The organism is Cupriavidus sp. SHE (assembly GCF_000812445.1).
Taxonomy (GTDB): Bacteria; Pseudomonadota; Gammaproteobacteria; order Burkholderiales; family Burkholderiaceae; genus Cupriavidus; species Cupriavidus metallidurans.
In genome coordinates this window covers 57,672-115,342 of the sequence record NZ_JWMB01000008.1, presented here as the reverse complement: position 1 = coordinate 115,342, position 57,671 = coordinate 57,672, and the positions used below count along the sequence as shown (strand labels likewise).

General features: G+C 64.0%; 47 protein-coding genes and 2 riboswitches (2 of these 49 cut by a window edge). Of the genes, 7 read left to right on the top strand and 40 right to left on the bottom strand.

Features of this window, described 5'->3' with window-relative positions; genetic code table 11:
• On the bottom strand, window positions 1-153 hold the 5' end (the start) of the coding sequence (locus RN01_RS03925; RefSeq protein ID WP_017514019.1) for a response regulator. The gene continues 579 nt to the left of window position 1, outside the view; 153 of the gene's 732 nt are visible here — the first part of the coding sequence; the start codon lies at window positions 151-153; the stop codon falls past the left edge of the window.
• Between the two features lie 324 nt (window positions 154-477).
• Entirely contained in the window at window positions 478-2,565 is a 2,088-nt protein-coding gene (locus RN01_RS03920) for a UvrD-helicase domain-containing protein (protein WP_024569214.1), read from the bottom strand.
• Between the two features lie 291 nt (window positions 2,566-2,856).
• Here RN01_RS03920 and RN01_RS03915 point away from each other — a divergent pair, with 291 nt between their 5' ends.
• From RN01_RS03915 to RN01_RS03890, 6 genes are all read left to right on the top strand, one after another.
• A complete protein-coding gene (locus tag RN01_RS03915) occupies window positions 2,857-3,078 on the top strand; it encodes a glycine zipper 2TM domain-containing protein (RefSeq protein WP_011517909.1) in 222 nt (73 codons plus the stop codon).
• A gap of 154 nt (window positions 3,079-3,232) precedes the next feature.
• Window positions 3,233-3,320, top strand: a riboswitch (glycine riboswitch).
• Window positions 3,321-3,341: 21 nt separating this feature from the next.
• A riboswitch (glycine riboswitch) is annotated at window positions 3,342-3,461 on the top strand.
• Window positions 3,462-3,568: 107 nt separating this feature from the next.
• A complete protein-coding gene (gcvT, locus tag RN01_RS03910) occupies window positions 3,569-4,696 on the top strand; it encodes a glycine cleavage system aminomethyltransferase GcvT (RefSeq protein ID WP_017513571.1) in 1,128 nt (375 codons plus the stop codon).
• A gap of 103 nt (window positions 4,697-4,799) precedes the next feature.
• The gene (gene gcvH, locus RN01_RS03905; protein WP_008647396.1) at window positions 4,800-5,180 is read left to right on the top strand and encodes a glycine cleavage system protein GcvH; all 381 of its coding nucleotides are present in this window, start codon (window positions 4,800-4,802) and stop codon (window positions 5,178-5,180) included.
• Window positions 5,181-5,265: 85 nt separating this feature from the next.
• On the top strand, window positions 5,266-8,190 hold the full coding sequence (gene gcvP, locus RN01_RS03900; protein ID WP_017513570.1) for an aminomethyl-transferring glycine dehydrogenase: 2,925 nt from the start codon (window positions 5,266-5,268) through the stop codon (window positions 8,188-8,190).
• 107 nt (window positions 8,191-8,297) lie between these two features.
• Window positions 8,298-9,674, top strand: a complete 1,377-nt coding sequence (locus tag RN01_RS03895) for an L-serine ammonia-lyase (protein WP_024569215.1) — start codon at window positions 8,298-8,300, stop codon at window positions 9,672-9,674.
• 92 nt (window positions 9,675-9,766) lie between these two features.
• Complete coding sequence (locus tag RN01_RS03890) at window positions 9,767-10,513, top strand: MBL fold metallo-hydrolase (RefSeq protein WP_017515913.1); 747 nt, start codon at window positions 9,767-9,769, stop codon at window positions 10,511-10,513.
• A gap of 36 nt (window positions 10,514-10,549) precedes the next feature.
• Here RN01_RS03890 and RN01_RS03885 read toward each other — a convergent pair whose 3' ends face one another.
• From RN01_RS03885 to RN01_RS03775, 23 genes are all read right to left on the bottom strand, one after another.
• Complete coding sequence (locus tag RN01_RS03885) at window positions 10,550-11,665, bottom strand: YbdK family carboxylate-amine ligase (protein WP_024569216.1); 1,116 nt, start codon at window positions 11,663-11,665, stop codon at window positions 10,550-10,552.
• Window positions 11,665-12,885 (bottom strand): cation:proton antiporter, encoded by a 1,221-nt coding sequence (locus RN01_RS03880; protein WP_024569217.1) that lies wholly within the window; start codon window positions 12,883-12,885, stop codon window positions 11,665-11,667. Before RN01_RS03880 ends, RN01_RS03885 begins: the two co-directional genes overlap by 1 nt.
• 140 nt (window positions 12,886-13,025) lie before the next feature.
• On the bottom strand, window positions 13,026-14,981 hold the full coding sequence (locus RN01_RS03875; RefSeq protein ID WP_017514549.1) for a hypothetical protein: 1,956 nt from the start codon (window positions 14,979-14,981) through the stop codon (window positions 13,026-13,028).
• A 201-nt stretch (window positions 14,982-15,182) separates the two neighbouring features.
• Window positions 15,183-16,334, bottom strand: a complete 1,152-nt coding sequence (locus RN01_RS03870) for a branched-chain amino acid ABC transporter substrate-binding protein (RefSeq protein ID WP_008647384.1) — start codon at window positions 16,332-16,334, stop codon at window positions 15,183-15,185.
• Window positions 16,335-16,488: 154 nt separating this feature from the next.
• A complete protein-coding gene (gene putA / locus RN01_RS03865) occupies window positions 16,489-20,451 on the bottom strand; it encodes a trifunctional transcriptional regulator/proline dehydrogenase/L-glutamate gamma-semialdehyde dehydrogenase (protein ID WP_024569218.1) in 3,963 nt (1,320 codons plus the stop codon).
• A 197-nt stretch (window positions 20,452-20,648) separates the two neighbouring features.
• Entirely contained in the window at window positions 20,649-22,943 is a 2,295-nt protein-coding gene (locus RN01_RS03860) for a primosomal protein N' (protein WP_024569219.1), read from the bottom strand.
• A 501-nt stretch (window positions 22,944-23,444) separates the two neighbouring features.
• Window positions 23,445-24,548: a uroporphyrinogen decarboxylase gene (gene hemE / locus RN01_RS03855; RefSeq protein WP_008650152.1), complete on the bottom strand. Its 1,104-nt coding sequence runs from the start codon at window positions 24,546-24,548 to the stop codon at window positions 23,445-23,447.
• Between the two features lie 115 nt (window positions 24,549-24,663).
• A complete protein-coding gene (locus tag RN01_RS03850) occupies window positions 24,664-25,620 on the bottom strand; it encodes an alpha/beta hydrolase (RefSeq protein WP_024569220.1) in 957 nt (318 codons plus the stop codon).
• A gap of 723 nt (window positions 25,621-26,343) precedes the next feature.
• On the bottom strand, window positions 26,344-26,760 hold the full coding sequence (locus RN01_RS03845) for a F0F1 ATP synthase subunit epsilon (RefSeq protein WP_011517921.1): 417 nt from the start codon (window positions 26,758-26,760) through the stop codon (window positions 26,344-26,346).
• A 138-nt stretch (window positions 26,761-26,898) separates the two neighbouring features.
• Entirely contained in the window at window positions 26,899-28,302 is a 1,404-nt protein-coding gene (gene atpD, locus RN01_RS03840) for a F0F1 ATP synthase subunit beta (RefSeq protein ID WP_008650157.1), read from the bottom strand.
• Between the two features lie 33 nt (window positions 28,303-28,335).
• Complete coding sequence (atpG, locus tag RN01_RS03835) at window positions 28,336-29,211, bottom strand: F0F1 ATP synthase subunit gamma (RefSeq protein WP_008650158.1); 876 nt, start codon at window positions 29,209-29,211, stop codon at window positions 28,336-28,338.
• A 70-nt stretch (window positions 29,212-29,281) separates the two neighbouring features.
• Entirely contained in the window at window positions 29,282-30,823 is a 1,542-nt protein-coding gene (gene atpA / locus RN01_RS03830) for a F0F1 ATP synthase subunit alpha (protein ID WP_011517923.1), read from the bottom strand.
• Window positions 30,824-30,862: 39 nt separating this feature from the next.
• Window positions 30,863-31,405: a F0F1 ATP synthase subunit delta gene (locus tag RN01_RS03825; RefSeq protein ID WP_008650160.1), complete on the bottom strand. Its 543-nt coding sequence runs from the start codon at window positions 31,403-31,405 to the stop codon at window positions 30,863-30,865.
• A 2-nt stretch (window positions 31,406-31,407) separates the two neighbouring features.
• Window positions 31,408-31,878, bottom strand: coding sequence for a F0F1 ATP synthase subunit B (locus tag RN01_RS03820; RefSeq protein ID WP_008650161.1), 471 nt, complete (start codon window positions 31,876-31,878; stop codon window positions 31,408-31,410).
• A 105-nt stretch (window positions 31,879-31,983) separates the two neighbouring features.
• On the bottom strand, window positions 31,984-32,250 hold the full coding sequence (gene atpE, locus RN01_RS03815; RefSeq protein WP_008650162.1) for a F0F1 ATP synthase subunit C: 267 nt from the start codon (window positions 32,248-32,250) through the stop codon (window positions 31,984-31,986).
• A 61-nt stretch (window positions 32,251-32,311) separates the two neighbouring features.
• A complete protein-coding gene (gene atpB / locus RN01_RS03810) occupies window positions 32,312-33,181 on the bottom strand; it encodes a F0F1 ATP synthase subunit A (protein ID WP_024569221.1) in 870 nt (289 codons plus the stop codon).
• A gap of 234 nt (window positions 33,182-33,415) precedes the next feature.
• Window positions 33,416-33,958, bottom strand: coding sequence for an ATP synthase subunit I (locus RN01_RS03805; RefSeq protein WP_017511788.1), 543 nt, complete (start codon window positions 33,956-33,958; stop codon window positions 33,416-33,418).
• Between the two features lie 367 nt (window positions 33,959-34,325).
• The gene (locus RN01_RS03800) at window positions 34,326-35,219 is read right to left on the bottom strand and encodes a ParB/RepB/Spo0J family partition protein (RefSeq protein WP_024569222.1); all 894 of its coding nucleotides are present in this window, start codon (window positions 35,217-35,219) and stop codon (window positions 34,326-34,328) included.
• A gap of 45 nt (window positions 35,220-35,264) precedes the next feature.
• Complete coding sequence (locus RN01_RS03795) at window positions 35,265-36,038, bottom strand: ParA family protein (RefSeq protein WP_008650166.1); 774 nt, start codon at window positions 36,036-36,038, stop codon at window positions 35,265-35,267.
• 71 nt (window positions 36,039-36,109) lie between these two features.
• The gene (rsmG, locus tag RN01_RS03790; RefSeq protein WP_017511786.1) at window positions 36,110-36,817 is read right to left on the bottom strand and encodes a 16S rRNA (guanine(527)-N(7))-methyltransferase RsmG; all 708 of its coding nucleotides are present in this window, start codon (window positions 36,815-36,817) and stop codon (window positions 36,110-36,112) included.
• The gene (gene mnmG / locus RN01_RS03785; protein WP_017511785.1) at window positions 36,818-38,782 is read right to left on the bottom strand and encodes a tRNA uridine-5-carboxymethylaminomethyl(34) synthesis enzyme MnmG; all 1,965 of its coding nucleotides are present in this window, start codon (window positions 38,780-38,782) and stop codon (window positions 36,818-36,820) included.
• A 237-nt stretch (window positions 38,783-39,019) separates the two neighbouring features.
• Window positions 39,020-39,898, bottom strand: a complete 879-nt coding sequence (locus RN01_RS03780; protein WP_017511784.1) for an N-formylglutamate amidohydrolase — start codon at window positions 39,896-39,898, stop codon at window positions 39,020-39,022.
• A gap of 3 nt (window positions 39,899-39,901) precedes the next feature.
• Entirely contained in the window at window positions 39,902-40,921 is a 1,020-nt protein-coding gene (locus tag RN01_RS03775) for a tripartite tricarboxylate transporter substrate binding protein (protein ID WP_017511783.1), read from the bottom strand.
• A 130-nt stretch (window positions 40,922-41,051) separates the two neighbouring features.
• Between RN01_RS03775 and RN01_RS03770 the strand changes: the two genes are divergently transcribed.
• On the top strand, window positions 41,052-41,954 hold the full coding sequence (locus tag RN01_RS03770; RefSeq protein ID WP_024569223.1) for a LysR substrate-binding domain-containing protein: 903 nt from the start codon (window positions 41,052-41,054) through the stop codon (window positions 41,952-41,954).
• Window positions 41,955-42,064: 110 nt separating this feature from the next.
• On the opposite strand, the gene RN01_RS03765 is transcribed toward RN01_RS03770, so the two are convergent.
• The 15 genes from RN01_RS03765 to RN01_RS03695 all read right to left on the bottom strand — a co-directional run.
• Complete coding sequence (locus tag RN01_RS03765) at window positions 42,065-42,808, bottom strand: ABC transporter ATP-binding protein (protein WP_017514667.1); 744 nt, start codon at window positions 42,806-42,808, stop codon at window positions 42,065-42,067.
• A 9-nt stretch (window positions 42,809-42,817) separates the two neighbouring features.
• Window positions 42,818-44,671 carry an ATP-binding cassette domain-containing protein gene (locus tag RN01_RS03760; RefSeq protein WP_017514668.1) on the bottom strand — a complete coding sequence of 618 codons (1,854 nt, stop codon included), beginning with the start codon at window positions 44,669-44,671 and terminating at the stop codon, window positions 42,818-42,820.
• Between the two features lie 3 nt (window positions 44,672-44,674).
• Entirely contained in the window at window positions 44,675-45,727 is a 1,053-nt protein-coding gene (locus RN01_RS03755) for a branched-chain amino acid ABC transporter permease (RefSeq protein WP_011517936.1), read from the bottom strand.
• Between the two features lie 171 nt (window positions 45,728-45,898).
• Entirely contained in the window at window positions 45,899-47,047 is a 1,149-nt protein-coding gene (locus RN01_RS03750; protein ID WP_008650179.1) for an ABC transporter substrate-binding protein, read from the bottom strand.
• A gap of 336 nt (window positions 47,048-47,383) precedes the next feature.
• A complete protein-coding gene (locus RN01_RS03745; protein ID WP_017513248.1) occupies window positions 47,384-48,142 on the bottom strand; it encodes a TSUP family transporter in 759 nt (252 codons plus the stop codon).
• A gap of 34 nt (window positions 48,143-48,176) precedes the next feature.
• Window positions 48,177-48,665, bottom strand: a complete 489-nt coding sequence (locus RN01_RS03740) for a hypothetical protein (protein WP_223277295.1) — start codon at window positions 48,663-48,665, stop codon at window positions 48,177-48,179.
• Window positions 48,666-49,015: 350 nt separating this feature from the next.
• On the bottom strand, window positions 49,016-50,050 hold the full coding sequence (locus tag RN01_RS03735; protein WP_017513246.1) for a branched-chain amino acid ABC transporter permease: 1,035 nt from the start codon (window positions 50,048-50,050) through the stop codon (window positions 49,016-49,018).
• Entirely contained in the window at window positions 50,050-50,934 is an 885-nt protein-coding gene (locus RN01_RS03730) for a branched-chain amino acid ABC transporter permease (protein WP_008652243.1), read from the bottom strand. The genes RN01_RS03735 and RN01_RS03730 overlap by 1 nt, the downstream gene beginning before the upstream one ends.
• Before the next feature lie 173 nt (window positions 50,935-51,107).
• Window positions 51,108-52,316 (bottom strand): ABC transporter substrate-binding protein, encoded by a 1,209-nt coding sequence (locus tag RN01_RS03725; protein ID WP_008648868.1) that lies wholly within the window; start codon window positions 52,314-52,316, stop codon window positions 51,108-51,110.
• Window positions 52,317-52,415: 99 nt separating this feature from the next.
• The gene (locus RN01_RS03720; RefSeq protein WP_008648867.1) at window positions 52,416-53,141 is read right to left on the bottom strand and encodes an ABC transporter ATP-binding protein; all 726 of its coding nucleotides are present in this window, start codon (window positions 53,139-53,141) and stop codon (window positions 52,416-52,418) included.
• A gap of 12 nt (window positions 53,142-53,153) precedes the next feature.
• Window positions 53,154-53,927 (bottom strand): ABC transporter ATP-binding protein, encoded by a 774-nt coding sequence (locus tag RN01_RS03715; protein ID WP_008648866.1) that lies wholly within the window; start codon window positions 53,925-53,927, stop codon window positions 53,154-53,156.
• A gap of 359 nt (window positions 53,928-54,286) precedes the next feature.
• A complete protein-coding gene (locus RN01_RS03710; RefSeq protein ID WP_024569224.1) occupies window positions 54,287-55,954 on the bottom strand; it encodes a GMC family oxidoreductase in 1,668 nt (555 codons plus the stop codon).
• 80 nt (window positions 55,955-56,034) lie between these two features.
• On the bottom strand, window positions 56,035-56,955 hold the full coding sequence (locus RN01_RS03705; protein ID WP_017511486.1) for an alpha/beta hydrolase: 921 nt from the start codon (window positions 56,953-56,955) through the stop codon (window positions 56,035-56,037).
• A gap of 106 nt (window positions 56,956-57,061) precedes the next feature.
• Window positions 57,062-57,481, bottom strand: a complete 420-nt coding sequence (gene cueR, locus RN01_RS03700; RefSeq protein WP_017511487.1) for a Cu(I)-responsive transcriptional regulator — start codon at window positions 57,479-57,481, stop codon at window positions 57,062-57,064.
• Window positions 57,478-57,671 carry the 3' end of a heavy metal translocating P-type ATPase gene (locus tag RN01_RS03695; RefSeq protein WP_024569225.1) on the bottom strand. 2,248 nt of this gene lie beyond the right edge of the window, so the window shows 194 of its 2,442 coding nt (coding positions 2,249-2,442); its start codon lies off the right edge, out of view — the gene reads right to left on this strand; the stop codon is at window positions 57,478-57,480. The genes cueR and RN01_RS03695 overlap by 4 nt, the downstream gene beginning before the upstream one ends.

Below are 57,671 nucleotides of genomic sequence, written 5' to 3'. Positions count from 1 at the left end.
CTGCTTCGACATCGCCGCACGCATGGCAGTGCCGCCTTCGGCACCTTCGGCCTCCATGCCGAATGTGGCGAGGTATTCGGCCAGCATGGCCCGGATTTGTGGGTCGTCGTCGACGATCAGCAGGCGGATTGGCAGAGCGGGGGACAGGTCCATGGCGAGCTTGCGGATGGGAACGGCCGCGGAACCGCGGCCGGATGGAGCACCCAATGTACCAGCTTGCCCATTACAAGCGATGCCGGTTTTGTATCAAACTTGATACGTGCTCAAAACGCCACAAGCGGCGAGAGGCGGAAAAAAACGCCCCCGGTGCTGCCGCATCCGGGAGCGCTCAACAGGGAAGAAGCCGGGCTCGCATGCGCCCAGCACACACCGCAAACCGAAGGGTAGGCGCGGTGTGTCGCGACAGACGCCGAGACGAAAGCGCGCATTCCAATCGTAGAGAGCCGGTCATCGCGAAGCTTGTCCGGCTTGTATCAATCATCCCGCAGCAGGCTTGCCGAGCAGCGCCTTGAGCCCGGCCAGACGATCCTTCGGGCTCATCGCCGGGGTCTCGTCCTTCGGGGCGGGACTGTCCTCGAGCTTCATCTCGGCGATGAAACGCGACGGCTCGCACGAATACGTATCGCGGGCGCGCTTGCGCTTCCGGCACCAGCTGATCTGCAGACTGCGCTGCGCGCGCGTGATGCCCACATACATCAGGCGGCGCTCCTCCTCGATCTTCTCGTCGCCCATTTCCTCGTCCTCGCGCGAGTGAGGCAGGATGCCCTCCTCCACGCCGACCAGGAACACGTGCGGATACTCCAGCCCCTTCGACGCGTGCAGCGTCGACAGTCGCACCGCATCGGGATCTTCCTCGCGGCCTTCCAGCATGCTCATCAGCGCCACGGTCTGCGTAAGCTCGAGCAGGTTCTTGCCTTCATCACCGAAACCATCGGCGGTGTCGAATCCGGTGGCTTCGCCCTCGCCTTCCGGCTCGGGACGCGTGCCCTTGCGTTTGAGCCAGTCGAGGAATTCGAGCGTGTTGGTCCAGCGCGATTGCGCCTGCCGCTCGTCGAAGGTGTCGTAGAGGTAGGCCTCGTAGTGGATGCCTTCCATGAGATCGTCAAGCACCACCGTGGCCGGGTCCGTCTTCGCACGATCGGCCAGCCGCACCATCGACTCGCAGAACGTGCGCAGCGGCTCAAGCTGGCGCGGCTGCAGCTTTGCCTCGATGCCACCCATCATGGCCGCCTCGAACAGCGATGCCTTGGCCTGGCCCGCGAACGTGCCGAGCACTTCAAGCGTGGTGTTGCCCACGCCACGACGCGGCGTGGTGATCGCGCGGATGAATGCGGGATCGTCGTCGGGGTTGGCGATCAGGCGCAGGTACGCGCAGATGTCCTTGATCTCGGCCTTGTCGAAGAAGCTCTGACCGCCGGAGAGCACATACGGAATGCGCTCGCGGCGCAGGATCTGTTCGAACAGCCGGGCCTGGTGATTGCCGCGATAGAGGATTGCGTAGTCACGGAACTGCGCGCGCCGCTCGAACTTGTGCGCGGACAGCCGGAACACCACCGACTCTGCCTCGTGCTCCTCGTCGTTCATCGGGTGGATCGCGATCGGATCGCCCATGCCGTGTTCCGACCACAGCTTCTTGTCGAACAGCTTCGGGTTGTTGGCGATCACCGCGTTGGCGGCTTCCAGAATCCGCACGGTCGAACGGTAGTTCTGTTCGAGCTTGACCACCTTCAGACTCGGAAAATCGGTCTGCAGCAGGCGCAGGTTGTCGAGCGTGGCGCCACGCCAGCCATAGATCGCCTGATCGTCATCACCCACTGCGGTGAACGCCGGCGCGCGCAGATGCGAGCCACCGGCCAGCAGCTTGAGCAACTGGTACTGGCACGCGTTGGTGTCCTGGTATTCGTCGACGAGGAAGTAGCGCAGGCGGTTCTGCCACTTCAGTTGCACGGTTTCGTCGCGCGCGAACAGTTCGGCGGGCAGGCGGATCAGGTCGTCGAAGTCCACCGCCTGGTACGCGTGCAGCGTGGCCACGTAATTGCGATACACCATCGCGGCCTGGTGCTCGTCGGCATCGCTCGCCTGCGCGAGTGCCGTCTCCGGATCGATCATGCCGTTTTTCCACAGCGAGATCGTGCCCTGCACGCTGCGGATCAGCTTCTTGTCCGTGGTGCCAAGCTGCTCCTGCACCAGACCGAAGCAGTCATCGGAATCCATGATCGAGAACTGCGGCTTCAGGCCAAGGTGCTCGGCTTCCATGCGCAGGATCTGCACGCCGAGCGAATGGAACGTGCAGACCGTGAGTTGCTTGAGCGGAATCCGCTTGCCCTCGCGCGTGGTCTTGCCCTCCATCAGCTTGCCGATGCGCTCCTGCATCTCCTTGGCCGCCTTGTTGGTGAACGTGACGGCGGCGATGTGGCGCGGCTCGAACCCCTTGTCCTCGATCAGGTGCGCGATCTTCTGCGTGATCACGCGCGTCTTGCCCGATCCGGCACCCGCCAGGACGAGGCATGGCCCGTCGAGATAGCGAACGGCTTCGGATTGCGCGGAATTGAGCCCGTGGGACATGTGATCTTTGATGAGGATTGGCCAGGATCGGCCGAAAAGGCGCGGATGAAGCACACCGGAGCCGGTGCGCCAAAGCTGGCGATGTTAACACGCGCCTCGTGTCACGCGCCTCGTGTCTGGTCGCACCCTGCACGTGTGTCGGAGACCGTCCTACGGCAAGCGTTTCGAGCCCGTAACAATCGTAAGCCGCGGGCACCCGGGCACGGCATCGGCCTCTCACTTATCACAGCGTGCCGCATGGCTGGCGCGCGTGGCAGTACCGCATGTCGACAACAAAGCACTGGAGGCCATATGACTACGTTCCGCACGATTTCGAAGCTCACACTGATTGGTGTCACGCTTGCTGCCTTTGGCGGCTGTGCCGACATGACGCCGAAGCAGCGCAACACGGCGATCGGCGCGGGCGTCGGTGCCGTGGGTGGCGCCGTACTGACCGAAGGCAGCGCGCTGGGCACGCTCGGCGGCGCCGCCGTGGGTGGCGTGATCGGTAACGTCACGACCAAGGGTCACTAAGGGTTGTCCCAGGGCCGCTCATCAAAGGCCTGTTACCGGGCGCGATGACGGCCACTGACAGGTTGGCGAGGGCCGCCCGCAACGGGCGACCACGCACGGGGCCGGGCCTGCCGCACGAGGTTTGACAAAGGCAGACCGGTCCCGTACATTCACGCGCATCCGGCCGGGAGAGCGCGCAGCGATTGCGCCGCCGAAGGGGTATCACCCGAAAACTCTCAGGCACCATGGACTGGCTGGATCGGCATGCAACATGCACACAATGCATGCCGCACTCTGGAGAGCGACATCCGCTATTGCAAGGCAATGGTGAGCATGTCCACCGAAGGGGCGCACGAAGCACCACGCTTCGTAATCTCTCAGGTATCGAGGACAGAGGGGTCATTCGCGGCAGCGGACTGGTAGCGCATTGGCGCGACCGGACGCTGCGGCGGATGACCCTTTTTTCGTTTTCGAACCACGGTTTTCGAACCGAGCGCCCCCAAGGATATCCATGACGCTCCAGGCCACGCCCCTCAACGCCATCCACCGCGCCCTCGGCGCCCGCATGGTCGACTTCGGCGGTTGGGACATGCCGGTCAACTACGGCTCCCAGATCGAGGAACACAACGCGGTACGCGCTGACGCCGGCATGTTCGACGTCTCCCACATGTGCGTGGTGGACCTGAGCGGCACCCACACGCGCGCCTTCCTGCGCGGCCTGCTGGCCAACAACATCGACAAGCTGCAAACGCCGGGCAAGGCGCTCTATTCGTGCATGCTCGACGAGAAAGGCGGCGTCATCGACGACCTGATCGTCTACTTCTTTGCCGAGGACCGGTTCCGCCTGGTGGTCAACGCCAGCACGGCCGTCGGCGACATCGAATGGATCCAGTCCCGCAACACGGCCACCGGCAGCGGCGTGACGATCACCCCGCGCCGTGGCGACCTGGCCCCGGCCGGCGTGAGCAAGCTGGCGATTGTTGCAGTGCAGGGTCCGAACGCGCGCCAGAAGGTGTACGACGCATTCCCGTCGACCCAGCCCGCCGACACGCTCAAGCCGTTCAACGCGGTGGTGGTGCACGACGCCGAGATGGGTGAACTGATGGTGGCCCGTACCGGCTACACCGGCGAAGACGGCTTCGAACTCGTTGTGCCGGCGGAGAACGTCGCGGGCATCTGGGAAAAGCTGTCCGCCTCGGGCGTGCGTCCCGCCGGACTCGGCGCGCGTGACACGCTGCGGCTGGAAGCCGGCATGAACCTGTACGGCCAGGACATGGATATCCACACCTCGCCGCTCGATGCGGGACTGTCGTGGACCGTCGACCTGCAAAGCGAACGCGACTTCATCGGCAAGTCGGCACTGCTGGCCAGCGGCCAGCAAAAGACCTTCGCCGGCCTGATCCTGCGAGACAAGGGTGGCGTGCTGCGCGCGCACCAGAAGGTCATCACACCGGCCGGCGACGGCGAAATCACCAGCGGCACATTCAGCCCGTCGCTGTCGCAGTCGATCGCCTTTGCCCGCCTTCCCCGCGACATTGCCCCCGGCACCGAGGTGCAGGTGGAGATTCGCGACCGCAGACTGACCGCGACTGTGGTTAAACTGCCGTTTGTGCGCAATGGCAAGGCACTCGTGAGCTGAGGCATCGCCCGGCTTCACACCAACGGTCGCCCTTACATCCCCCCGGCGGGCCAGCCAGGGGGATGCCTGAAACAAGAAACACACTGCATTCCGGAGAACCTCAATGAATTTCCCCGCTGACCTGAAGTACACCGAGTCGCACGAATGGGTGCGCGTCGAATCCGACGGCACGCTGACGATCGGCATCACCGATCACGCGCAGGACGCGCTCGGCGACATCGTCTTCCTGGAACTGCCCGAAGTGGGCAAGTCGGTCGGCGCCGGCGACGCGCTTGCCGTGGTGGAATCGGTAAAGGCCGCCTCCGACATCTACGCCCCGGTGGCTGGCGAAGTGATCGCCGTGAACGAAGCCGCCTCGGCCTCGCCGGAATCGGTCAACGCCAATGCGTTCGACGCCTGGCTGTTCAAGCTGAAGCCGGCCAACAGCGACGACGTGAACGGCCTGATGAGTGCCGACGCTTACAAGGCCAGCGTCGGCGCCTGAGCCCCGACACCCCGACTGATTCGATGCCGCAAACGCGGCGGCCAGGCTGACCACCTGCCGCCGCGCCCCCACGAGATTCCTTGCCATGAACGCCCCGCTCCCCATGAACGCTGCCGCCCAAGGTGCCCGGCCCACGCTGGCCGAACTGGAGGCGCGCGACGCCTTCGCCGCCCGTCATATCGGCCCCGATTCCGCCGAACAGCAACACATGCTCAAGGTGCTCGGTTTCGAGAGCCGCGCCGCGCTGATCGACGCCGTGGTGCCCGCCGCGATCCGTCGCCGTGACGGCATGTCGCTGGGCGAATTCACCGCACCGCTGACCGAGGAGGCCGCGCTCGGCCGCCTGCGCGCGCTGGCGGGCAAGAACCGCGTGCTCAAGAGCTTCATTGGCCAAGGCTATTACAACACGCTCACGCCGGGCGTCATCCTGCGCAACATCTTCGAGAACCCGGCGTGGTACACCGCGTACACGCCGTACCAGCCCGAAATCTCGCAAGGTCGTCTGGAAGCGATGCTGAACTTCCAGCAGATGATCACTGACCTGACCGGCCTGGATATCGCCAACGCGTCGATGCTCGACGAAGGCACCGCTGCCGCCGAGGCGATGACGCTGCTGCAGCGCGTGAACAAGCACGCATCTAACACGTTCTACGTGGCTGAAGACGTCCTGCCGCAAACGCTGGAAGTGGTTCGCACGCGCGCCCTGCCGCTCGGCATCGAGGTCAAGGTCGGCCCCGCCGCTGACGCCGCGCAGGCCCATGCCTTTGGCGTGCTCCTGCAGTACCCGGGCGTGAATGGCGATGTGGCCGACTACCGCGCGATTGCCGAAGCCGTGCACGCCTCCGGTGGTCGCGTCGTGGCCGCTGCCGATCTGCTGGCGCTGACGCTGATCGCCGCGCCGGGCGAATGGGGCGCCGACGTGACCGTGGGCAACTCGCAGCGCTTTGGCGTGCCGCTCGGCTTCGGTGGCCCGCACGCGGGCTACATGGCCGTGAAAGATGAATTCAAGCGCTCGATGCCGGGCCGTCTGGTCGGTGTGACGATCGATGCGCAAGGCAACAAGGCCTATCGTCTGGCGCTGCAGACGCGCGAACAGCACATCCGCCGCGAGAAGGCCACGTCGAACATCTGCACGGCGCAGGTCTTGCTGGCCGTGATGGCGTCGATGTACGCGGTCTACCATGGTCCGCAGGGCCTCAAGCGCATCGCCCAGCGCGTGCATCGCCTGACTGCCACGCTGGCCGCCGGCCTGAAGACGCTGGGTCACACGCGGCTGAACGCTACGTTCTTCGACACGCTGACGCTGGAGACCGGCTTCAACACCGAGGCGTTCCATGCATCGGCCACGGCACGTGGCATCAATCTGCGCCACGTCGACGCCACGCGCATCGGCATCTCGTTCGATGAAACCGCATCGCGCGACGACGTGATCGCGCTGTGGGAAATCTTCGCGCACGGCAAGGCCGTGCCCGACTTCGACACGATCGAGGCCTCGGTGCAGGACGGCTTCCCGGCGACGCTGGCGCGCCAGAGCGCGTACCTCACGCACCCGGTGTTCAACACGCACCACGCCGAACACGAGATGTTGCGCTACCTGCGCGCGCTGGCCGACAAGGACCTCGCGCTCGACCGCACGATGATCCCGCTGGGCTCCTGCACCATGAAGCTCAACGCCACCAGCGAGATGATCCCGGTGACGTGGCCCGAGTTCAGCAACATCCACCCGTTCGCGCCGCTCGACCAGACCGTCGGCTATCGCGAAATGATCGACCAGCTTGAGGCGATGCTGTGCGCCGCCACCGGCTACGCCGCGGTGAGCCTGCAGCCGAACGCCGGCTCGCAGGGCGAGTACGCGGGCCTGCTGATCATCCATGCCTATCACGCGAGCCGTGGCGAAAGCCATCGCGATATCTGCCTGATCCCGTCGTCCGCGCACGGCACCAACCCGGCGTCGGCGCAGATGGCCGGCATGAAGGTGGTGGTGGTGGCCTGCGACGAGAACGGCAACGTCGATCTGGAAGATCTGGCCAGGAAGGCCGAGCAGCACAGCAAGAACCTGGCCGCGATCATGATCACCTACCCGTCCACGCACGGCGTGTTCGAGCAGGGCGTGCAGCAGATCTGCGACATCGTGCACAAGCACGGCGGGCAAGTCTACGTTGACGGCGCGAACATGAACGCGATGGTCGGCGTGGCCGCGCCGGGCCAGTTCGGTGGCGACGTGTCCCACCTGAACCTGCACAAGACGTTCTGCATTCCGCACGGCGGTGGCGGCCCGGGCGTCGGCCCGGTGGCAGTGGGCGCGCATCTGGCGGACTTCCTGCCGAACCAGGACAGCGTCGGCTATCGTCGTGACGAGAACGGCATCGGCGGTGTCTCGGCCGCGCCGTTCGGCTCGGCCAGCATCCTGCCGATTTCGTGGATGTATATCGCGATGATGGGCTCGGCCGGCCTGACCGCCGCCACCGAGAACGCGATCCTGACGGCCAACTACGTGGCCCGGCGTCTGTCGCCGCACTTCCCGGTGCTCTACACGGGCCAGCACGGCCTGGTGGCGCACGAGTGCATCCTGGATCTGCGCCCGCTGCAGAAGGCCACCGGCATCAGCAACGAGGACGTGGCCAAGCGCCTGATGGACTACGGCTTCCACGCGCCGACCATGAGCTTCCCGGTGCCGGGCACGCTGATGATCGAGCCGACCGAGAGCGAGGCACTGCACGAGCTCGACCGCTTCATCGACGCGATGATCGCCATCCGTGGCGAGATCGCGCGTGTCGAGGACGGCAGCTTCGATCGCGAAGACAACCCGCTCAAGCACGCGCCGCACACGGCCGCCGTGGTGGTCAGCGACAAGTGGAACCACAAGTACACGCGCGAGGAAGCCGCCTACCCGGTGGCATCGCTGCGCACGCAGAAGTACTGGCCGCCGGTTGGCCGCGCGGACAACGTGTACGGCGACCGCAATCTGTTCTGCTCGTGCGTGCCATTGAGCGAGTACGCTGAAGGCTGAGGCACCTGCCTCCGCCTTAGCACGCGGCGGCGTCGGGGACACCCCGGCGTCGCCGGCCGGAACCTGTGCCGGCGCCCCCTATTGGCGGCGCATTACCGGAGTCAGCCGTGGCAGTCAGCGTCTTCGATCTGTTCAAGGTGGGCATTGGCCCGTCCAGTTCGCATACCGTCGGCCCGATGCGCGCCGCCCTGATGTTTGCCCACGGGCTGGAGCGTGACGGGCTGCTGCCGCAGGTGGCCAGTGTGCGCGTGGAGTTGTATGGCTCGCTGGGTGCGACGGGCAAGGGACACGGCACCGACAAGGGCGTGATCCTGGGCCTGATGGGGGAAGCGCCGGACACGGTCGACCCGAACACCATCGACGCCAAGCTCGCCGCGCTGCGCGCGAGCCGCCAGCTCTCGCTGCTCGGCACGCATACGGTGCCATTCGTAGAGCGCGACCACATCGCGTTCTATCGCCGCGAGGCAATGGCCGAGCACCCCAACGGGATGAAATTCCACGCCTACGATGCGGACGGCACCTCACGACGCGAGGCCCGCTATCTGTCCGTGGGTGGTGGCTTCATCGTCACGGCGGGCGCACCCAACACGCAGTTGCAAGCGGCCGAGCGCCAGTTGCCGCATCCGTTCCGCAGCGGACGCGCGATGCTCGAGATGGCCCACGCCAGCGGCAAGTCGATTGCCCGGCTCATGCTGGAGAACGAACTCACGTGGCGCTCCGAGCAGGAGGTCATGGACGGCCTGCTCCACATCTGGGACGTGATGCAGCAATGCGTGGCACGCGGTTGCCGCACCGATGGCGAACTGCCCGGGCCATTCAAGGTGCGCCGCCGCGCGCCCGAGCTGTATCGCAACCTGACCGAACGCGCCGAGCGCACCCTTTCCGATCCGCTTTCGGTCATGGACTGGGTCAACCTGTACGCAATCGCCGTCAACGAAGAAAACGCGGCGGGTGGCCGCGTGGTCACGGCGCCCACCAATGGCGCGGCGGGCATCATTCCGGCAGTGCTGCACTACTACGACCGCTTCATTCCGGGCGCGAACCCACAGGGCGCGGTGGATTTCCTGCTGACGGCGGGCGCGATCGGTCTGCTCTACAAGCTCAACGCGTCGATCTCCGGCGCGGAGGTCGGATGCCAGGGTGAAGTCGGCGTGGCCTGCTCGATGGCGGCCGGCGCGCTGGCGGCCGTGCTCGGGGGCACGCCCGAGCAGGTGGAAAACGCCGCCGAGATCGGCATGGAGCACAACCTCGGCCTGACCTGCGACCCCGTGGGCGGACTGGTGCAGATTCCCTGCATCGAGCGCAATGCCATGGCGGCGGTCAAGGCGGTCAATGCGGCGCGCATGGCCCTGCGCGGCGACGGCACGCACTACGTCTCGCTCGACTCGGTCATCAAGACCATGCGCGAAACCGGCGCGGACATGAAGACCAAGTACAAGGAAACCGCACGAGGCGGCCTGGCGGTCAATATCGTGGAATGCTGATTCCGGGTGCCTCCAGTTACCCACGCAGGTTGCAGGCACCGATGGCCGACGTATGATTGAGGCACCTTCGGTTTGCCAAAAACAACACGGCCATGCAGACCTTCCATCAGCTTTTCGACGAAACGTCGTCCACCTACACCTATCTGCTGATCGACGCGGACACCCATGAGGCGGTGCTGATCGATCCCGTGGACCGCCAGTACGAGCGTGACCTCGGCATACTTGCCGACACCGGCGCCAAGCTGACCTGGGTGGTGGAAACACATGCCCATGCCGACCACATCACGTCGGCGGGGCATCTGGCGCAGCAGACCGGCGCCCACACGGCGGCGCCGTCGGGCTGCGACATCAAGCCCGCGCAGAAGCAACTCATCGACGGTGACACGCTCCGCTTCGGCAATCAGGTGCTACGGGCCATCCACACGCCCGGGCATACCGCCGGCAGCATGAGCTATCTGTGGGAGGAGCCCACCACCGATGGTGTGGTGCGCCGCATCTTCACCGGCGATGCGCTGCTGATCGACGGCTGCGGCCGCACCGATTTCCAGTCCGGCGATGCGGGCACGCTGTTCGACAGCCTGACGCAGAAACTCTTCCGCCTGCCCGACGACACGCGTGTCTATCCGGCGCATGACTACAAGGGCCGCACCGAGTCCACGATCGGTCAGGAGCGCGCCACCAACAGCCGGGTGGCGGGTCGTACACGCGACGAGTTCATCGTGATGATGCGCGGCCTGAACCTGCCCCGGCCAAAGCTGATCGACGTGGCCGTGCCGGCCAATCAGCAGCTCGGTCTGGTCACCGGCCGCGACGGGGAAAGTGTGCCGCACGGCGCGTGAGTTGAGCGCTGCGCAAACTCGGCGCAGCGCCTTGCCTCAACCCCCCCACTGTTCGCAGGTCTGTCGCACCATATCGCGCAGGCTGTGCGCATCGCGATTGGCGGCGCGCACCCAATGCGCGTCGTTGCTGCGGCTCGCCGCCAGCGCGCGGATATTCGATAGCGCCTCCAGCGAACCTAGCGCTTCCGCATGTGGCTCGAGCGCATCGCAGATCGACAGGATATGGTCGGCAATCGGCATCCGAGTCAGTTCATTCGGATGCACATACTCGCCCTCCAGCCCGAAGCGGCACGCCTGGAAGCGGTTGAACGTGTAGACCAGATAGTCGTCTTCCTGAGGCATGAATGGCCGCGACAACAGCAGGTAACGCGCCAGCGCCTGGATATAGGCCGCGATGTCGCACGCGCGCTGCACGGTCAGCGGTGTGTCCATGACGCGGACTTCGATCGTGCCGAATTCCGGCTTGGGGCGAATGTCCCAATAGAAGTCCTTCATGCTCTCGATCACACCGGTGGCGCGCATCTTGTCGAAGTACGCCTTGAAAGCGTCCCAGGTCAGCACGAACGGCGCGCGCCCGCTCATCGGGAATGCCGCCACCGAATTCAGACGGGCCGAAGCAAAACCGGTATCCACACCCTGCACATACGGCGACGACGCGGCCAGCGCAATGAAGTGCGGGACGTAGCGCCCGATGGCGTGCAGCAGGAACAGCGACTCGTCGGCGCTCGGGCACCCGATATGCACGTGCTGCCCGAACACCGTGAACTGCTTGGCCAGATAGCCGTAGAGTTCGGAGATGTACTGGTAGCGGGGCGAGTCGGAAATCGTGCGATCGGACCATACCTGGAACGGGTGCGTGCCGCCGCCGCAGATGCCGAGGTTCAGCCCGCGTGACGCATTGACCATCAGGTCCCGCATCACGCTCAGCTCCTCGAGCGCCTGTGCGTAGTCGTGGCAGATCCCCGTGCTGATCTCGATCATCGACGGGCTGATCTCCGGCTTGATGTCGCCGGCATGTTGCGCGCCCCTGAGCGCCCGGAGCAGGTCCGGCGCGAACGGCGCGAGGTCATAGTCATGACGATTGACGAGCTGCAGTTCCAGTTCGACACCAAACGTCAGGGCTTCGGAATGCTTGAAGGATTCGAGCGACATCAGCGCCCTCCGTTGTCACGCGCTTCGCCGACATAATGCAGCGCCCACGCCGCGATGACGGGCCCGAGCAACTGCTCGATCGCCAGCGCACACAGAATGATCGAAGCCAGCGGCGAGCCGGTTCCCGGATACAGCAAGGCGACGTCGTTCATCAAAAGATAGGCGAGTCCCGACATCGGAGCCAGCGCCAGCCCGAGCGCCGTGCACTGGCGCAGACTCAGGCCCGAGAACGACCCCAGCGATATCACGCCAACAAGCTTGGCAACGTGACGCATCACCACCAGCGCGATGGCCAGCATGCCACCGACCGCCCAGTCATGTGCTGTCAGCGGCAGGCCGAGCGAGACGATCATCACGATGATCAGCAGGCTGCCCGCGCTGCCGAAGTGCGTGGGCCACACATGCGGCTGTTGGTCCTGATGCTTGAAGACTACGCCAGCCAGCATCAGCGAGAGCGGCATCGACAACTTCAGCACGCGCGTCAGCGCCAGCGCGAACAGGACCAGGCCAACCAGCACCAGGAAGCTGTAGTGATCGTCAGCGGACATGCGGGCGTAAATGGCATGGCCAACCTTGCCGACCACCCACGCCAGCAGGCACGAGCCAATCAGCAGGTAGAGCGGATGCAGCAGCGCCGCGCCGATGTTGCCGTACTCGGAGTGCAGCCAGCCGGTGGCCACCTGCACGATGACGGCGGCGTAGATGCTGTTCAGGGCTGCCATGGCCATCAGCCGCTCGGTCACCTGGCCTTCGGCACGCAACTCGTTCTTGAGCTGGAGCACGATGGTCGGCGACGTGCTGACCGCAATACCGCCCGCGAGAATCGCCACGGCCGGCGATGCGCCGAGCCACTGCAATACCGTGGACACCAGTCCCCAGGTCAGCAGGCTTTCCGCCCCGCTCGTGAACAGCAGCCAGCGGTTCGCGCGCAGCCAGGAAAACGACAGTCGATGGCCAAGCTCGAACAGCGCCAGCGCGAGCGCCATGTCGATCAGGATGCGCGTCTGCGCGATCATGTTCTCGTCGACGATGCTGCGTCCGAGCGTGCCCGCGAACAAGCCCGCGGCCGCATAACCGACGATGCGGGGGAAGCCGAGCCAGCGGCGGCAGAGCTCGCCGGCCAGTCCCGCGCCAACCAGCGCGAGCCCGACCCAGAACAATCCGCTCGGGGCCAGTGGCAGGGATGGGAAAAGTTGGCTTAGTCCGTTCATGGCCGACATGGTAACGGAAGCACATGAACTTTCGTGTCGGGTGTTGTCCGACGCTTCTTTTAATACGCTTGCAACTTTCGGCTTCTGCCATTAAAAAACGCCATCTTCGCAGGTGGCGTTTTCCCGGGGTTGGCAAATTCAGAATGGGCTCACACGCCCCAGACCTTCCATTTGGGGCGCGTCGACTTCAGGCCGGTTTCCACCTGCGCGAAAAGGCCCCGGGTGACACCCTTGTCGCCCTCGAGCGCGCGGGCCTTTTCGAACCAGGCAAGCGCCGTTTCACGCTGCGCCATGCCTACGGCGGCCCGTACCGCCGTCAGCCAGGTTCGGGCATCCCAGTCGTCCCGCGCGGCGAATGCAAGCTGAAAATCGGTCAGCGCTTCGGGAAAGCGCGCCAGGTCGACTAGCAACGCAGCCCGCTGCACGCGTGCCTGAGCCTGGCCCCGGCCATCGCCCTCGCCAAGTTGCACGGCTTGCTCCAGCAGCGGCAGCGCGCGGTCGTTGTCGCCAAGGTCACGCCAGATCTGGCCGAACCGACTGCATAGCCACGCGTCTTCGACCAGCATCGAGCGGCGCTCCAGCGCTTCGAGTTCGGCGCGCGCATCGGCTCGATCATGTTCGTCCATCGCCGCCATGCCGGACTGGAGCAGCCCGGCATAGTGGGCGCGAGCGTGCGCCATGGCATGGGCGCCCTCGCTACGCGCTTCCACCGGCAGCGCGTCAAGACGCGCATCCATATGCGAGATGGCCGCGCTGGCAGACTCGGTAGCCTCGCGGCCGCCAATCGCCGCCCAGGCCGCCACCAGACGGCTGAACACCCAGCTCACATTGCCGGGGTTGCGTTCCACCGGGTAGCGGTTCATGACCTCGCCGGCCAGGTCGACCACCTGCTGATGGTGGCCTGCCGCCGCGTGGGTGTCGAGCAGGTCGATCCAGTGGTCGATGAAATCGCTCGCCGCCATACCCTTGCGGTGCAACGCCAGCTTTTCCTCCAGATGCGCCTCGTCGGCAGGCAGCAGACGCGCCAGCAGACGGCACAGCAGCGAGTAGAGATGAGGATCGGCATTGCCGCCGTGGCCGCGTGGGTCGCCTTCGCCTGTGGAAAAGTACGACTCAAAGCAAGCCAGGCCCTTGCGGCAGGCGGCCTCGAGCAGCGGCCTGAGCGTGGCCTGCGACGCCGGCACCTCGTCGATGAAGGCACCGAGTGCACTGGCCGCATGGAAATACAGCGCGCCGTCGTCGGCGTCCGCCGTCAGCGCGAAGCCGGTCCATGCGGGTTGCGGCGCAGGCGCATTGGCCGGTACGGCCGCGTTGATCTGGTTGCGCAAGGTCAACACGCGTACCTGTGTCAGCGGATCGGCCTCCTGACGCAGATAGGTATCCATGTCATCGAGCGCCCCCGCCGGATCACTGCCCAGACGCAGTGGCGCGCGCAAACGGCGTGCCTCGGGGTGGTCGGCTTGCTCGGCCAGCACTCGTTCGGCCTGCATGGCAGCGAGCGCATCGCCCTCGGGCGGTGTCAGATCGAGCAGTTCGGGGGAATCCAGCGCGATACGTCCCAGGCAAACGCGCAGCAGCGGCTCGCCCAGTTGCCCGGCGGCATCGCAACGCGCCACGTAGTCCTGCACCAGCGGGAGAATGTCACCCGCGCCCAGATCCGGCGCGCGATAGAGCAGATCGTGCCAATAACGGCCCGCCAGGGCGAAGTCATTGAGGCGAAGCGCGACGAAGCCGGCATAGAAATGCGCCGCCCACTCGCCTGTGGCCAGCCCGTTGCGGCGCGCCGCTTCATGCATCCACGGCTGCGCTTCGGCGTCACGCCCTTCGCGCATCAGCAGCGTGCCGTAGATATGGGCCAGCGCGCCACGTGACGCCCAGCGGTGCACTGGCGCCAGCGACAGCGAAGGCAGGCGTTCCATCGCCTCGTCCAGCGCGGCCAGCGCGCCAGGCACATCGTCGCGATCGGCATGCAGTTGCGCGCGCAGCGCTGCATAGTCCACCACCTCAGGGTGTGCCTCCCAGAGCTGGTCGGCCACCTGCAGCGCCTCGTCGTGGCGCCCGGCATTGGCTAGCGCGATCGCGTGCTCGTAACGGACATCCTGCACGGTCGGTTCCTTCTCAAGAATTCAGCAAAAGCGGAATTATGCGCTAACCGCGGGAATCACCCGGGAAAGAACAGCGGGGATTTCGGGCCGGTTCCCGCCGCCCAACAAAAAACGCCACCACGGGCCGGGCCCGGGTGGCGTCTGGTATCGCGCGGCGCGCTGGGCGGAGGAAAGCCGTCCGGCGCGCCGATGCGGGCTGGCTTACTTGCCGCCCACGGTCTGCAGCACGGTCCACTTGCCGTCAGCCACCTTGTAGACGGTGATGCCGCCGTCCTTCAGGTCGCCGCGGGCATCGTAGGCCAGCGTCTTGGTGGTCACGCCCTGCATGTTGGTCGCAGCCAGCACCGGCAGGTAGCGCGCCGGATCGGCCGAGCCAGCCTTGATCATGGCCGTCATCATCGCGGTGGCGCCGTCATAGGCATACGGCGAGTAGGTCTGCACCTTCGAGCCGAAGCGCTTCTCGTACTTCTTCTCATAGGCCACGCCACCCGGCATCTGGTCCAGCGGCAGGCCGGCCAGCGACACCACGGTGCCATCGGCTGCCGGGCCGGCCAGCTTCAGGAAGTTGTCGGTCTTGGACATTTCGCCCGACACCAGCGGCGCCTTCATGCCCAGTTCCTTCACCTGCTTGGCCATCGGGGCCGACTGCGTCTCGGCGCCGCCGTAGAAGATGATGTCCGGGTTGGCGCGCTTGATGTTGGTCAGCACGGCCTTGAAGTCCACGGCCTTGTCGTTCGTGAACTCGCGGCGGACGATCTTGCCGCCAGCGGCCTTGGCCGCCTTCTCGAACTCGTCGGCCAGACCCTGGCCGTAGGCCGTGCGGTCATCGACGATGGCGATGTTCTTGGCGCCGAGCTTCTTCACCACGAAGGCGCCGATCACCGAACCCTGCTGGGTGTCGGACGTCATCATGCGGAACGTGGTCTTGAAGCCCTGGCGGGTGTACTCAGGCGCCGTGGCCATGGCGATCTGCGGAATGCCGGCGCGGTTGTAGACCATCGAAGCCGGGATGCTGGTGCCCGAGTTGAAGTGGCCGAGCATGCCCTGGATGCCCGCGTCCACGAGCTTCTGCGCCACTACGGAACCGGTCTTCGGGTCGGCTTGGTCGTCCTCGGAGACCAGCACGAACTTGACGTCCTTGCCGCCAATCTTGGGCTTGGTGGCGTTCATGTCCTCGATGGCGAGGACGATACCGTTCTGCATGTCCTTGCCATACTGCGCCTGGCCACCGGTCATCGGGCCGGCAAAGCCCAGCTTGATTTCCTGCGCCTGGGCAAATGCGGCCGAGGCGGCGGTCAGGCCGGCTACGGCCATGGCAACGGTCATCGCCGTCTTGCGGAATGTCGAGCTCATCAGTTCTCCTTGGGTCCCATAGGGTGCCATATGGTGCCGGTGTCGGCATGTTCGCGGACCGGCGTTGGCAGCACCGCTCCGTTCCTGGGTTGCGACGGGGTCGGGATCACCGGCCCCCGCCGCGTACTGCGACGCGCCACGGTCGAGGCCTGCCTCAGCCGATCGTCATCAAACTTGCATTGCCGCCCGCGGCCGCCGTATTGACGGACAGCGAACGTTCGATCAACAAACGCTCCAGAGCGATATTCGGTTCACCATGCGCAAGACCCTGCACGCCGACGATCGGACCAGTGCGGGTGGCCACCTGCTCGCAGACCGTGCGAAGCTGGTCGGAATCGCCGTGGTGCAGCACGGCATCGAACGCCGTATCCGTCGACGTCCAGTCGGAAACCATGCGGACGCGCGATTGTACTGCGGCGGGAAGCCTTTCAGACAGGGCCCGGGTCTGCGCTGTGTCAACGCACAACGCCTCGCTGCCGACGGCCAGCACGGCGGCCAGTTGCAGCACCAGATCGGACTCCTGCTGGGCGAGGCAAAGCACACGTTCGCGCGGCAGCAGCGAGTAGGTGTTGCGCTCGCCGGTAGGACCCGGCAGCGTCACACCGAGCCCCGACGGCGATGCCGCGGCCAGGCGGTCGCAGGCATCGGCAACCTCGGGCAGCGACGCCTGCGCCCAGACCTTCAGCGCGGCCAGTTCGGGCGACACCGGCGCAGCGGCCACGCCACCGGTCGCATCCGACGCACGCACGGCGCGCGCCACGGCATCCTGCGGGCAGACCGACAGCAGCCGGTGCAGATAGAGTGGCCCTCCCGCCTTTGGCCCCGTGCCGGACAGCCCTTCGCCACCGAATGGCTGCACGCCCACCACGGCGCCGACGACATTCCGGTTCACATAGAGATTGCCCACATCCGCGCGGTCGACGATGTGCGCGATCGTCTCGTCGATCCGCGTGTGGACGCCGAGCGTCAGGCCGTACCCGGTGCCATTGATCTGGTCGATCAGCTTGTCCAGCGCGGTACGCGGGAAGCGCACCACATGCAACACCGGGCCGAACACCTCCCGCTTCAGCTCCGCGATCGAATCGAGTTCGATCAGCGTCGGCGGCACGAACGTGCCATGGCGGCAGGCCGGCGTGTCCGCCGCGCCCGGGTCGGCCTGGTGCACACGACGGCCCTTGGCTCGCATCGCTTCGATATGGCGCAGGATATTGCCGCGCGCTTCCTCGTCGATCACAGGACCAACGTCAGTGGACAGGCGATCCGGGTTGCCCAGCGTCAACTCACCCATCGCACCCTTGAGCATTTCCAGGATGCGGTCGGCCACGTCTTCCTGCAGGCACAGCACGCGCAGCGCCGAACAGCGCTGGCCGGCCGAATCGAAGGCCGAAGTCACCACGTCGCCCACCACCTGCTCGGCCAGCGCCGAGGAATCGACGATCATCGCGTTCTGCCCGCCAGTCTCGGCGATCAGCGGAATCGGACGACCGGCGGCATCGAGACGGCTCGCCACGTTGCGTTGCAGCAGGCGGGCAACTTCGGTCGAGCCGGTGAACATCACGCCCTTGACCCGGGCGTCGCCCACCAGCGCCGCGCCGACGGTCTCGCCCCGGCCCGGCAGCAATTGCACCGCGGCTGCGGGCACGCCGGCGTCGCGCAGCAGGCGCACGGCGGCGGCGGCAATCAGCGGCGTCTGTTCTGCCGGCTTGGCCAGCACCGGATTCCCGGCTGCCAGCGCGGCGGCCACCTGGCCGGTGAAGATCGCCAGCGGGAAATTCCACGGGCTGATGCAGACCACCGGACCAAGGGGGCGATGGGTATCGTTCGAGAACGACGCGCGGACCTGCACCGCGTAGTAGCGCAGGAAGTCGACCGCCTCGCGCACTTCGGCGATGGCGTTCGAAAACGTCTTGCCGGCCTCGCGCATGATGATGCCCATCAGCGACTGCATCTGGGCTTCCATCAGATCGGCGGCGCGTTCCAGCGCGGCGGCACGCACTTCGGGCGGCGTGGCCTGCCAGATCGGCGCCACGTTGACGGCGGCCACAAGCGCGGCTTCGATCTCAGCCGGCGTTGCCTCGCTGACCTGTCCCACTACGTCGCGACGATCCGCCGGATTCAGCACCGGCTCGGACGTGGCATCCGTGCCCGCCACTGCGGCGCCGAGCAGCGGTTCCGCGCGCGGCGTCTCGCTGGTGCCGGCCAGCAGTGCGGACGACAGCGACGCCAACCGATGTTCGTTCGACAGGTCAATGCCGGCCGAATTGGCGCGCGACTTGCCATACAGCGCGCGCGGCTGCGGGATACGCGGATGCGGCAGGCCAAGCACGCCCTCGGTCTTGTGCATGGTTTCGACCACGGCCACCGGGTCGGCGACGAGATCGTCGAGCGCGATCGTCTCGTCGGCGATCCGGTTCACGAACGAGGTGTTGGCGCCGTTCTCCAGCAGGCGGCGCACCAGGTACGCCAGCAGCGTTTCGTGGGTGCCGACCGGCGCGTAGATCCGGCACGGCCGGTTGAATTTGCCATCCGCCACCGGGCCAACCACCTGGTCGTACAGCGGCTCGCCCATGCCGTGCAGGCACTGGAATTCGTACTGGCCGGGGTAATAGTTCTGGCCGGCGATCTGGTAGATAGCCGACAGCGTGTGGGCGTTGTGGGTGGCGAACTGTGGATAAATCGCGTCGGGCACCGACAGCAGCTTGCGGGCGCAGGCCACATACGACACATCGGTGTAGACCTTGCGCGTGTAGACCGGGTAGCCCTCCAGGCCGTCGACCTGGGCACGCTTGATCTCGCTATCCCAGTACGCGCCCTTGACCAGGCGGATCATCAGGCGGTGCCGGCTACGGCGCGCCAGGTCGATCAGATAATCGATCACGAACGGGCAGCGCTTCTGATAGCCCTGCACCACGAAGCCGATGCCGTTCCAACCGGCCAGCTCCGGCTCGAAGCAGAGCCGCTCAAGCAGGTCGAGCGAGATTTCCAGGCGATCCGCTTCCTCGGCGTCGATGTTGATACCGATGTCGTACTGGCGGGCCAGCATCGTCAGGCTCTTCAGACGACCGTAGAGTTCGGTGATCACGCGCTCGTGCTGCGCGCGGCTGTAGCGCGGGTGCAGCGCGGATAGCTTGATCGAGATGCCCGGACCTTCGTAGATGCCACGGCCGCGCGAAGCCTGCCCGATCGCGTGGATCGCCTGCTCGTAGGACGCCAGGTAGCGCTGGGCATCGGCCTCGGTCATCGCCGCTTCGCCGAGCATGTCATACGAGTAACGGAAGCCCTCTTCCTCGTACTTGCGCGCGTTGGCCAGCGCCTCGGAGATTGTTTCGCCAGTCACGAACTGCTCGCCCATCAGGCGCATCGCCATGTCCACGCCCTTGCGGATCAACGGCTCGCCGCCCTTGCCGATGATGCGCGTCAGCGCCTTCGACAGTCCGGCTTCGGTGTGCGTGGCCACCAGCCGGCCGGTCAGCAGCAGGCCCCAGGTGGCAGCGTTGACGAACAGCGACGGGCTCTGGCCCAGATGCGATTGCCAGTTGGCGCCGCTGATCTTGTCGCGGATCAGCGCATCGCGCGTGGCCTTGTCGGGGATGCGCAGCAGCGCTTCGGCCAGGCACATCAGCGCCACGCCTTCCTGCGACGACAACGAGAACTCCTGGATCAGCCCCTGCACCAGCCCCTCGCGCCCGCTGCCTACTTTCTGCTCGCGCAGCCGGGCCGCCAGGGCTCGCGCCATCTTGATGGCGGCATCGGCCTGCGCCTGCGGCAAGCGCGCCTGCTCCAGCAGCACCGGCACGCATTCGGTTTCCGGGCGGCGGTAGGCGGACGTGATGGCCGCGCGCAGTACCGACTGAGGCTGGACGCTCTGTGCGAATTCGAGGAAAGGCTGCGGCGCGGCGTCGGCCTGCGTCGCGTCGCCAGCATCGGCGCCGTCGGTATCTGCAGTCGCGCCGGCACCGGCTTCATGGGGCAGATGGCCGCGTTCCACCTGTTCCAGGTACGTAAAGATGGCCTGCTTGATCAGCCAGTGCGGGGTGCGGTCGATGGACTGGGCAACGCGCTTCAGGCGTTCGCGCGATGCGTCGTCGAGCTTGACGCCGAGGGTGGTGGTGGCCATGCGATCGGTTCTCCAGCGAATCTTGGAATATCGGTTGGCTGCACCGGCGATACGCGCGTGTGCGTACCCGCCAGATAGCCGGACTGGCGCGATCTTACTCTCGGAGAATTACGGGGTGCAACCTAGTGCAACCCCTAAGCTCGCTTGCGGACAAAAGGTTGCACTTTCGCAACTTTCCGGCGTGGCGACTGCTCCGCTCAAATGCGTAGCGGATCGATTTCCAATTGCCAACGCACCCCTTTGACACGCGTCGCGGCATCATCGAAAGTCCGTACCCACTCACTGACAAACCGTTGTAATAACGGGCGGGAGCCGGCTTCGACGAGCATCTGGGCGCGCTCCTTGTTGAACAGGCGCACCATCGACATCGGCACCGGGTCATGCAGTTGCACTTCGGATGCCAGCGGACTGGCATCCGCGCACGCGCGAGCGGCCTGCAGGAAGGCAAGCGCGCGCTCGAGCTGCGCGTGCTCGGCCGTCACCAGCACCTGGTAGGCATACGGGGGCAACCCGGCCTGCCGGCGCTCTCGCAACTGGCTGGCTGCGAATCCATCATAGTCATGGCGTACCAAAGCCTGCAATGCGGGGGCATCTGGATAGCGGGTCTGGATCAACACTTCGCCGCCCAGCCCTGCCCTGCCGGCGCGGCCGGACACCTGCATCAGGGACGCGAACAGGTGCTCGGCCGCGCGGAAATCGTGGCTGAACATGGCGGCATCAGGGTGGACGATGCCCACCAGCGTGACACGCTGGAAGTCGTGTCCCTTGGCCACCATCTGCGTGCCCACCAGGATGTCGACCTCGCCGGCATGGACCTCGTCGAGCATGGCCTGCGCACTGCCCTTGCGCCGCGTGGAATCCGCGTCGATCCGGGCGATGCGCGCCTGTGGAAAACGTGCGGCCAACGCCTCCTCGATCCGCTGCGTGCCCCGGCCGAGCGGTGCGATGTCGACATTGCCGCAGTCGGGGCAATGATGCGGCACGGGCGCCTCGAGCCCGCAATGGTGGCAGCGCAACCGCCGCTCCGGGCGATGCAGCACCAGGTACGCCGAGCATCGCGGGCAGCCCGAGAGCCAGCCGCAACTGTCGCAGGCCAGGACTGGCGCGTAGCCCCGCCGGTTCAGGAACAACAGGCTCTGCTGACCCCGATCCAGCCGCTGCTGGATGGCATCGAGCAGCGGCACCGACAGCCCTTCATAGAGCGTGCGCTGACGCTGGCGTTCATGGTTCAGGTCGATCAGCCTGACCGTGGGCAGCGCGGCATCCGCCTGGGCGCGATCGCGCAGCACCAGCTTGCGATAGGCGCCCTGCTCCGCCCGGTACCAGGACTCCATGGACGGCGTGGCCGAGCCGAGCACTACCGGGATGCCCAACTGGTTGGCACGCCACACGGCCAGATCGCGTGCCGAGTACCGCAGGCCTTCCTGCTGCTTGTAGGAAGTGTCGTGCTCTTCATCGACCACGATCAGCTTCAGGTTCGGCACGGATGCCATGACGGCCATGCGTGTGCCGAGCACGATACGCGCCTCGCCGCGATGCGCCGCCAGCCACTGGAGGCTGCGTTCCTGATCGGCCAGTCCACTGTGAAGGACGGCCAGTGGCTGATCAGGAAAGCGCTCGGCGATACGCGCCTGCAGTTGGGGCGTGAGGTTGATCTCGGGGACCAGCATCAGTACCTGGGCGGCCGGGTCCTCGTCCAATCGGGCGGCGATGGCGTGGAGATAGACTTCCGTCTTGCCGCTGCCGGTTACCCCGTGGAGCAGGAAGGCGGCATAGCCTTCGGCGGCGGTGATGGCATCCACGGCCGCACGCTGCTCGTCATGGAGCGTCGGGGCGACAGATGGTACCTGCGTGGGGGCTGTATCGAGCAGCGGACGGTCCGCATGGGTGCTTTGGATACAGCCAGCGGCCTCCCACTCGGCCAGGCGTGCCGGGGCCGCCGTGCAAAGCTCGCGGGCTTCGGCAAGGCGCAACCCATCAGGCGCCGCAATCAACGCTTCAGCCAGCGCCCGCACGGTTCGTGCGCGCGACGGCGCTGCCGCCAGCAAGGCTTCTGTCTGCGCCGTGCGTACCCGGTACTGCGTGGTTCGGGCGCGTTGTTCCAGCCGTTCCCAGGTCTGCGGATCGCGCAGCGACGGCGGCAGAGCGGGCAGCATCACTTCGCCCAGACAGCGGTGGTAATAGCGCGCGGCAAAACGGGCGAGGCCGATCCACGCGGCGTTGAGCGGTGGCATCCACGTCAGATGGCCCGTCACCGGCCTCAGGCGGTCTGCGGGTACCTCGGTGTTGTCGGGTCGATCGAGCACGACCCCCATGACATGGCGCTTGCCAAATGGCACGACCACGAGCTCGCCCGGCATCACCGTGGCATCCGCCAGATAGTCGAAGTAGTCGTCAGCGGGGGTATCCAATGCGACGCGCACGAGGCCCGCCGCAGCCTCAGCGGATGCGGGCTGTAACGCAGTATCCACAGGCGCCGCCGCCGATGTCATTGACCAGCTCCAGCGTGGTGCAGTCCGGCTGCGCGATGGTTGTGCATGGCTGGCGTAACAGGATTTTCCGAACGGGTCTGTGTGCGGCGCAACATCAACTTAAAGTAAAACCTGAAATGTGACCCTAAGTCGATGATCCTTGGTGGCTTTTCCAAGGTATCTGTCACGCCTGTGGATAACTTTGTTGAAAAGTCGCGCCGAGTTCCCCGCAAGGCCCATGAATCAAGGCTTTCATCGACCTTACACGGTTCTTAAAGAAAGATTCAAAGCCTTATGAATCAATGGGTTGCAAACACCCCCCAACTGAGTTAAGGGGTTACCCCGTCTTGCGGTGCGGCAAACCTATCGGTGTGCATAAGTCAAGCCTTGACAGCAACCGCCCGGCACCTTTTTGGCGAAATATCGCAAATAGTTTACTTGACAGCTTATCGATAGCGCCGACTGCGACACAGCGGCGCAGTCGGGTCGGCGAATCGCTGCGCCGCGGGGAAAACGCCTGTTTCAGACGGCCGCTGCAACCTGCCCGGCGCGCAGCTTGCGGCTATGGTTGTGCACTTCGTCAACCAGGACCGAAACGTTCTCGGGTGGCGTGAACTGCGAAATGCCGTGGCCGAGGTTGAAGACGTGTCCATCGCTGCCACCGGCGGATGCGTAGGAGTCGAGCACGCCCCGTACCTGTTCGCGGATGGCCGATTCGGACGCGAACAGCACGGTCGGGTCGATATTGCCTTGCAGTGCCACGCGGCCTTCGGTCCGACGGCGGGCTTTCGCCAGGTTCACGGTCCAGTCGAGCCCGATCGCATCCGGGCCGATCCCGGCGATTTCCTCGAGCCAGATGCCGCCGCCCTTGGTGAATACGATCACTGGGATCTGCTGGCCGTCGTGCTCGCGCTTGAGGCCCTGGAGTACCTTGCGCATGTACGCTAGCGAGAAGGCCTGATACATGCCATCCGCCAGCGCGCCGCCCCAGGTGTCGAAAACCATCACGGCCTGGGCTCCGGCTTCGATCTGCGCGTTGAGGTACGCGGACACGGCGGTGGCATTGATGTCGAGAATACGATGCATCAGGTCGGGCCGGGCGTACATCATCGCCTTGACGGTGCGGAAGTCGTCCGAGCCGCCACCTTCGACCATATAGCAGGCCAGCGTCCACGGGCTGCCCGAGAAACCGATCAGCGGCACACGCTGACGGCCGTCCTGCACCAGCGCCTTGCGGATTTCGCTGACCGCATCGAACACGTATTGCAGCGACGCCATGTCCGGCACCGCGAGCTTGGCCACGTCGGCTTCCGTGCGCAACGGATGCGCGAAACGCGGGCCCTCGCCCTGCGCGAACGACAGGCCGAGGCCCATCGCATCGGGTACGGTGAGGATGTCCGAAAAGAGGATCGCGGCGTCGAGCGGATAGCGGTCGAGCGGCTGCAGCGTCACCTCGGTGGCGTAGGCCGGGTTCTTGGCCAGGCCGAGGAAGCTGCCGGCGCGCGCGCGCGTGGCGTTGTACTCGGGCAGATAGCGACCCGCCTGGCGCATGAGCCAGAGGGGCGTGTATTCAGTGGGTTGCCGGCGCAGCGCCCGCAGGAAGGTGTCGTTCTGCAATGCGGTCATGGTCATCCTCGTGAGACCGACATTCTAAGGGATGCCCGCACCCGCAAGCCCCATGGCGAGTGATATCCACACGAATGCTTGCGCTGGATCGGGCCTCAGCGGTCCTCGGAGGTCCTCAGAGGTCGTCGAACACACCTGTGAACGCCTCGGCGGCGCGGCGCATCCACTCCCGTGCGCGTGGCGCGTCCGGTTGCAGACGCGCAAAGCCATGTGTCATACCTGACGCCTCGATTGTGATCACCGGTGCATCGTGGCGCACGAGGAAGTTGGCGTAGGCGAGGCCGTCATCGCGCAGCACGTCATTGGCCGCCACAAGCACGACGCTGGCGGGGGGCAACATGGTGGGCGGCGATGCCATCAGATGGATCCGGGGATCGTCCTGCGCGGCACCCTTGGCCAGTTCTTCGGCGCCGATGAACTGCGTCCAGTACCACGCCATCTCGTCGCGGGTGAGACCAGGCCCGTCCGCGAATGCGCGATAGCTCTCGGTCGTGAGCAATGGCGCGGCCACGGGGTAGATCAGCAACTGCGCCTGGACGATATGCGCACGGCGCTGCTCGTTGACGACCCGGGCCGCTGCCGCAGCCAGATGCGCGCCTGCGCTGTCGCCAGCCACGGCGAGAAAATCTGGATGCACGCCAAGCGACTCGCGCGATGCAGCGAGCCATTGCACGGCTGCCACCGCATCGTCACAAGGGGTTGGAAACGCGTATTCCGGGGCCAGCCTGTAGTCGACACTGGCGACGACGCACTGGGTGTCGGCTGCCAGCAGCGCCGCCACCGTGTGATGCGTTTCCGGCGAGCCGACGACCCAGCCACCGCCGTGGAAATAGACAATCAGTCGAGGCTGCTCAACATTGGCGGGCCTGAACAAGCGCACCTTCAACGCCGCGCCGTCCCCGGGGATCGCGAGATCGGTGACGGAGATCTCCCCGGTGTCCGGCAGTCGCGAGCGCGCGGCCACATCCTCGAAGCGCGAGCGCCGCGCTGCGGCCTCCTCGGGGATGGGTTCGTTGGCGTACAGGTCCGCCATCTGGCGGTAGTAGCTGAGTAGCTGGGGGTCGATGGCCATCGGAAACTTCGAAAATCGCTTTGCTAACCGTTTCGAATCGTAACGCTGAATGCGCTGCCGAACACAAAATCAGAAACCCGATTTTTCTTATCCCCCGAATGTGGGGAACACGGCGTATTAATGGGCAGAAAACGTAATGCATTCAAGACTCTAGCAAGTCTTTGTTTTTGCACTTCCTGGCGCACATTATGACGGAACATGCGATGAAAACGCTTTCAAGCAAGCCAGAAAGTGTTTAGAACGACGTATCCATACGCAGCCGCCTTTCAACTACTTGCAAAACGATACATTTTGTTACTGCCATGGCCAGAAGTTTCCCCCACAATGCATTGACAGACCGATGCTTGGTGTGAGGTGCCCCCCGCCGCTAAAGCATTGAAAAATATGGGGCGCTGAAGAAAGCCCCTTAGGTAGTGACCAGATTTATCCGGACCAACCCAGCAGGCGTTGCAGGTTGATCCGGAAAACCAGGAAGACCGGTGCGCAAGTTGCGGAGAGAACACTCCGATGCGCGTGTAAGAGTAGCCTGGACCGAACCCGTTCCTTCGAATTGACCCCTCGAAGGGATTTTCCCGTCCGCGCGGAGCCTCCCCGGCCCGCGCGCTTTTTTTTGTGGTCCAGGCCACAAAATATAGCGCCCGTCAGATAAAAAAGGCAGCCCGCGGGCTGCCTTTTTTAATGCCGCACCAAAAATACAACAGCGCGGCGGTACGACTTAAATGCTTACTTCTTACGACGCAGGCGGGCGATTGCAGCAAGCTGCGCAGCGGCCACGGCCAGTTCGCTCTGGGCGCGCGCCAGATCCAGATCGCTGCTCTGATTCTGCAGCATTTCCTCGGCCGCGCGCTTGGCTTCGCTAGCCTTGGCCTCATCCAGATCCGTACCGCGAATCGCGGTATCGGCCAGCACAGTGACGTGCTGGGGCTGCACTTCGAGAATGCCGCCGGCAACGAACACGAACTCTTCGCCGCCGTCTTCCTTCTCGATGCGCACCGCGCCCGGCTGGATGCGGGTAATCAGCGGCGTGTGACCCGGCAGGATACCCAGTTCACCCGACTCGCCCGGCAGCGCCACGAACTTCGCCTGACCGGAGAAGATCGACGCTTCCGCGCTGACGACGTCTACAAGAATGGTTGCCATATTTGATCCTTTCTTCAGAAAGCGTTGGCTTCCCGAAATCAGGAAGCATGTGTCTCGCCCTCATGCTCGCGGCTGCCACGTACACCGGCTGACTTCGCCAGGACAGCCGCAACGGCGCATGAAGGCGAAAGACGCCGCTTACTGAAGCTTCTTGGCCTTCTCGAAGGCTTCGTCGATCGAGCCAACCATGTAGAACGCCTGCTCGGGCAGGTGATCGCACTCGCCATCCACCAGCATCTTGAAACCACGGATGGTTTCCTTCAGCGGCACGTACTTGCCCGGCGAACCCGTGAACACTTCGGCCACGTGGAACGGCTGGGACAGGAAACGCTGGATCTTACGCGCACGCGACACGGAGAGCTTGTCTTCCGGCGACAGTTCGTCCATGCCCAGAATCGCGATGATGTCGCGCAGTTCCTTGTAGCGCTGCAGGGTCTGCTGAACGCGGCGGGCCACTTCGTAGTGTTCCGTACCCACGACTTGCGGATCCAGCTGGCGCGAGGTCGAGTCGAGCGGGTCGACGGCAGGGTAGATACCCAGCGCGGCGATGTCACGCGACAGCACGACGGTCGAGTCCAGGTGCAGGAAGGTGGTAGCCGGCGACGGGTCGGTCAAGTCATCCGCAGGCACGTACACGGCCTGGATCGACGTGATCGAGCCAGTCTTGGTCGACGTAATACGCTCCTGCAGCTTGCCCATTTCTTCAGCCAGCGTCGGCTGATAGCCCACGGCGGAAGGCATACGGCCCAGCAGTGCCGACACTTCAGTACCGGCCAGCGTGTAGCGGTAGATGTTGTCGACGAAGAACAGGATGTCACGGCCTTCGTCACGGAAGCGCTCGGCCATCGTCAGGCCGGTCAGCGCCACGCGCAGACGGTTGCCCGGCGGCTCGTTCATCTGGCCGAACACCATGGCCACCTTGTCGAGCACGTTCGAGTCCTTCATTTCGTGGTAGAAGTCGTTCCCTTCACGGGTACGCTCGCCCACGCCGGCAAACACCGACAGACCGCTGTGCTGCTTGGCGATGTTGTTGATGAGTTCCATCATGTTCACGGTCTTGCCCACACCGGCGCCACCGAACAGACCCACCTTACCGCCCTTCGCGAACGGGCATACCAGGTCGATAACCTTGATACCCGTTTCCAGCAGGTCAACCGACGGCGACAGTTCGTCGAACTTCGGTGCCTTCTGGTGAATCGCGCGCTTTTCGTCAGCTTCGATCGGACCAGCTTCGTCGATCGGGCGACCCAGCACGTCCATGATGCGACCCAGCGTGCCGTGGCCAACCGGCACGGAGATGGGGGCACCGGTGCCCTTCACCGACATGCCACGGCGCAGGCCGTCCGACGAGCCCAGGGCAATGGTACGCACCACGCCGTCGCCGAGCTGTTGCTGCACTTCGAAGGTCAGACCCTTCTCGGCGAACGACTTGTCGTTGCCCTCTTCGAGCACGAGTGCGTCGTACACCTTCGGCATTGCGTCGCGCGGGAACTCGATGTCCACCACGGCGCCAATGCACTGCACAATATTTCCGATACTCATTTCGTATCTCCGATAGCTTGAATTCTTGACGCCTTAGACCGCAGCGGCACCGCTGACGATTTCCGACAGTTCCTTCGTAATCGCTGCCTGACGGGTCTTGTTGTAGACCAGTTGCAGTTCGCCGATCACGTTCTTGGCGTTGTCGGATGCAGCCTTCATGGCCACCATACGCGCGGATTGCTCCGACGCCATGTTCTCGGCCACGGCCTGGTACACCAGCGCTTCGACGTAGCGGACGAGCAGCTCTTCCACAACGGTCTGGGCGTCGGGCTCGTAGATGTAATCCCACGAGTAGGCGCGCTTTTCATCTTCGGTCTGGCTCAGCTTGTCCGCTGCCAGCGGCAGCAGTTGCTCGACCATCGGCTCCTGCTTCATCGTGTTGATGAACTTGGTATATGCCAAGTACACCGCGTCGACTTCGCCGTTGGTATAGGCGTCCAGCTGAACCTTGATCGCGCCGATCAGCTTTTCCAGATGCGGGGTGTCACCCAGCTGCACCACATGCGAGACCACCTTGGCGCCGATGCGGCCCAGGAACTGCATGCCCTTGGTACCGATGGCGGTCGCTTGCACGTTCACGCCCTGGCCCTGCAGGTCCTTCAGTTCATTGGTCACCGCGCGCAGCACGTTGGTGTTCAGGCCACCGCACAGACCCTTGTCGGTCGTCACCACGATCATGCCGGCGCGCTTGACGTCGCGTGCCACCATGAACGGATGCTTGAACTCGGGGTTGGCAGAGGCCAGGTGCGCCGCGATATTCCGCACTTTCTCGGCGTAGGGGCGGGCGTTGCGCATCCGTTCCTGCGCCTTGCGCATCTTGGATGCGGCGACCATCTCCATCGCCTTGGTGATCTTGCGCGTGTTTTGCACGCTCTTGATCTTGGTTCGAATCTCTTTCGTTCCGGCCATATCTTCCTCTCCACTTGTGCCGCGCCACGCGCCTTACGGCGCGCCCGGCGCAACACATGGAATCACGCGGTTAGAACGCGGCGGACTTCCTGAAATCCTCGATCGCTGCACGCAGGGCGGCTTCGTCTTCCTTCGACAGATCCTTGGTATCTTCGATGCGGTTGACGAGGTCGGCGAACTTGGTCTTCAGGTGGTCGTGCAGGCCCTTCTCGAACGGCAGAATGTCCTTCACGTCGACGTTGTCGAGGAAGCCGTTGTTGGCGGCATACAGCGACGCGGCGAGCTGCCACACCTGCAGCGGCTGGTATTGCGGCTGCTTGAGCAGTTCGGTCACGCGGCGACCGCGCTCGAGCTGCTTGCGGGTAGCGTCGTCCAGGTCCGAAGCAAACTGCGCGAACGCAGCCAGTTCACGGTACTGGGCCAGGTCGGTACGGATACCACCGGACAGCTTCTTGATGACCTTGGTCTGCGCTGCACCACCCACACGCGACACCGAAATACCGGCGTTGATAGCGGGGCGGATACCGGCGTTGAACAGGTCGGTTTCCAGGAAGATCTGACCGTCGGTAATCGAGATCACGTTGGTCGGCACGAATGCGGACACGTCACCGGCCTGCGTCTCGATCACGGGCAGCGCGGTCAGCGAACCGGTCTTGCCGGTAACGGCGCCGTTCGTGAACTTGGCCACGTAGTCTTCGTTCACGCGGGCAGCGCGCTCGAGTAGACGCGAGTGCAGGTAGAACACGTCGCCAGGGTAGGCTTCGCGGCCCGGCGGGCGGCGCAGCAGCAGCGACACCTGACGGTAGGCCCAGGCCTGCTTGGTCAGATCGTCATAAACGATCAGCGCGTCTTCACCGCGGTCGCGGAAGTATTCGCCCATCGTGCAGCCGGCGTAGGCAGCCAGGTACTGCATGGCGGCCGAGTCCGAAGCCGTTGCGGCCACGACGATCGTGTACTCCATGGCGCCATGCTCTTCCAGCTTGCGCACCACGTTGGAGATCGTCGAAGCCTTCTGGCCGATTGCCACGTACACGCAGAAGACGCCCTTGCCCTTCTGGTTGATGATCGAGTCGACGGCCACGGCGGTCTTGCCCGTCTGGCGGTCGCCAATGATCAGCTCACGCTGGCCACGGCCGATCGGCACCATCGCGTCGATCGACTTCAGACCGGTCTGCACCGGCTGGCTCACCGACTGACGCGCGATCACGCCCGGAGCGACCTTCTCGATCACGTCCGTTTCCTTGGCGTTGATCGGGCCCTTGCCGTCGATCGGCTGACCCAGCGTGTTCACCACGCGGCCCAGCAGTTCCTTGCCAACCGGCACTTCCAGAATGCGGCCGGTGCACTTGACCGTATCGCCTTCCGAAATGTGTTCGTACTCACCCAGAACCACGGCACCCACCGAGTCGCGCTCGAGGTTCAGTGCCAGGCCGTAGGTGTTACCCGGGAATTCCAGCATCTCGCCCTGCATCACGCCAGACAGGCCGTGCACGCGGCAGATACCATCGGTCACGGAAATTACCGTGCCGGTGTTGCGCACTTCAGCGTCGGCGCCAAGACCCGAGATGCGGGACTTGATCAGCTCGCTGATTTCTGAGGGGTTCAGTTGCATCACAATGCTCCTAATTCTTCAATCCGTCGGCCGTTGCGGTCAGGCGGTCAGCGCGGCTTGCATGGCAGCCAGACGCGAGCGCACGGAGGTGTCGAGCACTTCGTCACCGACCTTGACGCTTACGCCACCGATCAGCGACGGGTCCACCGCCACCTTTGCGTACAGCTTGCGGCCGAACTTGCGTTCGAGTGCGGCGACCAGTTCGTTCGTCTGCGAGGCGTCCAGCGGGAATGCACTGGTGATCTCGACGTCGGACGAGCCCTCGCGGGCGTTCTTGAGCGCATGGAACTGTTCGGCAATTTCCGGCAACGCTGTCAGGCGGCTGTTTTCCACCAGCAGCTTCACGAAGCGGCGAGCTTCGTCGTTGACCGGGCTCTTCAGCACCGACAGGAACACTTCCTCGAGCTTGTCGCCGGAAATGTTCGGGTCGGTGGCGAGCGCCTGCATGTCGGGATTGGCGGCAACCTGCCCCATTTCCGACACCAGCTCGGACCATGCACCCAGGTTGCCTGCACCGGCTTCACTGGCGACGCGGAAGAGCGCCTCCGCGTAGGGACGGGCAATGGTTGCGGTTTCAGCCATGATTAGAGCTCAGCCTTGAGTTGATTGAGCAGGTCTGCGTGGACCTGCGCGTTCACTTCACGCTTGAGGATCTGCTCTGCACCCTTCACGGCCAGCACGGCGACCTGGTCGCGCAGCGATTCACGCGCGCGGGTCACTTGCTGTTCTGCTTCGGCCTTAGCCTGAGCGATGATGCGTGCGGCTTCTGCCTGGGCGTTCTGCTTGATCTCGTCGGCGGTCAACTGGGCACGCTTTTCAGCGTCGGCCACACGTTGGGCGCCTTCGGTGCGGGCTTCGGCCATAGCCTGGTCCACACGCTTGTTAGCGAGTTCAAGCTCCGCCTTGCCTTTTTCGGCAGCGGCGAGGCCATCGGCGATCTTCTTTGCGCGTTCGTCGAGCGCCTTCACCAGCGGCGGCCAAATGAATTTGGCAACAACCCACCACAGGATGAAGAACACGACCATCTGCGCAAAAAACGTTGCGTTCAGATTCATGGTGTGTTCCTTTCGGTAATCAAACTACAGATAAATGCACAAGGGCGGCCAGGCCATCGGACTGAGGCCCACGCCGCCCGTCAGCATCATGCAGACCGAAAAGACTTACTGAATGACAGACAGCAGCGGGTTGGCGAAGGCGAACAGCATTGCAACACCCACACCGATCAGGAATGCAGCGTCGATCAGGCCAGCCAGCAGGAACATCTTGGTTTGCAGCGGGTTCATCAGCTCAGGCTGACGTGCGCACGCTTCGATGTACTTGCCACCCATCAGGGCGATACCCAGGCAGGCGCCGATAGCGCCCAGACCGATGATGATGCCGATACCGATAGCGGTCAGACCCTGGATGTTGGCGAGATATGCTTGCATGATGACTCCTTTAATTTAGAGAGACTTAGAACCAAAAAACCAAAAAACCAAAAACCGAAAATCAGTGGTGATCGTGAGCCTGGCCGATGTACACCAGCGTCAGCATCATGAAAATGAATGCCTGCAGCAGAACGATCAGGATGTGGAAGATGGCCCAGACGGTACCGGCAACCACATGTCCGACGAAGCCCAGCGCGCTCAGATCAGCACTAAACGTCCAGATGGAACCCAGCAGCGCGATCAGCAGGAACACGAGTTCGCCGGCGTACATGTTGCCGAACAACCGCATGCCGAGCGAAACGGCCTTGGCCAGGAATTCGATGATGTTCAGGATCAGGTTGAACGGGGCCAGATACCACTTGGCGCCGAACGGGGCCGAGAACAGTTCGTGCATGAAGCCGCCCGCGCCCTTGATCTTGAAGCTGTAGTAGATCATCAGCACCAGGACCGAGCACGACATGCCCAGCGTGCCGTTCAGGTCGGCCGTGGCCACTGCGCGGTGGTGCGGAAGATGAATGTGGAAGATGCCCAGCAGACCGTTCAGGCCGGTGACCCAATCCACAGGGATCAAGTCGATCGCGTTCATCATGGTGATCCAGCAGAACACCATCAGCGCCAGCGGAGCGATCCACGAGCGGTCGCCGTGAATGATTCCCTTGGCCTGGTCGTCCACCATCTCGACGATCATTTCCACGAAGGCCTGGAAACGGCCCGGCACGCCGGCCGTCACGCGGCGAGCGGCCATGTAGAGGAACAGGATGGCGATCACGCCGCACAGCACCGACCAGAACACAGTGTCGTAGTTCAGGACACTGAAATCGACCACGGAATGCTGCTTGCCGCCGACCGAATTAAAGTTCTGCAAGTGTTCGGCGATATAGCCTGAGGGTGTGAGCACGTGCTCCGCGCCTTGAGTAGCTTCAGCTGACATGTCGAAACGAACCGTATATTGCGAAATCTGAGATCGGAAACCCGCCTTCGGCCGATTCCCGGTACACGTCTTGCTTAGCCTTCGGTCACATGACCGGTCACCGCATGGAGCAAGTACGCCTTGTTATTCTTGGCAAACCTTAGTCACGCGACACGGCACCGTTGTGACGCATCGCGCTTGAAACCTCTTGATTTCCCTGGGGGCTGCCTCATCTGCAACCAGTGCCCGCACCGCCTAGCGAATCGCGAGCGCCACCCAGTAAGTCTTCAACACCAGCAAGAACGTGACGAGCATCGGTATCCAGCGCAGATCGCGGTACAACACCACCACCAGCACGAACAGTGCGACGGTGCTGAACACCTTGATTGCCTCGCCGGCCACCAGGCCGCCAACCGTCGGCTGCCTGCGCGACATCCACAGGCGCAGCGCAAAGAAGCCACTGGGGACAACACACACCATGCCGCCGAACAAGGCCGACCAGCCCGACGGCGCATGCTCATGCGCGAATATCGCCCAAGCAAGCGCCGACAACAGCGTCACAGCGACCTGTGCCAGTACCACTTTGCCGGGCGTCATGCGCGATGGACGCAATGCACGTTCGCCAAGCAGCTTCACCGCTTCAGCATGTGACAGCGGATCGACAGCTACTTCCTCGCGCTCGGCGCTATCATCCCAATCGTCGTCACGCCACACATCTTGCTGGCGCTCATCGCGACGATCGTTTCCGGACGCCTTGCCGGCTTGCGAACGGTCCTGCTGACGGTCTCGAACCACCACCTGCCCTGCCTCATTCCAGGCCGGAACTTTTCAGGCCCGGCCAGAATTCAAACCGCACGATTCTATTAGGAATCGCTAACATCAGTCAATCTGCTTTCAGATTGCTTGCAGTGAATTTCGCACAACGGCTGCTATCACGCCTTCATGATGGCTGGCTGGATATTGCGCCGCAACGATCTGAAACGTAATTGGATTGCGCCAGCACTGGCGCGCATGATGTTGGATCCGTCAGCGACTGCACGACCGTCATCCGCGTCGACGGCGTTCGGTAATCGCGCAGATCAGCGGGGCGCTGTATACGTGTCGCGCGAGACCGACAACATTCCGGCAACCGCAAGGAATAGGTTGCCGGAATGTATGGAACAGGTTAGGCGCTGGCCTGCGGTTCGCGCAGGCGCGTGAGCACACCGTCCAGTGCGTCATTGCTGGCGAAGTGAATCGTGAGCTGGCCCTTGCCACGCGCGCCGAGCTTGATCTGCACTGCCAGGCCCAGCGTATCGGAAAGCTCTTCTTCGAGCCGCGCCACATCACGCGTGCCATTGCCCGACTTCTGCTTGAGGGACTTCAGATCGAACGGCTTGAGCGTCGATGCCACGAGCTTCTCGGTCTCGCGCACGGACAACCGCTTGTTGACGATCTGGTTGGCCAGCGTGATCTGATTTGCGCCATCGACGGCCAGCAACGCGCGCGCATGCCCCATGTCGAGATCGCCGGCCATCAGCATGGTCTGGACGGGCGCGGCAAGATTGAGCAGACGCAGCAGATTCGATACCGCACTGCGCGAGCGGCCCACCGATTCGGCGGCCTGCTCATGCGTGAAACGGAATTCGCGGATCAGGCGCATGATGCCCTGCGCCTCTTCCAGCGGGTTCAGGTCTTCACGCTGGATGTTCTCGATCAGCGCCATGGCGGCCGCAGCCTCGTCGGCGACGTCCTTTACGAGCACCGGCACCTTGTCGAGACCCGCAAGCTTCGAAGCGCGGTAGCGGCGCTCACCGGCGATGATCTCGTAGCGATCGGGCTCGGCCACGCGGCGCACCAGAATCGGCTGCATCAGCCCCTGAGCGCGAATGCTCGCGGCCAGTTCCTGGAGCGCGCCCTCGTCCATGCGCGTGCGCGGCTGGTACTTGCCAGGCTGAAGCTGATCGACGCGCAGCACAGACGGCGCGCCCTCCTGCTTCGAGGTTTCAACGATCTCTGCAGGGCCGCCGAGCAGTGCTTCCAGCCCCCGACCCAGTCCCTTCTTCTTTGCGGTACTCATCGTCGCCATCCTTGCTGTCCCTTCCCTGCTGTTTCAGTGGCGTGCTCAGCCGAGCTGTCGCACGCGCGCGATCATCTCCGCGCCGAAATCGAGATACGCCTTCGCGCCCTTGGACGAGGCATCGAACGCCACGCCCGGCATGCCATAGGAAGGCGCTTCGGCCAGACGCACATTGCGCGGAATCACAGTCTTGAATACCTTGTCGCCGAAGTGGGCCTCGAGTTGGGCCGACACCTGCTGCTGCAGCGTCACGCGCGGATCGAACATGACGCGCAGCAACCCGATCACCTTGAGGTCGCGATTCAGGTTCGCATGTACCTGCTTGATCGTATTGACGAGGTCCGACAGTCCTTCGAGCGCGAAGTACTCGCACTGCATCGGCACAATCACACCGTGCGCCGCGCACAGGCCGTTCAGCGTCAGCAACGACAGCGACGGCGGGCAATCGATCAGCACGAAGTCGTATTCCTCGTCGACTTCGGCCAGCGCCTGCTTGAGCCGACGTTCGCGCTGGTCGAGCTCGACCAGTTCCACTTCGGCACCAGCCAGTTCACGGTTGGCGGGCAGCACGTCATAGCGCCCCGATTCGGATCGCTGGCGCGCCTCGGGCACCGTGGCGAGCCCCACCAGTACCTGGTACACGCTGTGTTCCAGCGCCTGCTTGTCGATGCCCGACCCCATCGAGGCATTGCCCTGCGGATCGAGGTCGACCAGCAAGACGCGCTGGTCCTGCGCTGCCAGGCCGGCGGCCAGGTTCACCGTGGTGGTGGTTTTGCCGACGCCGCCCTTCTGGTTTGCGATCACGAATACCTTGGCCATATGCGCTTGCAGCTCCTCAGTGCACAGTTCCGCTATGCGGAACACATGCTCAATAAATTACCCAACCGATTTCAACGCCGGGACAGCACCACGAGGTGCCGTTCCACATCGAGCTCAGGTACTACCAGTTTCGGTACCGCTTCCACCTGCCAGTCAGCCATCAGACCGGCCGCTTCCATACGATCGATTTCCGCCTGTGGATAAACTCCCTTCATGGCGATCAGCTTTCCGCCCGGCGCCAGCAGGTGCCCGGACAACGTCACGAAATCGGTCAATTCTGCGAATGCTCGCGAGGTGATCACGGCATAGCCCTGCGCGTCGTCGATCTTTTCCACAGGCCCCCAGTGGGCAGCCGCATTGGTCAGGTGCAACTGGGCACGGCACTGCGTCAGGAATGCGGTCTTTTTCTGCACGATGTCTACCATCAGCACCGACACATCCGGGCACGAGATCGCCAGCGGCATGCCCGGCATCCCACCGCCCGAGCCGACGTCGAGCACCCTGCCCCGCGCGCCCTGCCCCACGTTTGCGGAGCGAGCGGCTTCGGCCAACGCCGGGACAGCCGTCAGCGAATCGAGCAGATGATGCGTGAGCATTTCGTCAGGATGACGAATCGCGGTGAGGTTGTAGACGCCATTCCATTTGCGGAGCAGCGTCAGGTACGCGAAAAGCGTATCGATCTGGGCTGGCGTCAGTGCCAGCCCGATCGCGTCCAGTCCGGCTTCGAGCCGGCGGCGTTGCGCGGCGTCGTCGACCGCGAAATGTCGGGAGCCACCCACTCAGGCAGCCTCCTGTCCATTGCCGGCCACCGGGGTTGCCGATGTCTGGGTCGCAGCGCGCCCCATGCCCTTCTTCTTCAGGTGTACCAACAGCAGCGAGATAGCCGCAGGCGTCACGCCGGAGATACGCGAAGCCTGACCCAGCGTTTCCGGGCGATGCTGATTCAGCTTCTGGCTCACCTCGAAGCCCAGGCCACGCACCTCGGTATAGTCGAAGTTCGGCGGCAACTTGGTCGACTCGTTGGCTTCAAGTTTGTCCACTTCGGCAGCCTGGCGTGCGATATAGCCGTGGTACTTGATACCGATCTCGATCTGCTCGCGAATCTGCTCGGCAAGCATCATGTCATCGGCGAGCGGCGTCTCTGGTGCAAAACGGCCATCCTGCAGCGCGACAAGCGCCTCATAACGGACTTCGGGACGACGCAGCAGATCTGCGAGCGAGTATTCGCGCTCGATGCCCTTACCGAGCAGCGGAACGGCGTCTGCTTCGGGCAACAAGGTCGGATTGACCCAGGTGCTCTTGAGTCGCTCTGTTTCACGTGAAACAGCGTCGCGCTTCCGATTGAAAGCATCCCAGCGCACATCGTCCACCACACCGAGTTCGCGACCGATTTCGGTCAGACGCATGTCCGCGTTGTCCTCGCGCAGGCTCAAGCGGAACTCCGCACGGCTGGTGAACATGCGGTACGGCTCGGTCACGCCTCGCGTGATCAGGTCATCGACCAGCACACCGAGATATGCCTGGTCGCGGCGCGGCGTCCAAGCGTCGCGTTCGCGTACGTAGCAACCGGCGTTGATCCCGGCCAGTAGACCCTGTGCCGCCGCTTCCTCGTAGCCGGTCGTGCCATTGATCTGGCCGGCGAAGAACAACCCCTCAATTGCCTTGCTCTCCAGCGACGACTTCAACCCGCGCGGGTCGAAGTAGTCATACTCGATCGCATAGCCCGGGCGCAGGATATGTGCGTTCTCCAGTCCGCGAATCGAGTGGACAAGCTCAAGCTGTACGTCGAAAGGCAGGCTCGTCGAGATGCCGTTCGGATAGAACTCGTTCGTCGTCAGCCCTTCGGGCTCCAGGAAGATCTGATGGCTTTCCTTGCTGGCAAAGCGATGGATCTTGTCCTCGATGCTCGGGCAGTAGCGCGGCCCTACCCCTTCGATCACACCGGTGTACATCGGCGAGCGATCGAGGCCGCCGCGGATGACGTCGTGGGTACGGCTATTGGTATGGGTGATCCAGCACGGCAGTTGCTGCGGATGTTGCTCGGGACGGCCCAGGAACGAGAACACCGGCACCGGGTCCAGGTCGCCGGGCTGCTCTTCCATCACCGAAAAGTCGATCGTGCGGCCGTCAATGCGCGGCGGCGTACCCGTCTTCAGGCGACCTTGCGGCAGCTTCAGTTCCTTGAGACGCGCCGACAACGACACGGCTGCAGGGTCGCCCGCACGACCGCCCGTGTAGTTATCGAGTCCCACGTGGATCTTGCCGTCCAGGAAGGTACCAGCCGTCAGCACCACCGCACGCGCGCGGAAGTCGATGCCAACCTGGGTACGAGCACCGACCACGCGGTCACCCTCCACCATCAGGTCATCCACGGCCTGCTGGAACAGCATCAGGTTTGGCTGGTTCTCCAGCCGCGTGCGGATCGCCTTGCGATACAGCACCCGGTCTGCCTGGGCACGGGTCGCCCGAACGGCTGGGCCCTTGCTGGAGTTCAGGATGCGGAACTGGATGCCCGCCTCGTCCGTGGCAGCCGCCATCGCGCCGCCCATGGCGTCCACTTCCTTGACGAGATGTCCCTTGCCGATGCCACCGATCGACGGATTGCAGCTCATCTGCCCCAACGTTTCGATGTTGTGGCTCAGAAGCAGCGTCTGGCAGCCCATGCGCGCGGCGGCGAGGGCTGCTTCGGTGCCGGCGTGACCACCGCCGACGACTATGACGTCGAATTCTTTCGGGTAAAGCATGGGACACCTCCTCCGGGAGGCTGGGCGGGAAAAATCGGGATGTCGAATTATAGCGGCAATCGATTCCCCGCCTTCGGTTGGACACGATGTTTCACGTGAAACATGGCGTGTGCGGTACCTGGCGAGGCAAAGTGTGTTTCACGTGAAACACTCCCGAGCCAAAAGAAGAAGGCCCCGCTTCCGCGGGGCCTTCCCTCTGCCCTACTCTGCCTCACATGTTTCACGTGAAACGTGGTCTCAGATCTGGCTCCGGATGTACGTCGCCACCTTCTCGCTCAGTACACCCAGGTCTCGCTGCAGGGTTTCGAAACCAGCATTCGGCACCTTGCTGGTTTCATCCATGTACAGCGGCCGCCGGATCTCAATCTGCAGGCTATTGCGCCGCTCGGCCGGGCGGCCAATCTGCGCGATCAGCTGCACGCCCTTGTACGGGTCATTGCGTGCCACGGTGTAGCCCATTCCCCTCAACTCCCGCTCGACCAAATCCACGATGCCCGGCTCGCAGGTGGTCCCGTCCCGGTCTCCGAGCACGAAGTCAGCCAACGGATGCGGGCTCTGGATCTTCAGGCGCTCATAGGCGTTGTTCGGCATCGAGTGCAGGTTCAGATGCCAAACCGCGCCGAAGCGCGCGTACGCAGACTCCACCGCTGTCGACAGCGCTGCATGGTACGGACGGTAATAGCGATCGATCCGGTTCCGCACCTCGTCCACTGTCAGCTTACGATCGTAGATCGGGGTGGCAGCATCGATATTGCGCCAGACCAGACCATAGCCGAGCCTGGTCTTCTCCCCGGGCATCAGGGGTGTCGGCCACGATGTTGCCAGCAACTCCGGATCCAGATCGTCGAGCATCCGGTTCGGATCGATATAAACGCGCGGAAAGGTCGCCCCGATCAGCGTGCCGCCGACCTTCGGGATGGCGGACCACAAGGCATCGATATGCGTATCTTCTCCGCCACGCAGCCGCTGCAGAGGCACGGCCGCACCGAAGTCCGTCGGATAGTGGATGCCGCTATGTGGCGAGTCACAGACCAGCGGCAACGCCGCGCCTTCGGGTGCAAACAAGAGGAACGGCCCCACCGGCGCGTCGCCCTGCACTGCTTCAAACGTCGTCATGGCTTAGTCCAGCTTGATGTTGGCGGCCTTGACCACGCGGGCGTAGCGGGCGATCGATTGCTGGATCTGTGCCTTGAATTGGTCGGGCGTCGTCGGCACCAGCGTGCCACCAGACTCCTCCACCTTCCGCTTGAACTCGGGGTTCTGCATGGCCTTGTGGATTGCGGCATTCAGCTTGTCGATCACCGGCTGGGGTGTGCCGGCCGGCGCGACGATACCGAACCAGCCGCCCTCGCCCATGTCCTTGAAACCGAGTTCTGCATAGGTCGGCACATTGGGCAACTGTGCCGACCGCTGCGCCCCGAGCACCGCCAGCGCACGCAGCCGGCCCGCTTTCACGTGGGGAAGCGTCGACGACAGGTTGTCGGTAATCGCATTGACCTGCCCCGCCACCGCGTCGTTGAGCGCCAGACCCGCGCCCTTGTACGGCACATGCAGCAGATCGATCTTGGCCAGCATCATGAAGTTCTCGATGTTCACATGACCCAGCGAACCCGCGCCCGGCGATGCGAACGTGTACTTGCCCGGGTGCGCCTTCGCCAGGGCGATGAACTCCTGCATCGTCTTGGCGGGCACGCTCGGATGCACGGCGAACACACTCGGAATCGCTACCACGTTGGTCACCGGGGCGAAGTCCTTGATCGGGTCATAGCCGAGCTTCGGATAGACCGCTGGGTTGGACCCGTGCGTGCTGACCGTGGCCATGCCGATTGTGTAGCCGTCCGGTGTGGCACGAGCCACCTGCTCCATGCCGATCGAACCACCCGCCCCGCCCTTGTTGTCGACGACGATGGTCTGCCCCAGCTCACGCCCTGCGAACTCCGCTACCAGGCGCGCCGACAGATCCGTCGAACCACCCGCGGCGAATGGCACAACCAGGCGGATCGGCTTGTTTGGATAGTTGGATTGCGCGAACGCCGGCGCCGTCAAACCAACCGTGGCGAGCGTACCCACTGCAGCGGACACGGCGGTGGAAAGCAGGAAATGCCGGCGCGTGCTGGCAGCATTGCGGACTCGGGTCATCTGATCAAACTCGTCTTCTCGTTCTCGAATTTCGGGGTACCGAGCAGCGAGTGTCGGGAGTTTACCGGCCCTGCACAAACGACTATATTGCACGCTTCCATTACCAAAGATCATCCTAGGCGGCCCGGTCATGCGCATCCGTTCCCCGTCGATGTCAGAGCTGCACGCGTTCGCCACGGCGGCCCGGTTGGGCAGCTTCACGCGTGCAGCCGAGACACTGTGCGTCACGCAGGGCGCCATCAGCCGGGCGATATCTCGCCTGGAATCCCACTTCGGCCAACCGCTGATCCATCGCAACGCCCATCGTCTGACCCTGACCGACGCCGGCCGCAGCTATCTGGAGGCGATCGCGGTGCACTTGGCAGCCATTGAGACCGCCAGCGCATCCATGCTTGCGACGGATCGCCGCCATCATCTGATCCTGTCCGCCGTCCCCACGCTGGCCAGTGTGTGGCTCGTTCCGCGCCTGCCGGACTTCCACCGTCGCCACCCAGAGATTCACCTGGACTTCGTCCCCTATCGGCGCGACGAGGATTTCTCAGGCGCCCGGCCGGATGCCGCGATCCTGGCGGGCGAAGCAGGCCAGTGGCCGGGCTGGCAGGCCGATTATGTGATCGGACGTGAAATGGTGCCGGTCTGCCACCCTGCCCGCGCCGAGACGCGGCAGTGGCAATCGCCGGACGAGTTGCTCGACGAACCCTTGCTCTACCACACCACTGCACCCGCGAACTGGCAGAACTGGCTGCGCGCGGCCGGCGTACCCAGTGCTGCGCCCACACTTGCCAGGGGCTTCGACCAGGTCTCGATCCTGCTCGAGGCCGTGAAGGCAGACATGGGCGTGGCGGTCCTCCAGAGATGCCTGGTACGCGATGCACTACAGGCTGGGCAGGTCGTCGCGCCTTTCGATCTGCCGATCCGGCTCAATCGCGGTTACTTCCTGTGCGCGCCACGTGAGAGACGTGACCATCCTGCCCTGACTGCCTTTCGAGATTGGCTGCTCTCAGCCGCAGCGATAGATATTGGCTCGAAATAAAGCCGGCTATACATCCATCGTACGAATGATCATCGACTTACTATATGCTAAACAAATAAAAACGACGCCGTTATGGCGTCGTCAATCAAAAACAAGAATATAAAAGCAGGTCAGGCCGCTTTCTTCGTCAGCCCCAGGTACGTCTCGATCACCTTTGGATTGCTCGCCAACGCCGACGCTTCCCCTTCCATAGCCATGTCGCCGGTCTCGATCACATACCCGTAGTCAGCCACCTGCAACGCCGCCCGCGCGTTCTGTTCGATTAGCAGCGTCGCCACGCCGGTTTGCCGAAGGTTGTGGATGATGTGGAAGATCTCCTTGACGATCAGCGGCGCGAGACCAAGGCTCGGCTCATCGAGCATCAGCAACTGCGGCTTGGCCATCAGCGCGCGCCCCACGGCGAGCATCTGGCGCTCGCCACCGGACAGCGTGCCCGCCTCCTGCTTCGAACGCTCCCGCAGACGCGGGAACAGGTCGTACACCACATCCTTCTGGTCCAGATAGTTGCGCTCCCCAGCGCGCTTGCGCCGGAATGCGCCGAGCAGCAGGTTGTCCTCGACGGTCATCGACGCGAACAGTTCACGCTTCTCCGGCACCAGGCACATCCCGCGCGCCACGCGCCCCTCCACCGGAATCCCCGCCATGTCATGGCCGAGGAACCGAACCGATCCGGTCGATGACCCGCTGACGGGCAGCGCGCCCATCACGGCATTCAGCATCGTCGACTTGCCGGCCCCGTTCGGCCCGATCACGGTCACGATCTTGCCGGCCTCAACCTTGAGGTTCGCGCCATGCACCGCCTCGACCTTCCCGTAGCGGACATGCAAGTCCTTCACTTCCAGAATCAGACTCATCTCATATCCTCAATCAATGCCGCCCAGATAGGCTTCCAGCACTGCCGGATTCTTCTGCACCTCCTCCGGCACACCTTCGGCGATGCGCGTGCCGAATTCCATCACCACGAGCCGGTCGGTCAGGTTCATCACGAAGTCCATGTCATGCTCGACAAGCAGCACGCTCATGCCCTCGCCCTTCAGCTTGCGCAGCAGGTCCGCCAGCGCCTGCTTCTCCTTGTAGCGCAGCCCCGCGGCAGGCTCGTCGAGCAGCAGCAGCGCGGGATCGCAACACAATGCGCGCGCGATCTCCAGGATGCGCTGCTGACCCAGCGCGAGACTGCCAGCCTCGAGGTACATGCAGTCGGCCAGTCCAACGCGCTCCAGCTGGCGCTTCGCCTCGAACAGCAGCTTCTGCTCCTCCATCTTGTTCATGCGCAGGATCGCCGCCGATACACCGCCCTGCGCGCGGAAATCGCCGCGCAGATGGGCGCCGATGGCGACGTTCTCGAGCACCGTCATCGTCGGCAACAAATGCACGTGCTGGAAGGTCCGGCCCACGCCGCGCCTGACGATCTCGCGCGACGGCAAACCGGAGATCACGTCGCCCCGATAGCGCACTTCGCCCGATGTCAGCGGCAGCACGCCGGTCACCAGGTTGAACGTCGTCGACTTGCCCGCGCCATTCGGGCCGATCAGGCCGATGATCTCGCCAGCCCGCACCTGGAAGCTCACGTCGTTCACCGCCACGAGCCCGCCGAACTGCTTGCGCACCGCGCGCACGTCCAGAATCAGCTCGCCGGTCTCGGGCTTCTGCCGCACCGGCAACGGCGGCGCAGTATCGGGGGCCAGCACCGGCGGCCCGGCCGGCATCAGCTTGCGCACGAACGGCCAGATGCCATCGCGCGCGTACTGCAGCAGCAGCACAAGCAGCACGCCGAAGACGATGATCTCGAAGTTGCCGTCGGAGCCAAGCAGCTTCGGCAGCAGCCCTTGCAGCACATCCTTGAGGATCGTCAGCACGCCGGCGCCCAGCACCGCACCCCAGACATGACCCACACCGCCAACCACGGCCATGAACAGGTACTCGATGCCGTAGTTGAGACCGAACGGCGTCGGGTTCACGGCGCGTTGCAGATGCGCATACAGGAAGCCCGACACACAGGCCAGCATCGCCGCCACGACGAAGATCACCACCTTCATCCAAGCGGTGTTCACGCCCATCGCCTCGGCCATCGTGCCACCGCCCTTCAGTGCGCGAATGGCACGGCCCGGGCGCGAGTTCAGCAGGTTATGCATCGCCACCACGGCGAGCAACACCACCGCCCAGATCAGATAGAACATCGAGCGGCCCGATTGCAACTCGATGCCGAACAGCGACAGCACGGGAATGCCGTTCAGGCCATCGTACTTGCCAAGGAAATCGAGATTGCCGAACAGGAAGAACAGCGACAGTCCCCACGCGATCGTGGCCAGCGGCAGGTAGTGCCCGGACATGCGCATCGTGATCAATCCGATGACATAGGCGCACAGCACGGTGATGATCAGACCCACGACCAGACCGATCCATGGCGAAAGCCCGAACTGCGTGGTCAGGTATGCTGTGCTGTACGCACCGAGCCCGACGAACGCGGCCTGCCCGAACGACGTCATGCCGCCAACGCCCGTCAGCAGCACCAGCCCGATCGCCACGATGCTGTACAGGCCAATGTAGTTGCCGAGCGTGATCCAGAACTCCGGCGTCGGCAGTACCGGCAGCAACGCCAGCACGATGACAAATGCCAGCGTCGCAATGCGATTGCGCAATGCGCCCGTGCCGCGAACTGCCGGCGCTTCACGCGAACCCATGTCCTTCTCCATCTGCTTGTCGGTGAGCATCGTCATGGCTTACTCCTCTTCCTCGACATGCCGGCTCGTGAGCGAGCGCCACAACAGCACCGGAAGGATCAGCGTGAAGACGATCACCTCCTTGAACGCGCTGGCCCAGAACGACGAATACGATTCAAGCAGCCCCACCAGCAGCGCGCCAAGCGCGGCCACCGGATAGCTGACAAGACCGCCGACGATCGCTCCAACGAAGCCCTTGAGACCAACCAGGAATCCGGACTCGTAGTAGATCGTCGTCAGCGGCGCGATCAGGATGCCGCACAGCGCGCCCATCGCCGCAGCCAGCGTGAACGACAGGCGGCCCGCCTGCGTGGTACCGATGCCGACCAGACGCGCGCCAAGCCGGTTGACCGCCGTGGCACGCAGTGCCTTGCCCTGCAGCGTACGATCGAAATAGAACCAGAGCGCGCCAATCAGCAATGCCGACACCGCCACGACCCAGAGGCTTTGCCCCGATATGGTGAGACTGCCGACTTCGAAGCGCGCATCGGAGAACGCCGTCGTGCGCGACCCCTCCGCACCGAACATCACGAGCCCCAATCCCACCAGTGCGAAATGCACCCCAACGGATACGATCAGCAGCACCAGCGTGCTCGCCTCCGCCAAGGGCTGGTACGCGAGCCGGTACAACATCGGCCCGAGCGGAATCACAACGAGCAGCGTCAGCGCGATCTGCGCGAGCATGGGCAAGGGTTGACCACCATACTGCTGCACCACCAGATGCACGGCACCCGGAAACAGCAGGTACTTGCCCGCGAGAATCGCCAACCTCCGCGGCGCGGTACTGCGCAACTCGGGGCTGCGCATCACGGTCACGCACTCATAGAGAAATGTCAGCACGCCCATCGTGAGCAACAGCCACGTCGTCTTGGGTGCGTGGCCGGCCTGCATCGCTGCAAGCGTCAACGCGCCGTACGCAACAAACTCGCCCTGGGGGATGAAGATGACGCGCGTCACCGAGAACACCAGCACCAGCGCCAGTGCCAGCAGCGCGTAGATCGCGCCGGAGGTGATGCCGTCCTGCGCCAGAATGGCCGCAATCGATAGGTCCATTGTCTACTCGTGTCTACTCGTTGTCATGGATGAAGCAAGGCAACACGATTCCCGCTGCTGCCTCTACTGCCGTCAAACGTGGCTGCCCGGATGCGGAGGTAAAAAAAGGGCGCATGGCAAACTCCATGCGCCCTTCCGTACCACGCTTACCCCGCGCGACTTATCTCCCGCTTACTTCTGCAGCTTCCACTTGCCGTCGACGATCTGCACCATCACGCGCGCGCGCTGGTCCATGCCGAGGTGGTCGGTGGGGGTCATGTTGATGATGCCGTGCGACACCGGCAGGTTCGTGGTCTTCTCGAGCGCATCGCGCAGCGCCTTGCGGAACTCCTTCGTGCCGGGCTGACCCTTCTTGAGCGCTTCAGGAATCGCGTTCTGCAGCAGCAGGCCCGCGTCCCAGGCATGGCCACCGAACGTCGACACCTGACCGCCGAAGGCCTTCTCGTAAGCCGTCTTGTACGTCAGGGCTGGCTTCTTGACCGGATTGCTGTCAGGCAGTTGCTCGGCCACCAGCAGCGGGCCGGCAGGCAGGAACGTGCCTTCGCAGTCCTTGCCGCACACGCGCAGGAAGTCGGGGTTGGCCACACCGTGCGTCTGGTAGATCTTGCCCTTGTAGCCGCGCTCCTTGAGCGCCTTCTCCGGCAGCGCGGCCGGCGTGCCCGAACCAGCGATCAGCACCGCATCCGGATTGGCGCCCATCATCTTCAGCACCTGCCCGGTCACCGAGTTATCGGTGCGCGCAAACCGTTCGTTGGCGACCACCTTGATCTTGCGCATCTCGGCGACCTTGGCGAACTCCTGGCCCCAGCTATCGCCATAGGCATCCGCGAAGCCGATGAACGCCACCGTCTTCACGTTGTTGTTGGTCATGTGCTCGGCGATGGCGGTGGCCATGTGCGAGTCGTTCTGCGGCGTCTTGAAGATCCACGCGCGCTTGGCATCCATCGGTTCGATAATGCGCGCCGATGCGGCCATCGAGATCATCGGCGTTTCACTCTCGGCGGCAACGTCCACCATCGCCAGCGAGTTCGGCGTCACGGTGGAACCCACCACCACGTCTACCTTGTCCTCGCTGATCAGCTTGCGCGTGTTCTTGACCGCCGTGGTCGTGTCGGTGGCGTCGTCGAGCACGATGTACTCGATCTTCTTGCCCGCGATCTCCTTCGGCAGCAGCGTGAACGTATTCTTCTCGGGAATGCCGAGCGATGCGGCAGGGCCCGTGGCCGATACCGTGACTCCAACCTTCACCTGGGCGTTAGCTGCGCCGGCGAACAGGCTGGCGGCGGCAAGAGCCAGCAAGCTGGCACGCTTGAATGTCATTGCGTCTCCTTCGGTTCCAAAAACGGAAAAAGGCATCCGCCGGCTTCCGGCCGGCGGATGCCTCCAGTTTTTTGTTGCGGCCCGTTGTTCGGGCTCTCTGGCAGATGCAGCGCCGGCATCCGCGTCACTATCGGGAACGTCGAAGATCGCCCCGTTTTTTCCCGTCCTGCGCTTTTTACCCCCGGTTGCGCAGCTGCATTTCCCGACCGCGCGGTCGGGAATGCGAATTGAGTCTAACACAGCGATCTTGTAGCGAAAGCGGGATTAACCCGCAGCCGCGCGAGCGCAACAGTCGAGGGTTGTTGCTCCCCTGTTACCCCGCGCCGACCACCATGCTCAACGCAGGAACGCGTCGTAGGCCGTCTTCAGGATCAGCGCGCTCACGACGGCGATGAACACCTTGCGCACGAAGCCGCTGCCATGGCGCAGCGCAAGCTTGCTGCCCACCTGGCTGCCGGCAACGTTGGCCGCGGCCATGATCAGGCCAAGCTGCCACCAGATATGACCCTTGGATGCCAGCAGCAGCAGCGCCGCGAGATTGGTGGCCAGGTTGACCACCTTGGCCGACGCCGATGCGTGCAGGAAGTCGTAACCAAACACCCGTACGAAAACGATCATCAGGAAGCTGCCGGTGCCCGGACCGAAGGCACCGTCATAGAAGCCGATCACCGCGCCCGCGAGCAAGGCGGCCACGCGCTCACGCGTCCCCGTCAGGGTTGGCGCGTGCTCTGCACCCAGGTTCTTCTTGGCTACCGTGTAGATCAGCAGCACCAGCAACACCAGCGGCAGTGCCTTGCGTAGCGGCTCAGCCGGAATCTTGGTCAGGGTCCAGGCCCCGGCCATCGCCATCACGAATGCGGCAAGCATTGCCGGCGCCGTGGCGCCCCAGTAAATCCGCACCTTGCGCGCATAGCGTGCCGCGGCGTTGGCGGTGCCCGCCAGCGACGCCACCTTGGTGGTGCCGATCAGCGTGGCGGGCGACATATTGGGATAGGTGGAAAACAGGGCCGGTACCTGCACCAGCCCGCCGCCGCCAGCGACGGCATCGATCATTCCGGCCAGAAAGGCGGCCGCAGCCAGAAAGACAAACTCCATGGATGAACAATCAGGAAGGGTTCGGAAGCGCCTGTCAGCCCAGATACTTGGCTGTCGGTACGAGGTTGCCGCGCCAGAGGCCTTCGGCCCCCCGCACGAAGCCGGCTGGCGCGCGCGCGGCATCGGCGATCAGTCCGGGTGCCAGCATGGCGTGACGGATGCCGTGAGCCCGGCACCACTCGGCCAGCACGATGCAGCACTCGGCCAGCCAGTCGTCGGCATCGCCGGATTCCGGCGGCCACCACTCGGTCACCATTGCCACCCTCCCACCTGTGGACAAGCTGTGGACAAGCACTACGGGCAATAGCGCGCGCACCGCGTCGGTGCCTGCGATCAGGCAGATACCGTGTCCGCCCTGCTCCAGCAAGGCGTCCAGCGCCAGCCGCCGCCCGCGCGCTTCGGGCACCGCCAATGGCGCGCGCGCCATCAGCCAGGCGTCCAGGACGGGCGCGTCGGCTGCCACGCCTGGGCGTACCCAGCGCTGCGTTTCAATGGGAATCGGGGAGTCGGGATGGACGGACATGACCGGGCCTTGGAAGCTGGCCGGCATTGTCGCATGGGGCTTTGCGGGCGGTCATGCCGAAGTTGCATCACCCGCACTTCCCATCGACATGGGCGCTGGAGAAGTGACTGAAAGTTGATATTCAGGCGCCAAAAATGAAAAAGGCGTTGCTGGGGATCACCCGGCAACGCCCTTTTATCGTATTGGCTGCTGCTACCCGACACCGGGTGCGCGCCTGTCGTCTCCTCGCTTCCGCCTCCAAGTAACCTGCGAAAACCGTATATGGAATGTAACGAAGCGGTGCGTATGAAACAAGTCAGCAATAACCCTAGCCCCAAAATCGGGCATGTCGACCCGTCTTCACACCCTTGCTATTTCTTCCGGCTCGTGAGTGCGATCAGCTCGCCCATGATCCCGCGGCGGAACGTCAGCACGCAGATCACGAAGATCACGCCCGTCACCATCGTCACCGATTCGCCCAGCGAATTGAACCAGTCGAGGCCGGTCACCGAGGCCAGGAACGTGCCGATATCGCCCAGCTTGTTCTCGAGCGCCACCACCACGAACGCACCGACGATCGGGCCGGACAGTGTGCCCAGGCCGCCCACCAGCGTCATCAGGATCACCGAGCCCGACATCGACCAGTGCACGTCCGTCAGCGTCTCGAAGCCGAGCACCAGCGCCTTGATCGAGCCAGCCAGACCGGAGAGCGCTGCCGAAAGCACGAAGGCCAGCAGCTTGAAGCGGTCGACATCGTAACCCAGAGAAATGGCACGCGGCTCGTTCTCGCGGATGGCCTTCAAGATTTGGCCGAACGGCGAGTGCACCGTGCGCACGATCAGCGCGAACGCCGCCACGATGATGACCAGGGCCACGTAGTAGAGGGTCAGGTCGTCGGAGAGCGGCAGCACGCCAAGCAGCTTGCCGCGTGGAATGCCCTGCAGCCCGTCCTCACCACCCGTCATCGGCACCTGCAGGCAGAAGAAGAACAGCATCTGCGCCAGCGCCAGTGTGATCATCGAGAAGTAGATGCCCTGGCGGCGAATCGCCAGCGAACCCACCACGTAGCCGATCGCCGCGCCGCTCAGCGTGCCGAAGATCAGGCCGAGTTCGGGTGTCACGCCCCAGACCTTCATCGCGTGCCCTGCCGCATAGCCCGCGCCGCCGAAGAACGCCGCGTGGCCGAACGACAGCAGGCCCGTGAAGCCGATCAGCAGGTTGAAGGCGCACGCGAACAGCGCGAAGCACAGCACCTTGAGCACGAACACCGGGTAGGCACCGGCCAGCGGCGCCGCGATCAGGCCCAGCAACAGCAGGCCATACAACACTTTCTTCTGCACGCCCGTTCCTTCCTTGAAGCCCTTGGCCTCCACGGCCGCAGTCGTTTGTCCGGTCGATCCACTCATCACTTTTCCCTCCCGAACAGCCCTGCCGGGCGCAGCATCAGCACGATCACCATGATGAAGAACACCACGGTCGACGATGCCTCAGGGTAGAACACCTTGGTCAGGCCTTCGATCACACCGAGCCCCAGGCCCGTGATGATCGATCCCATGATCGAGCCCATGCCGCCGATCACCACCACCGCGAACACGATGATGATCAGGTTCTGGCCCATCAACGGCGACACCTGGATGACCGGTGCCGCCAGCACGCCGGCAAACGCTGCCAGCGCCACGCCGAAGCCGTAGGTCAGCGTGACCATCAGCGGCACGTTGATACCGAACGCCTCTACGATCTTGGGGTTCTCGGTGCCGGCGCGAAGGTACGCGCCGAGCTTGGTCTTCTCGATCACGAACCACGTGGCCAGACACACCACGATCGACGCGGCCACCACCCATGCGCGATAGTTCGGCAGGATCATGAATCCGAGATCGGTGGCGCCCTGCAGCGCATCGGGCGCCGAGTACGGCAGCCCCGACACCCCGTAGATCGAGCGGAACACGCCTTCGATCACCAGCGTGATGCCCAGCGTGAGCAGCAGGCCGTAGATGTGATCGAGCTTGTAGATCCAGCGCAGCATCGTCTTCTCGATGATGACGCCCAGCACGCCGACCACGAGCGGCGAGAGGATCAACATCACCCAGTAATTGAGTCCGACGTACTCCATGCCCGCCCATGCCAGCACGGCACCGAGCATGAAGAGCGCGCCGTGCGCGAAGTTGATCACGTTGAGCAGGCCGAAGATCACGGCCAGCCCAAGGCTCAGCATCGCGTAGAAGGCGCCGTTGACCAGGCCCAGCAGCAGCTGGGACAGCATGGCGGGTAGCGGTATTCCGAAAATATCCATGGCTTAGATTGCCTTCTGGGTCTCCCCTCTCCCACTAGTGGGAGAGAGGTCGGGGGAGAGCGTCTGGCGGACCAAATTGCCGCCCTCGCATACTGATGCGCTGACCCTCTCCCCCTGCCCCTCACCCGCACGCGGGAGAGGGGAGCAAACCAACTCGGGTTCGCCTGCTTCGCTTACTTCTTCAACAGCGCGCACTTCGACTCGGCCGGCGTCGTGAACGCCTGGTCGCCCGGGATCGTCGTCACGATCTTCAGATAGTCCCACGGCTTCTTCGAATCGGCCGGCGCCTTCACCTGCATCAGGTACATGTCGTGGATGTTGCGGCCATCGGCACGGATGTAGCTCTTGTTGTAGAAGTCGCTGATCTTCATCTTCTTCAGCTCGGCCATGACCTTGTCCGGATCATCGGTCTTGGCGGCTTCCACGGCCTTCAGGTACGTGCTGATCGCGGAGTAGTCGGCTGCCTGCAGGCTGCTCGGCATCTTCTTCATCTTGCCGAAGAAGCGGTTCGCGAACTTGCGCGTGTCGTCGTTCATGTCCCAGTACCAGCTGTCGGTCATCAGCAGGCCTTCGGTGTTCTTCAGACCCAGCGAGTGAATGTCGTTGATGAACATCAGCAGGCCGGCGATCTTCATGTTCTTCGTGATACCGAATTCCTTGGCCGCCTTGATCGAGTTGATCGTGTCGCCACCGGCGTTGGCCAGGCCCAGGATGTCAGCCTTCGACGCCTGCGCCTGCAGCAGGAACGACGAGAAGTCCGATGCCGACAGCGGGTGGCGCACCGAACCCACCACCGTGCCGCCGTTGGCCTTCACCACGGCTGCCGTGTCGTTCTCGAGCGAATGGCCGAATGCGTAGTCGGCAGTCAGGAAGAACCACTTCTTGCCGCCCTGCTTGACCACCGCGCTGCCGGTGCCCTTGGCCAGCGCCACCGTGTCATAGGCGTAGTGCACCGTGTACGGCGAGCACTCTTCGTTCGTCAGTCGGGCAGTGCCCGCGCCCACGTTGAAGTAGACGCGCTTCTTCTCCTGCGCCACCTTGTTCATGGCCAGGCCGGTAGCCGAGTTGGTGCCGCCCAGCAGCATGTCCAGACCCTGCTGGTCCATCCACTCGCGCGCCTTCGAGGCGGCGATGTCGGCCTTGTTCTGGTGGTCGGCCGAAACCAGTTCGATCGGCTTGCCCAGCACCTTGCCACCGTGATCCTCGATGGCCATCTTCACCGCTTCCAGGCCGCCCGGGCCATCGATGTCGGCGTACAGGCCCGACATGTCGGTGATGTAGCCGATCTTTACCGTGTCACCCGAAACCTGCGCCGAAGCGCCGCCTGCAAACGCACCAAGGACAGTCGCCGCCACTGCGACGGCCAGTCGAGTCATCTTCATTTGTTGTCTCCTGAGTTGCGGCAGCGCAGTCACGCCGCCCGTTCCTGCCACCAATGCGAGTTAAATGCGACCACGGCACCGCAGGCGCGGCGCCGTCGATCAGACCCCAAGCAGTTCGTTGAGCACGGGCATCTTGGCCTGCAGCTCGTTCGCGGCGAAGCGTTCGACGATCGCGCCGTGCTCCATCACGTAGAAGCGGTCAGCCAGCGGCGCGGCGAAGCGGAAGTTCTGCTCCACCATCACCACCGTGTAGCCCTTCTTCTTGAGCATCAGGATCATGCGGGCCAGCGCCTGCACGATGACCGGCGCCAGGCCTTCGGAAATCTCGTCGAGCAGCAGCAGGTTCGCGCCAGTGCGCAAGATGCGGCCCACCGCCAACATCTGCTGCTCGCCGCCCGAGAGGCGCGTGCCCTGGCTCTGGCGCCGCTCCTTGAGGTTCGGGAACATCTCGTAGATCTCGGCCTCGCTCATGCCCTTGCCTGCGTTGGCGCCCTTGAGCATCGGCGGCAGCAGCAGGTTTTCCTCGCACGACAGGCTCGAGAAGATCGCCCGCTCTTCCGGGCAGTAGCCGATACCGAAGTGCGCGATCTTGTGCGTGGGCAGGCCGATCGTCTCGTGTCCGTTGACCTTGATCGATCCCTTGCGCGCGCCGGTCAGGCCCATGATCGCGCGCATGGTCGTGGTGCGGCCGGCGCCGTTACGGCCCAGCAGCGTGACCACTTCGCCGCGGTTCACGGTCAGGTCCACGCCATGCAGGATGTGCGACTCGCCGTACCAGGCGTGCAGGTCCTTGATCTCTAGCGCGGGAGTGTTGTCGTTCGCCATGGTCCGTCTCCCTTAGTGCGCGCCCTGCAGCTCGGCGTCAGCCGTGCCCATGTACGCTTCCATCACGCGCGGGTCCTTCGACACCTCCGCGTACGGGCCTTCGGCCAGGATCGCGCCGCGCTGCAACACCGTGATCTTGTCGGCGATCGACGACACCACGCTCATGTTGTGCTCGACCATCAGGATCGTGCGGCCGGCGGAGACTTTCTTGATCAACTGCGTCACGCGGTCCACGTCCTCATGGCCCATGCCCTGCGTGGGCTCGTCGAGCAGCATCAGCTCCGGCTCCATCGCCAGCGTGGTGGCGATCTCCAGCGCGCGCTTGCGGCCATAAGGAAGATTGACGGTGACGGTCTCGGCGTACTCGGTCAGGCCCACCTGATCGAGCAGCTCCATCGCGCGCCCGTTGAGCACGTCGAGCGAACGCTCGCTACGCCAGAACTGGAACGCGGTGCCAAGCTGGCGCTGCAGGCCGATGCGCACGTTCTCGCGCACGGTGAGGTGCGGGAACACGGCCGAAATCTGGAACGAGCGGATCACGCCCCGGCGTGCGATCTGCGCGGGCTTCTCGCGCGTGATGTCGATGCCGTTGAACAGGATCGTGCCGGTCGTCGGCTCCAGGAATTTCGTGAGCAGATTGAAGCAGGTGGTCTTGCCCGCGCCATTCGGTCCGATCAATGCGTGAATCGAACCGCGCCGCACCCGCAGATTGACGTCGCTTACCGCAGTGAACCCTTTGAATTCCTTCGTCAGGTTCTTCGTTTCCAGGATGGTTTCCTGAGTCATAGTCTCCTGCCCGCCCTCTTGCTGCGATGCCGGATTTTGGCCGGCAACTGACAATGGTTCGAACTCCGGCGCTGTGTCGCCATGGTTGCCGCTTTGTAGGTGTGATTCGGCGCGGCTGCCGGACTGGCGCGGTGGCGCAGCACCAAGTGGAGTCTGCGGCACCGATATGCCGGCGACTATTGTGTGCGCCTGCTGCGTCGCAAAACATCGGGGTTTGCACTAGGCGTAATACATGCACGATATGTCACCCACGCGACAGACGTGCGAGCGCGTACCGACGTCTGCGAGAGACGTCGAAACTGCGTGAAAATGATGTAATCAGCAGGTCTTCATGCGGTGCGTGTCGCACCGCATGCTGACTATGCAGTGACTGCTGGTGACGGCGCCGTGACGATGTCCGGATTACCAGCGCTTGCCTTGCGATCCGCGCGGATCATATCGCTGGCGCGCTCGGCAATCATGATCGTCGGCGAGTTCGTATTGCCGGACGTGATCAACGGCATCACCGACGCATCGACAACGCGCAGACCACTGATGCCCCGCACGCGAAGGCGGTTGTCGACGACGGCGTCGGCATCTTCCGCGCCACCCATGCGGCAAGTGCCGACGGGATGGAAGATTGTCGTGCCGATCGCGCCAGCAGCTTCCGCCAGTTCCTCGTCGGTCTGGAATGTCGCGCCGGGCAGATACTCCTGCGGCTTGTAGCGCGCCAATGCCGGCGATGACACGATGCGCCGCGTCAGGCGGATCGAATCCGCGGCGACCTTGCGGTCTTCCTCAGTGGACAGATAGTTCGGCGCGATCAATGGCGCGCGACGGAAATCGGCGTCTTCTATATGCACGCTGCCGCGCGACGTGGGGCGCAGATTGCAGGCGCTCGCCGTGAAGGCATTGAAGCTGTGCAATGGATCGCCGAACTTGTCCAGCGACAGCGGCTGCACGTGGTATTCGATATTGGCGCGAGGCTGCTCCGGATCGCTGCGCGCGAACGCGCCGAGTTGCGACGGCGCCATGCTCATCGGCCCGCTCTGGTTGAAGGCGTATTGCAGGCCGATGCCAAGCTTGCCCCACCAATGCGCCGCCTGCGTGTTGAGCGTGCGCACGCCCTGGACCTTGACCACCGAACGCAACTGCAGGTGATCCTGCAGATTCTCGCCCACACCGCGCAGCGCGTGGCGCACGCGGATGCCAAGCGCCTGCAGCCGGTCTGGCTGGCCGATGCCCGCGAGCTCCAGCAACTGCGGCGAGCCAATCGCGCCGGCAGCAAGTATCACCTCCTGCTTCGCGCGCGCCTCGTGGGGTTGGCCACCGCCCAGGTATTGCACGCCGGTGCAGCGCAGGCCGTCCGGGCTATCGAACGTCAAGGCGCTGACCTGCGCGCCGGTGACGATGGTCAGGTTGGGCCGTTCCGCCGCACGGCGCAGGAACGCCTTCGACGTATTCCATCGAATGCCGCGACGCTGGTTGACCTCGAAATAGCCCACGCCGAAGTTGTCGCCGCGATTGAAATCGTCGGTACGGGGAATGCCAGCCTGCTCGGCGGCCTCGATGAAGCACTCGAGGATTTCCCAGCGCAGCCGCTGCGCTTCCACGCGCCATTCGCCGCCGGCCCCGTGGAACTCGTTGGCGCCACGGTGATGGTCCTCGCTGCGTTTGAAGAACGGCAGCACGTTGTCCCAGCGCCAGCCGTCATCGCCAGTGATGCGTGCCCAGTCGTCGTAGTCCTCGCGTTGGCCACGCATGTAGATCATGCCGTTGATCGACGATGACCCGCCCAGCACGCGGCCACGCGGATAGCCGAGCGAGCGGCCGTTCAGGCCGGCTTCGGCCACGGTGCGATAGAGCCAGTCGGTGCGCGGATTGCCGATGCAATAGAGATAGCCGACCGGAATATGAATCCAGTGATAGTCGTCCTTGCCGCCCGCTTCGAGCAGCAGCACGTTGACATCGCTGTCCTGCGTCAGCCGGTTGGCCAGCACACAACCCGCCGAACCCGCACCCACGATGATGTAGTCGAACGTCTCCATTTCCCTGCGATCCTATTCAGACACCGGCAGTTACTGCTGGAATGCCCGAAATCATCGCACGACTCGGGGTGCTTCCGCCGTCAGTGCTTTGCCGGAGTCTCCAGGCGCTGCCGCAGCCAGCCGGTCAGTGCCGCAAACACCTCGCCGCGCAACGGCTCGGCTTCATTGAATATCTCGTGATAGCCAGTGTCGAACCAGACCATCTCGCGCAGATCCTCTGGCGCGCTCTCGAAGAAGATGCGGCTGCCCTCCGGATCGACGATGCGGTCCGCGCCACCCACGAGCATCAGCATGGGCGCTTCCAGCCGCGGCGCATCAGCCAGGGCCTGCGGCATTCCCCGGATGAATGTCTCCAGCACGCTGGCGCTGATCGTCCCCTGCACCAGCGGATCGGTGCGATATGCGCGCCCCACTTCGACATCGTGGGACAACAGCCGGGCATCAATTGGATTCGGCACACGAATACGCGGCATCAAAGCAAGCAACACTCGATGCATCGTAAGCATAGAATTGGACAGACGAAGCGCCAGCGCGGGCGACGACAGCACCAGCGCGCGGATCGGCCGCACGCGCGCGGTGGCAAAGCGCGCAGCAATGAGTCCGCCCATGCTGTGCCCGAGCACGATCGGCAATTCGTTCCATTGCCGCATTGCACCATCGTAGATTTCGGCCAGATCGTCGAGATAGCTGTCCGGCGTGGGCGCCACCATGCGTGGCCCGCCACTCGCGCCGTGGCCGCGATGGTCGTAGGCCCGCACGCGCAGGCCGAGCGCGCAGAGCGCGGCAGCAACGTGGCCATAGCGCCCGCTATGCTCGGCCAGCCCATGTACCAGCAGCACCGTGCCAAGCGGCTCGGCAAAGCGTTGGGAATCGGGCAGCCAGGTGCGCAGCAGCAACTCGGTGCCATCGCGCATTCGTTGGCGTGTCTCGGTGGGTACGGCTCCGGTTACGGCGGATTCGCGCGCGCCTGGCAGGCCAGCGGCGGTCACAGGTTCATTCATCCCACACGTCTCCTCGTCGGGTACGCCTGCTTGTTGTTAGTGATCTGGATCTGGATCCTTCAGTACCGCTGACGCCTGCGCTCCCCCGGCCCCGGGCCGCCAGCACTCAGTGATGGCAGGCCGGGCGATCCTCGCCGTCGGCACGGGCCATGTCCGACAGGATCGGGCAGTCGGGCCGGTCATCGCCTGTGCACGCTTCGGCCAGCGACCGCAGTGTGTCGCGCATCGCAGCGAGTTCGGCGATGCGGACTTCCAGGTCGGCCACGTGCTTGAGCGTCAGCGCCTTCACATCCGCGCTGGCGCGCGCCCGGTCATGCCAGAGCGACAACAGACCGCGAATCTCGTCGAGCGAGAATCCGAGATTACGGGCCCGCCGCACGAAGCGCAAGGTGTGCACCGCGCGTTCGTCATACCGCCGATACCCACCCTCGCTGCGCGGCGGCGCATCGACCAGTCCGATCGACTCGTAGTGACGAATCATCTTGGCGGAAACGCCCGAGGCTTCCGCGGCTTCTCCGATGTTCATTGCGTTACCTCCTTGTGGCCACTGCCTGCGAGCGGATGCCAGCGGCGCAGCAGCAGTGCGTTGCTGACCACGCTGACACTTGAAAATGCCATGGCGGCGCCCGCCACGACCGGATTGAGCAGACCGGCCGCCGCGAGCGGAATGCCGATCACGTTGTAGATGAAGGCCCAGAACAGGTTCTGGCGGATCT

Bases quoted from the DNA above. Each gene is read 5' to 3' on its own strand.
- RN01_RS03860 (WP_024569219.1), bottom strand. From the start codon at position 22,943: ATGACATCGGCGGCGGCGCCTGTGGATACTGCGTTACAGCCCGCATCC.
- RN01_RS03725 (WP_008648868.1), bottom strand. From the start codon at position 52,316: ATGAAGATGACTCGACTGGCCGTCGCAGTGGCGGCGACTGTCCTTGGT.
- cueR (WP_017511487.1), bottom strand. From the start codon at position 57,481: ATGAACATCGGAGAAGCCGCGGAAGCCTCGGGCGTTTCCGCCAAGATG.
- RN01_RS03755 (WP_011517936.1), bottom strand. From the start codon at position 45,727: ATGGACCTATCGATTGCGGCCATTCTGGCGCAGGACGGCATCACCTCC.
- atpD (WP_008650157.1), bottom strand. From the start codon at position 28,302: ATGAGTATCGGAAATATTGTGCAGTGCATTGGCGCCGTGGTGGACATC.
- RN01_RS03710 (WP_024569224.1), bottom strand. From the start codon at position 55,954: ATGGAGACGTTCGACTACATCATCGTGGGTGCGGGTTCGGCGGGTTGT.
- RN01_RS03885 (WP_024569216.1), bottom strand. From the start codon at position 11,665: ATGTCGCTCGAATCCTTCAAGCATTCCGAAGCCCTGACGTTTGGTGTC.
- RN01_RS03730 (WP_008652243.1), bottom strand. From the start codon at position 50,934: ATGGATATTTTCGGAATACCGCTACCCGCCATGCTGTCCCAGCTGCTG.
- atpE (WP_008650162.1), bottom strand. From the start codon at position 32,250: ATGCAAGCATATCTCGCCAACATCCAGGGTCTGACCGCTATCGGTATC.
- RN01_RS03715 (WP_008648866.1), bottom strand. From the start codon at position 53,927: ATGACTCAGGAAACCATCCTGGAAACGAAGAACCTGACGAAGGAATTC.
- RN01_RS03845 (WP_011517921.1), bottom strand. From the start codon at position 26,760: ATGGCAACCATTCTTGTAGACGTCGTCAGCGCGGAAGCGTCGATCTTC.
- RN01_RS03850 (WP_024569220.1), bottom strand. From the start codon at position 25,620: ATGGCCATCGACCCCCAGCTACTCAGCTACTACCGCCAGATGGCGGAC.
- RN01_RS03760 (WP_017514668.1), bottom strand. From the start codon at position 44,671: ATGACGATGCTCACCGACAAGCAGATGGAGAAGGACATGGGTTCGCGT.
- RN01_RS03915 (WP_011517909.1), top strand. From the start codon at position 2,857: ATGACTACGTTCCGCACGATTTCGAAGCTCACACTGATTGGTGTCACG.
- RN01_RS03740 (WP_223277295.1), bottom strand. From the start codon at position 48,665: ATGTCCGTCCATCCCGACTCCCCGATTCCCATTGAAACGCAGCGCTGG.
- atpA (WP_011517923.1), bottom strand. From the start codon at position 30,823: ATGCAACTGAACCCCTCAGAAATCAGCGAGCTGATCAAGTCCCGCATC.
- RN01_RS03735 (WP_017513246.1), bottom strand. From the start codon at position 50,050: ATGAGTGGATCGACCGGACAAACGACTGCGGCCGTGGAGGCCAAGGGC.
- atpG (WP_008650158.1), bottom strand. From the start codon at position 29,211: ATGGCCGGAACGAAAGAGATTCGAACCAAGATCAAGAGCGTGCAAAAC.
- atpB (WP_024569221.1), bottom strand. From the start codon at position 33,181: ATGTCAGCTGAAGCTACTCAAGGCGCGGAGCACGTGCTCACACCCTCA.
- RN01_RS03795 (WP_008650166.1), bottom strand. From the start codon at position 36,038: ATGGCCAAGGTATTCGTGATCGCAAACCAGAAGGGCGGCGTCGGCAAA.
- RN01_RS03890 (WP_017515913.1), top strand. From the start codon at position 9,767: ATGCAGACCTTCCATCAGCTTTTCGACGAAACGTCGTCCACCTACACC.
- RN01_RS03770 (WP_024569223.1), top strand. From the start codon at position 41,052: ATGCGCATCCGTTCCCCGTCGATGTCAGAGCTGCACGCGTTCGCCACG.
- gcvT (WP_017513571.1), top strand. From the start codon at position 3,569: ATGACGCTCCAGGCCACGCCCCTCAACGCCATCCACCGCGCCCTCGGC.
- RN01_RS03825 (WP_008650160.1), bottom strand. From the start codon at position 31,405: ATGGCTGAAACCGCAACCATTGCCCGTCCCTACGCGGAGGCGCTCTTC.
- gcvH (WP_008647396.1), top strand. From the start codon at position 4,800: ATGAATTTCCCCGCTGACCTGAAGTACACCGAGTCGCACGAATGGGTG.
- gcvP (WP_017513570.1), top strand. From the start codon at position 5,266: ATGAACGCCCCGCTCCCCATGAACGCTGCCGCCCAAGGTGCCCGGCCC.
- putA (WP_024569218.1), bottom strand. From the start codon at position 20,451: ATGGCCACCACCACCCTCGGCGTCAAGCTCGACGACGCATCGCGCGAA.
- RN01_RS03750 (WP_008650179.1), bottom strand. From the start codon at position 47,047: ATGACATTCAAGCGTGCCAGCTTGCTGGCTCTTGCCGCCGCCAGCCTG.
- RN01_RS03820 (WP_008650161.1), bottom strand. From the start codon at position 31,878: ATGAATCTGAACGCAACGTTTTTTGCGCAGATGGTCGTGTTCTTCATC.
- hemE (WP_008650152.1), bottom strand. From the start codon at position 24,548: ATGACCGCATTGCAGAACGACACCTTCCTGCGGGCGCTGCGCCGGCAA.
- RN01_RS03800 (WP_024569222.1), bottom strand. From the start codon at position 35,219: ATGAGTACCGCAAAGAAGAAGGGACTGGGTCGGGGGCTGGAAGCACTG.
- RN01_RS03720 (WP_008648867.1), bottom strand. From the start codon at position 53,141: ATGGCGAACGACAACACTCCCGCGCTAGAGATCAAGGACCTGCACGCC.
- RN01_RS03775 (WP_017511783.1), bottom strand. From the start codon at position 40,921: ATGACCCGAGTCCGCAATGCTGCCAGCACGCGCCGGCATTTCCTGCTT.
- RN01_RS03880 (WP_024569217.1), bottom strand. From the start codon at position 12,885: ATGTCGGCCATGAACGGACTAAGCCAACTTTTCCCATCCCTGCCACTG.
- RN01_RS03920 (WP_024569214.1), bottom strand. From the start codon at position 2,565: ATGTCCCACGGGCTCAATTCCGCGCAATCCGAAGCCGTTCGCTATCTC.
- RN01_RS03870 (WP_008647384.1), bottom strand. From the start codon at position 16,334: ATGAGCTCGACATTCCGCAAGACGGCGATGACCGTTGCCATGGCCGTA.
- mnmG (WP_017511785.1), bottom strand. From the start codon at position 38,782: ATGCTTTACCCGAAAGAATTCGACGTCATAGTCGTCGGCGGTGGTCAC.
- RN01_RS03780 (WP_017511784.1), bottom strand. From the start codon at position 39,898: ATGACGACGTTTGAAGCAGTGCAGGGCGACGCGCCGGTGGGGCCGTTC.
- RN01_RS03765 (WP_017514667.1), bottom strand. From the start codon at position 42,808: ATGAGTCTGATTCTGGAAGTGAAGGACTTGCATGTCCGCTACGGGAAG.
- RN01_RS03745 (WP_017513248.1), bottom strand. From the start codon at position 48,142: ATGGAGTTTGTCTTTCTGGCTGCGGCCGCCTTTCTGGCCGGAATGATC.
- RN01_RS03705 (WP_017511486.1), bottom strand. From the start codon at position 56,955: ATGAATGAACCTGTGACCGCCGCTGGCCTGCCAGGCGCGCGCGAATCC.